The organism is Allobosea sp. 05T439, from assembly GCF_056396005.1.
Genome location: NZ_JBFTKP010000001.1, coordinates 1 through 57,233 on the forward strand (window position 1 = coordinate 1; position 57,233 = coordinate 57,233).

The following is a 57,233-nucleotide window of genomic DNA, read 5'->3' on the forward strand; positions in this document are numbered from 1 at the left end:
GCCAAGCCAAAACCCAACCTCAGGCTTGACCGCAGGCCGAAACGACACAACAACAATCAACGTCCAGCACGGCCCGCTTMCGGGGGCGACATCATCTCGGAATCAGGGTGCGCCATCATCTCGGAAACGAGGGGCGACTTCGTCGGAATCGGCACTTTTTCCGACCGCGATCCGCGAATCCGGCATCGCCATGGCCTCGGCRACGAGCTGGCTCTTCAACGCCTTGATCGCCTTCACCTTCCTGTCGCTTGTGGCAGCGATCGGCCTCTCCGGCGCGATCGCGCTGTTCCTCGTGGTCTGCCTGCTCTCGCTCAGTTTCTGCCTGGCCTTCACCCCGGAGACGCGCGGTATCCGGCTCGAAGAGATCGAGGCGGCCGTGCTGGCTGGACGCCCCTTGCGGCGTATCGGCGGCTGAGGACGCGGCGAACCGATCCGGCACGCCCTGACGCATCGATAAGTCGGGGCGCGATGACGGTGCTCGCCAAGACAAGCGGTTGAGAGGAGACCCGACGCGGCTCCTGGCCGTCTCACCGATTTTCTGGTCGCGGCTCTCGGCGGCGATCCGAGCGCTCAGCGATAAACAAGAACGGGAATCTTGGAATGAGTCAGAACCTTTACGGTCTCGCTGCCGAGCACAATCGCAGCGATGCCGCGGCGGCCGTGCGATGCCATGGCGATCAGGTCACAGCCTCGCGCAACAGCGGTGTCGATAATGGCTTGATAGGGGTGCTCGTTCTCGACCTGAATGGCGTCGCAACGTATGTCCGCGGCCGCAGCCTTCTCTTGGGCGGCGGTGAGATACTGCCTCGCTCGCGCTTCGGTGAGCTCTTGGTAGTCCTCCAGCGTCGCGACCGCCCTGCCGGGTTCAGAGGCGAAGATGTGAAAGGGCTCCGTTACAGCGAGCAATGTCAGTCGGGCCCTGACGGACTTGGCAAGCTGCGTGGCCTGCTCGACGGCTGCGGCGGACAAGGGTGAACCGTCAGTCGGAACCAGAATGTGTTGATACATGGCGTCCTCCCCGCAGCAGCCAGGTGCGCGACCTCCGCGTTCGCAATGTCCAATGCTCCGGGCCGAAGGCCACGCAAAAACAGCGAATTCGAAGCATTAGTGGCCGGTGGAATCCCGGTTCATTTCCTCCAAAATCCCGCGCATTGCATCGAACTGGGTACCGAAACCTTTCCAATCTCCGGACTTCAGTCGCTCCATTGCTTGATTGTAGCGATCAAGCGCCTCCCGTGCTTGACTTGGCGCTGGCCTTGTCCCGGGCATCCCCTCTGTCGCGCGTGAAGCTGCCGGCGCAGCACCGGGCTCTATGAATAGCGCCGACAAGGCCTCGGCGAGTGTTTCCTTCATCACCACGTGTTCACCGTAGGCTGCGATCACACGTTTCAGCTCCGGCAGATGTCCGTGCTCCGCTCGCAAATAGAGTGGCGATACATAAAGGATCGAGTTCTCGATCGGGATTACGAGCAAGTTCGCACCGCGGATCACCCGCGAACCCATCTGGTTCCACAACGTGATTTGTTGGGAGATCTCGGTACTCTGATTGATCCGCGCTTCGATCTGGAACGGCCCGTAGACAAGCTTCTCCTTGGGAAATTCGTAAACGATCAGCTTGCCATAGCCCGGACCATCGCAGCGCGCGGCGAGCCACGCGATCATGTTGTCGCGGCGGCTGGGCACCATCGGGAGCATGAGGAAAAACTCAGCATGCGATTCTCCGGGCAGCCTCATGATGATGTAATAGGGCGTCATCATCGCGGTGCCGCCGCCCCCCGGTTGCAGGGGGAATTGCCAAAGATCTTCGCGGTTATAGAAAACGTCGGCCGCCTCCATGTGGTAGGTTTGATAGAGCCGCGCCTGAACCAGGAACAGGTCCTCCGGATAGCGAATATGCTTCTGCAGGTCTGAAGGCATGGCCGCGAACGGCTTGAACAGGCCCGGAAAGATGCGCTGGTAGGTCGCGGCAATCGGATCACCGGGATCCATCAGGTAGAAATCGACGGCCCCGCTGTAAGCATCGACGACAGCCTTCACCGAATTTCGAATGTAGTTGAGATCGCCATCTTGCGCAGGCTGCGCATAGGGGAAATAGGAGCTCGTCGTATAGGCATCCTGCATCCAGAGCATCCGCCCATTGCTGATGACCAGATAGGGATCATGATCGAGCCGGAGAAACGGAGCGATCGTTCGCACCCGTTCCTGGATGTTGCGGCGGATCATGATCCGGCTATCGGCAGTGATATAGCTTGAGAGGAGCAGGTTCGGGTCGTTGAAGTAATAGGCGAACAGCATTCTGCTCGCCATCACTCCGATCGGAACGCCACCTGTGCCGTCATAGGCCGCATAGACATTGTCTTTGCCCTTCGGATAATCGAACTCCGGTGTGCTTCCCTTGACAATGACGTAGCTGTCGCTCTCTTCGCCGTAGTAGATGCGCGGCTCAAGGATTTTGGGACCTCCGTCTGCGACGGGTGGGATATCCCGCAAATAGAGGACGGGTAGTCCTTCGGTACTCTTTCGGGTGACCGGGCTCATCACCGCGCCATTGCCGTGAGTAAACAGCACGTGGCGGTTGACCCATGTCTGGGCATTCGGCGGCAGCAACGAGGGCCGTAGTTCGCGAGCCGAAAGCATCACGCTTTGGTAGGAACCATCGAGCCAGTAGCGATCAACGTCAGGATCATGGAATTTGTAGTAGGTGCGAATCTCCTGCAGCTGCGCGTAAGTATCCGACAAGGGCAGTTGGTCCCACAGCCTGATATTTTCGATTGTCGCCTTGTTGGCCGCTAGCGTGTCGAGAGATAGCTTCTGTTCCGCGGCAAACGGCTTGGCTTCGATCTGATCGAGATTATAGGCCTGCCGGGTGAAAGCGATGTTGCGTTCGATATACGGCTTCTCCAGCTGCAACTCGCTTGGTCTGACGAAGAACTGCCGGAACAGCGCGGGGGCTGCGCCGGACAGCACGACTGAGCCGATGGCAACGAGCATGAACGCTGCGGCAGGAAGCCAGTAGGTACGCATCCAGATGTTTACCCACGCGGCGAACGCCGCGATGATCGAAAACCCGATCAATAGCCACAGGCCCGGTAGCCCCACATGGACATCGGTGTAACTGGCACCGACGACCACACCGTTATCGCCATAGAGCAGCAGATAGCGGTCGAGACCATAGGACCAAGCCTTCACCGCGAAGAGAAGACCGAGCACTGCCGAGCCGTGAGCGATCACTGTCTGCGATATTGATCGCCGCGGCACGTCGTATTCGATCTCGCCATGCACCCAGTAGATCGTTCCGGCGAAGAGCGCGCTCAAAACAAGCGTGAGCAACATCCAGTTCTTGAGGAGGAAATAGGCAGGCAATGAGAAGAGATAGAAGCCGATGTCCTTGTTGTAGAGCGGGTCGTCTGCGCCATATGGCACCTGATAGAGAAACCGCAGGAAGATGCCCCAATTGCCGGCTTCCGCCGCGGCGACGAGCAGCGCGAGCAAACCAGCACCGCCTGCAACAACCCAGGGCCAGGGCAATCGATCGCGCGCGAGCGCGAGCAGATCGGGCAACAGCACGGTGCCCGGGGGTTGCCACGTGAGGCCGGCGACAGCCTGTATCGGCGGCCGCCGGGCAAAACGCACGGCCAGCCATCCGTTKAGCCAAAGAACGACGGCAGTCGCCGTCCAGACAGCAAAGAAGACGACAGCTTCAGCTTCGATTGTTGTCCAAAAGACCTGCAGATAACCGATCGAGGAAAACCACAGCCAATCGACCAGCCAGTCACTCGCGAGCCCGAGCAGGACAAGGCAAAGCCCGACGACGACGGCCGCAATGACGAGCCTGACCACGGCGTTCTGCCGTGGCGCCTTCCGTCCGGGTCCGGCGATCCCGATCGTCATGGTCCAATTATAGCGGAAATGAGGGACGCCTGCCGCTTCCTTCGTGATCAGGATCGCGCGTCAAGGCGACGCGACGCCGATGCTCAAAACTCTATCGCCGGGACCGTGGAACGAGTGAAGCTGTTTCGAACTCTTGGGGGCAGACCGGATCAGCCGATCGCGTCCTCGCGACGCCGCCTGTCATCTCCAGCGGCTCTCGCATCCGCTATCGGCCGGCGAACTGCGGATTGGCAATCGCGATCATATTGAGGTCGTCGGGGATATCCCCCATATCGCCGTGATTGAGGGAGTCCTTGCTGTGCAGACGGTACAGGCGACCCTTGTCGCGGCAATTGCAGCCGCCGCATTGGCGTTCTCTCCCCTTTCCGCCGCGACGGGGGAGAACAGCAGAGCTGCATTGATCATTTCCGTCGACGGCGCGATCGGACCGGCGACGGCCGGTTACGTGAAAGACGCTCTGGCCAAGGCAAACGAACGACGCGCCGAAGTTGTCATTCTGCGTCTGAATACACCGGGCGGCCTCGCGACCAGCATGCGCGAGATCGTCGCAGACGTGCTGGCCTCATCCATTCCTGTCGTCGGTTACGTCTCTCCTTCCGGCGCCCACGCGGCCAGCGCAGGCACCTATATCCTCTATGCGACGCACATCGCAGCAATGGCGCCGGGCACCAATCTCGGCGCGGCGACGCCGGTACAGATCGGCGGTCCGGTACCCGGTCTGCCGAGCAAATCCACCGACAAGGACGGCAAGGACAAGAAAGATAGCGCCCAGCAAACAGAGCCGACGGATGCGATGACGGCGAAGATGACGAACGATGCCGTCGCCTCAATCCGCAGCCTGGCCGAGTTGCGCGGACGCAACGCCGATTGGGCCGAGAAAGCTGTCCGCGAGGCAGCCAGCCTTTCCGCCAGCGCTGCGTTGCAGGCGAATGTCATCGATCTCATCGCGCGCAACCCGACTGAGCTGCTCAAGCAAATCGATGGTCGCGTCGTGGAAATTGCGGGTGGCGAAACCCGGCATCTGGCGACGAAGGATGCAACGATCGGGGCGCTCGATCCCGGATGGATCTCGCAATTTCTGTCGGTCATCACCGACCCCAACGTCGCCTTCATTCTTCTGCTGGTCGGCGTCTACGGTCTGATTTTCGAATTCGCGTCTCCCGGCGCCATCGCGCCCGGGGTGGTCGGCACGATTTGTCTGCTGCTGGGTCTCTATGCCCTCAACATGCTGCCGATCAACTATGCCGGCCTCGCGCTGATGCTGCTGGGGATCGCACTCTTCACGATCGAGGCCTTCACTCCGACTGCGATCGTCGGCATCGGTGGGATCATCGCTTTCGTGCTCGGAGCGATGATGCTCTTCAAAGTCGAAGCACCGGGATATCGCTTGTCATGGTGGGTCATTGGCATCGCGGCGGCGATGTTCATTGGCCTGATTGTCGTCATATTCAGTTCGCTCAGGCGAGCCCGCAAAGGTCCTGCACGTGTCGGTGCACAAGCCATGCGCGGCCTGTCCGCCGAGGTCCTCGACTGGGCTGACAGAGAAGGCCACGTCTTCACACAGGGTGAGCGCTGGCAAGCACGCAGCGCGGAAGCCTTCAGACCAGGAGAGATGGTCGAGGTGGCTAGCATCATGGATCTGACGCTGATGGTGCGTCGGCGGCCGGGACTGACCGCCGGCGAAGGAGGTGCGCGGTGATGCTCGATTGTTTGATCTATGCACTGCTCGCGATCGCCGTGATCGTATTCTTCTCTTCGGCCATTCGCATCCTGCGGGAATACGAGCGCGGTATCATCTTCACGCTCGGACGCTTCTCCGGCGTGAAAGGCCCGGGCCTCATCATTCTGATTCCGTTCGTCCAGCAGATGGTGAAAGTCGATCTCAGGGTGATGGTTCAGGACGTGCCGCCACAGGACGTGATTTCCCGCGATAACGTCTCCGTCAAGGTAAACGCCGTTCTATACTTCCGCATCATCGATCCCGAGCGCGCAATCATCAAAGTCGGAAATTTTATGATAGCGACCAGCCAGCTGGCACAGACCACACTGCGCTCGGTGCTTGGAAAACATGAACTGGACGAGATGCTCGCGGAGCGGGACAGACTCAACGCCGACATCCAGGAGATTCTCGATCAGCAAACCGACGCCTGGGGCATCAAGGTCACCAACATTGAGATCAAGGATATCGATCTCAATGAAAACATGGTGCGCGCCATCGCCAAGCAGGCCGAGGCGGAACGACTTCGGCGCGCGAAGGTGATCAACGCGCTGGGCGAGCAGCAAGCCGCCGAGAAGCTGGTCGAGGCAGGTCGGATACTTGCCCAGGAACCGCAGGCGATGCAGTTACGCTATTTCGCGGCGCTTCACGACATCGCGGGAGAGCGATCCTCGACCGTGGTCTTTCCTGTACCAATGGATCTGCTCGACCATCTGAAGCCGCAGCGGAGCGGAACAACGTGACCTTGGTCATCGCGTTGGAGAATGGCGCGCCAATCCAGGTGGTTTCTCAATGGCAAGGACATCGCCAACCGCAGCGTAGACTTTGTCGAGGGCTGCCGTCTGGACGAACCGCTGCAGCATCGTGATGTGCGGGCGGTGCGTTGCATCCAATGCGTAGCCCTTTGGGAAAACCTCGCGTAGGCGGGCATTGGCAGCCTACGCGTGTTTGACCATTGTTGCGTCCGGTTCCAGCGCGATGCCGATGGCCGTGACGGGATTTTCCTGCGCCGCCCCTGGGCCGGCCGGCAATCCTAAGCCTGTTACTAACGGGCCATGAAGTTCAGATATTTATGCATTTTACTTCTTCCGCTTCAGACCGATGTGCTCGAGCGCGGCACGACCTAACGGATCACAATCGGCCGTCGATCAATGACGACGGGGCGCGGGCGAACGATCGTGCGAGGAGCGACCACAACGGGCGGGGGAGCAACGACGACCGGGCGAGGAGCGACAACCACGGGGCGCGGCGCAACGACGACGCCCCCCCCAGCCCGAACGCAGCCGCCGAGCGGCCCGCGATAGAAGCCGACAGCGCATCCACCCGCGACCTTTGTGACGCCGTATGCCTTCGCTTGCGAGAGAGCGGATGACATCGGCATCGCCTGCGCCCCCAACGATGTCAGGACGAGGAAAGTAACGCTGATGGAGGTCAGGACAATTTTTGCGAGCATTTGATTCGGTTCCAATCTATTTCGAAATATGGCCGCGCAGCATCGAGCCGGTGCTTGGGGTCTTATTGCGCAGAGAACGCTGCGGCTTCCGCATCGCAGCCGCTAGCGGGCTTATTGGCTTGACGCATCTTTAAAACCTCTTCGCGCGCAGCCTTCATGTCGGCCACAAACGAGCCATCAGCGTGCAGTCGGGCGAAGGTCGCTGCGGCCATGGTCCGGCCCGCCTCAATATCGCTTTGCCAATGCGCGTTGCAGATGACCCGGCTCCGTCCAAATGCCAGGCCACGGGCCAGGAGTTCGTTCGAACGTTCCGGATTGATTTCCGCCAATGCAAGTGCCCAACCCCACCCGACTGCCGAATGGCCTGACGGATAGGATCCATCGGTCCGCAGAACACTTTCGTCGGCAGGCGTGCACGTGGTTTCGGAATGGGCCACGAAAGGACGAGTGCGGTGAAATTTGTTCTTCATGCCGTAGGTGGAGAGCCCCACATCCAGGAACATCCTCCGCATCAACGTATAGAGTTGGGGCGTGTTTTCCGCGTTGATCGAAAACCCCATGGCGCAAGAAAAATTCTTGGCCGGCTGCGGAAAGTTCAGATCGGCATCACGTTTGGCCAGGTCCCAACGCGCCGTCCCTCGCAAGGGAACCGTTGCCCGCCTGGCGTCCTCATCCCGCGCAAGCGAGGCTGATCCTTCGGCCGGCGGCGGCGGAAGCAGCTTCAGGCTGTCGGGCAAATCGTTTGTCTTCAAATAGGCGGGCAGGAGATCCAGGTGAAGATCGGGTGCCTGCAAGGAAGGGACATCCGGTGTTGTCTGTGCCAGAGCCGCGCCCGCAGCCAAAAGTGCCAGGCACGACGCCGCAGCAAAACGCATCATCCTATTCATTCGAAATTCCGTGAAAGAGACCAATTTTGATGCGCGACCGCTCGCGCGGCTGTTCACGAAGACGGTCCCTGCCCGGGCCGGCCAGGTAGGGACCGCCACGTCATTGGGCGCGGCGCGCTTTTTCAGCCTTCAAAAGTACATCGATGGCATTGATGATCGTCGATCCTTGGTTCGCCTTGCAATAGACGATCAGCTCATGGATCCCTTCTTTGACCCTGGGCAAATTGACGGACGATTTCTTTCCGAGGCCGTTATACCAGCCGCTGTACCAGACCCCGAGAAAGTTCGCATCTTCCTGGAACGTCCCGGCGAGTTGCCCGCAGGTCAGTTTCTGGACATTGACGTACCCATTCTTGTCGGCATAGGCGCTCAATTCCGTCTGGGCCTGGGCCGGGACCAGCGCCGCCGAAAGCGTAACGGCAAGAACAAAGGCGAGTGGTTTCATCATCGAATTTCCCGTTCGTGAGTCAGCAGCGGCTTCGGCCAGAATGTGCCTCCGCCCGGCTCTGAAGAGTGGAGTTTCCGCGTCATCGAAATTTGACGGGAGGCGGCGAAAATCGTGCTCGCCGCCTCCGGCTGGTCGGCGCTCAGTCGAGATAGTCGACCTTCAGATGCCGGATCTTGCCGTTGAAGGCGAAGGGCTTGCGGTCGAAATACGCGAGCGAGACGGGGGAATAGCTGTCCCGGCCGACGTCGAAGGCGTCATTGGCCGTGAAGGTCAACGCTGCCGAGCGTGGAACACGCCCCTTGCTGACCTCCTTGCCGTCCACCCGGATGATGATGTCGAGAGGCGCGGGGCGGACGCCGCTGGCCTTGCGTGTTTCGACTTCGATCTTGACCTTTCCGGTCGGGAGCGGGGCGGACGTTTCCAGCTGCGTCCGCTCGATCTCGAACAGATTGTACTCGTAGTTGAGCTTCCCGTTCTCGACCCACAGGGCGACACCACCCGAGATGGCGCCGAGCGCGTAGAGCACGCCCTTCGAGTCGGGCTGCAGATCCGCATCGATGGTGACGAGGTTGCCGCGTGATCCGAGCCGCGGCGCCGTGAACTCGGGAACGCCGACGACCTCCTGCGTGTAGTTGAAGGTCTTGGCGGGATTGGACGGTGCGTCTTCCGGGTGGAAGATCGCCGACCATAGCCCGCCGCCGACCGGATCGACCTTGTTGTCTTTCGCGCTTACCTCGAAAGCCTTTTTCAGCTCCTCGAGCTTGCCGGGATTGGCGGCGGCGACGTCCTTCGCCTGCGAGAAATCCTTCTTGAGATCGTAGAGCTCCCAGACATCGTCCTTCGGCGACCATGTCATGATCGAAGGATCGACGCCTGTCTGCCAGGGCACTCTGGGTCCGAAGGCCGAAGCGATCCATCCGTCCTTGTAGTAGGAGCGGCTGCCCATGACCTCGAAATACTGCTCCTTCTTGCGGTCCGGCGCCGTCGGGGACGCGAAGGAATAGGTCATGCTGGTGCCGTCGAGCTGGTCCTGGCTGATGCCGTCGACGAGCTTCGGCGGCGTGATCTGCAGGATGTCGTAGATCGTCGGCACGATATCGTTGACGTGATGGAACTGCGGACGCGGCGCCTTGTCCGCCTTGATCCGGCTCGGCCAGGACACCGCGAGCGGCGTGCGCGTTCCGCCAAAATGTGCGGCGATCAGCTTTGTCGACCGGTGCGGCGTGGAGCCGGCCCAGGCCCAGCCGGCATGGTACATGTTGTCGACCTTGGGCGACCCGAGCACATCCAGGCCGCCGAGCTCGTTCATGGTGCGGATATGGTCCTTGATCTCGGAAGGAATGCCATTCTGCGCCAGGAGTTCGCTGATCGTGCCGTTCTGGCCTTCCGCACTAGAACCGTTGTCGCCCCAGATGTAGAAGACCAGCGTGTTGTCGCGGATGCCGAGCTCGTCCAGGGCATCGATCAACCGGCCAGCCTGTGCATCGGCGTGTTCGGTGTATCCGGCGAACACCTCCATCAGCCGACGCTGGAATGGCTTTTCGTCCTCGGGAATATCGGCCCATGCGGCAAGGGTCTTCGGCCGCGGCGTCAGCTCGGTGTCTTTCGGGATCCAGCCGAGTTCTTTCTGGCGGGCGAAGACGCGCTCGCGCATGACGTCCCAGCCTTCGTCGAACTTGCCCTTATATTTGTCCGCCCATTCCTTGAAGATGTGATGCGGACCGTGGGAGGCGCCGGGGGCCCAATACATGAAGAACGGTCGATCCGGCGTCAGCGCGTGGACCTGCTTCATCCATGAGACAGCCTTATCGGTCATGTCTTCGGTGAAGTGATATTCCTTCTTCCCTTCGGATGGAACCACCCGGACCGTGTTTTCGACGACCGCAGGCTCCCATTGCGAGGATTCTCCGGCAAGGAACCCGTAGAAGTAGTCGAAGCCGATCCCCTGCCCCGCCGGCCAGTTCGTATAGGGGCCGACGGCCGTGGTCTCGTTGGCGGGCGTATTGTGCCATTTTCCGAAGGCACTCGTCGCGTAGCCATAATAGCCAAGGACCTTCGCTGCGGTCGCAGATGTGCGCGGGATCCGGCCTGAATAGCCATCCCAGTCATTCGCCAGTTCGGCGATCTGGCCGTAGCCGACGCGATGGTGGTTGCGCCCGGTCAGCAGCGCCGCTCGGGTGGGTGAGCACATCGCGGCATTGTGGAAGCGGTTATAGGTGATCCCGTCTCCGGAAACCCGGCTCAACGTGCGTGTATCGATCACGCCGCCGAAGGTGCTCGGAAGCGCCGGGCCGACGTCGTCGAGCATGATCACGACGATGTTCGGCGCATTGGCAGGGAGATGCGACTTCACCGGTAGGGGGCTGTAGGTCGACTCCGCGATCGTCGGTCCGGCTTTGCTCCCGGAGGGCGTTGGCGGAAACGGCAGCGTGTCCTGGGCTGCCACGGGCGATCCCAACATCAGGAGCGTCGTGCTTACGCCCAACCAGCGCGCTCTGAATTGGTGACTAAGAGGCCGTTTCATTCAATTCTCCGTTCCGAACGACACATCTGAACCCGACATGGCTTGTCGACATATCGATCGCCTCGGCAGCGCAATCTGGCATCGCGCTTGCCCGCGTCGCGTTCACTGCATTCACCTCCGCTTTCGCGGCCTTGCGATCGGCGAGGAAGGCCGGATCGGTCTGCGATCAGCAGGCGAATTCCGTTGCGAGCATTTCGGGCATGGGCAGCCTGCCCGTCTTGCCATTTCGCGCCAGTCGCAACCGGCAATGGTCCGTCATCGCCGATCACGAATCCCMTCGGGATTCGGCCTTGCAAAAAGCAACGATTCGGTGATCGCCGGCGCTTGTTCCGTGGGAAACGGCTCCAAGATCGCTGGAAACGAACTCAGCGCTGAATCAAGCCGGAGCGACCGTCATGCMTCGGAAATCATGCTGATGAATTGCTCCTTATCCAAATTCCGACCACTGACGACTGCAATTGAAGTGCGGCCTTGCAGCAGAATTGGTTCGGCAAGCAAGGCAGCTACCGATAGCGCTCCGCCGGGCTCAGTCACCAAGCCGAACTCCGCATACAATGCGGATACTGCGGCGCGGGCGTGATTGTCTGCGACACGGCCACTTTGGTTCCCGATCGCATATGAATGTCGAAGGGCAACGCGCCTGTCATAGGGGCAAGCAGAGCATCGCATATCGATGTCGCGTGGCTCTCTATGGCCACCCGACGTCCAGCAGAAAGGCTTCGCGCGAGGTCGTCAAAGCCGAATGGTTCGACCGCAAGCATGGTGGAACCGCTACCAGCGATCGCGAGCGCACAGCCCGCCGATAGGCCTCCGCCCGATGCGGTAGCGATAAACAAGTCGGGAACCGCGCCGAGAACAGATGCCTGCTCCATCGCTTCTGTTGCAACGGTCGCGGCTCCAGCGATGATTCACCGCCTGGGGTCCCTTCGGACTCGGCGCAGGCGGAACAAGCAAGACCGCCGCGGCAAGTCATCTGGAGAACGTAATTGGCCTGGCCAAGTCTGTAATGGCCGTGCACCGCGCCGAACGCCAGCGCGACCTGGAGCCCATCAAGGAAGTCGATCCCCTCGACATGCCGCCGCTGCGCTTCGGCTCTGGGACTTGGACCGCTGCGTCGCGCTCCTACGCCGTCATTCTATCGACGATCGGGCCGGCACGCACCTGCGCTGAATTCGCGCGCCGCGATCCGCTGGAAGGAATCGGCTTCGCGTGGCAGCGATCCGATGCGCTTTCCGCCCCAGCCGGCGATCGGTGGTTCGGGGATGCAGAGGACGGTCACGCCATTTTTTCCAGAATGTCGCGAAGACCGTTTATTCTCTGCCTTGGCAAACCCTGCGGGTTAGGACTGCTCATTGAATGCATAAATTGGGTGGCTCGAACCTCTGACGGGCTCATCCCGAACTCCTTTTTGAACGCTCGGGTGAAACCTGAGGGGTCTGCAAACCCCATTTCCTCGCCAATAGCTGCGATCGGGCGGAGATTGGTGCCCCTTGATAGCTCGGAATAACATTTCTTGAGACGCCGCCGCTGGATATAGTTCTTTACCCCGCCTTCGGCTTCCAACAGGCGATAAAGCTGAGAACGCGACATACCTGCTTCTCGGCACAGGAAGTCAGGACCAAAAGCGAGCCTATGTAGATTTTGATCGATTATTTTTCGAACGCCATCCTTACGCACAACTGCGATCGGGGTGGCCGCCTGGGCAGCACTGTCTTTTGACGGAGCAATACAGGCAAGCACCATCCCCCGGACTGCGGATTGTAGAGCCGGCGCATTCGCTCCGGAACAAGCCGGTGCATTCCTCGCCAACAACACCAGGAAGTCCCCTAGTAGTTGGCCCATCGCTCCTGGAATCGCTCTTCCATCCATCCCGTCCAGGACGGCCGCGAGCTCCGGAAAGCTATCTCGTGGGAGATAAAGCTGAACCCGCTCATCATCGTCTCTGGCGCTCGTGAGCGTCCGCCCCAGCGAGGAAACGTAAGGTACTCCGGCAGGAACATCGATAGCACGATCACCGCCCACCTCTCCCGCTGTTCGCTTTCTGCCGACCGCGATGTTCCAATGGTCGATCGGATTTTGGCGAATAAGGCCGGCGCTTCTAATGGCTTGCAACCTGGGAGCTTGAACCCGGCTTAAGCCAAACCCGCCGAAGTTCCAGGTTTCACAGGTAGCCACAAATCCTGCTTCGGGCTCGTCAATGACCGCATTGAAAACAGTTCCGAACCATCCGCGCCAAGCGTCGAACTGCTTATTCGGAGAAAGTTCTTCCGTAGAGAATGATGCATGGACAACATTCATCCAATTTCCGTCCATCATTAACAAATTATTCTAGGAAATAACTATCAGACCTTCCTGTACCCTTACGTTAATAACGCCAGTAAAGCAACGCTCTGATCGAATTTATAGGATACTAACGCCTTGGGATAGAAGAGATTTTCAGCAGACAGCTCTCCGAGGAAGGATGCCGAATTGCGCACCACCGTAAAGTGAGTTCCCGGTCACCCGCAAACGCGACCGCGTGATCGTCGAGCGCGGCGGGTGGAAGATGATCGTCCGTGACAACGGCAGCAAGATCACCAGCGATGCCAAACGATGCTGATCGTCACGCTGCATCAGGCTTCACGCGCACGCGCCGCGCTACGAATCTTACTTGGGAACGATCCAGAAACGAGATCCGTTGCGGCTGCGTAGTTCAGCGAAGATGATCTCACCACTGTCCAGGCGCGCAATGTCGACGTCACAGATGGGTACAGCGCTCAGCGTTCTTAGTCCACGAATGTCCGGTGAAAACCCACAGTCGCACCCCACGGATTGCGCAAGGCCATCTCCGCACGGCTGGCAGAAAGCCGGGCCACTGCCCACGAACTCATGTCCATTACGGGGCATCGGACGCTTGAGGAGGCGGAGCGATACACCCGCGAAGCACGCAAGCCGCAGATGGCGGATTCAGCGATGAAGAAGCTTCTGGCTGACTCGACAATCGTCCCACCGAGACCGGAAGTGGGACAAATGAAGGAAATAAGCCCTATAAAACAGGCTCATTTGGCCGCAATGGCGCTCCCTAGGGGACTCGAACCCCTGTTTTCGCCGTGAGAGGGCGACGTCCTAGACCGCTAGACGAAGGGAGCAGCGCGGCACGGGCGGTGTTTAGTCGGGCTTCCGCGCCGCTGCAACTGTTTTCGTGCATAAGCCTTGGGATAAATCGAATGAAGGCGGACGGTGCGCTCGCCCGCCCTCATGGTTCCATGCGTCGCGGCGGCCGATCAGGCGGCCTTTTCCGCCAGTGAAGGGTAGTCCGTATAGCCCGTGGCATCGCCGCCATAGAAGGTCGCGACATCCGGCGCGTTCAGCGGTGCATCCTGCTGCAGCCGCTCGACCAGATCGGGATTGGCGATGAACAGCCKGCCAAAGGCGATGAGATCGGCCCGGTCCTCGGCCAGCGTCTCGATCGCAAGTTCGCGGGTGAAGCCGTTATTGGCGATATAGGCGCCCTTGAAGGCCTTGCGCAGCGCCAGATAATCGAACGGCAGATAGTCGCGGGCCTCGCGCGTCGCGCCTTCGACGACATGGATGAAGGCGATACCGGTTTCGTTGAGCCGCTCGACCAGATAGCCGAACAGCGCCTGCGGATCGCTGTCGCGCGCATCATTGGCCGGGCTCACCGGCGAGATGCGGATGCCGATGCGGCCTCTCGGAAATACCGTTGCGACGGCCTCGATCACCTCGAGAACGAGCCGCACGCGATTTTCCAACGAACCACCATAGGCGTCGCTGCGCCTGTTGGATCCGTCGCGCAGGAACTGGTCGAGCAGATAGCCATGCGCACCATGAAGCTCGATGCCGTCGAAGCCGGCCGCCCTGGCGTTCTCCGCCGCCCGAACATAATCGGCGATGATGCCTGGGATTTCGTCGGCAGCGAGCTCGCGCGGCTCGGAGACCGCTGTAAAGCCKCTTTCGATATAGGTCTTGGTATTGGCCGGGATGGCGGAGGGCGCGACCGGCGCCTGCTGGCCGGGCTGCAGCGAGACATGGCTGACGCGCCCCACATGCCAGAGCTGCGTGATGATCTTGCCACCGGCCGCATGGACCGCGTCGGTCACCTGCCTCCAGCCGGCGATCTGCTGGTCGTTATAGATGCCAGGCGTCCAGACATAGCCCTGGCCCTGCTGCGAGATCTGCGTGCCTTCGGTGACGATAAGCCCGGCGCTGGCGCGCTGGCGGTAGTACTCGACATTCAAGGCATTCGGGGCATCGCTGCCCCGCGTCGCGCGGTTGCGCGTCAGCGGCGCCATGACGATGCGGTTCCTGAGTTCGATCTCGCCGAGACTGAACGGAGTGAACAGGGAGGCAGCGTGATCACCGGACTGGCTCATTGGATGGTTCCTCTTGGCTCGCGGCCCTTGCCATGAAGCGCTTGAAAACCGCATGGCAAGACAAGTCACCTCGCCTTGCCATGCGTTGGACGCAAGAGGAGATAAGACTTGCATGCGGAATTGGCAGGGCCGCAAATGCTGGCATGGGATGAAAGCAATGCAGCCACTCATTCCGGGCCGGGATCGACACAGGTATGGTCGCGCGGGGAACCGACGATAGAAAATCCTTCTCCCTGGCCGGCACCGGCTCTCGCTGGCTGAACGTTGTCGGGACCGCCTCCCGGCTTGGGATGCGCAGTGCGATAAGCCTCGTCTATCCACCGTCCTGCGTTGCCTGCAAGGGAGCGACCGCCGAGGCTCAGGGCCTTTGCCCGGCATGCTGGAGCGGAATTGGCTTCATCGAGCGCCCGTATTGCGAGTGCCTCGGCACGCCCTTCGCCATCGATCTCGGCGATGGCATCGTCTCGCCTGCGGCGATCGCCGAGCCGCCGGCCTTTGCCCGCGCCCGTGCCGTCTGCCGTTTCGACGGGACGGCGCGCGAGCTGGTTCATCGCCTGAAATATGGCGACCGCCTCGAGCTCGCGATCACGCTCGGCCGGATGATGACGCAGGCTGGCCGCGAAATCCTCGTCGAGGCCGATTGTGTCGTTCCAGTGCCGCTGCATCGCACACGCCTCTGGCGCCGCCGCTTCAACCAGGCTGCGGCACTTGCAAGGGTCGTCGCGCGCCAGAGCGGCGTCGCCCTCGCTCCAGAGGCGCTGACGCGCGTCAAGCGGACGAAACAGCAGATCGGCCTGACGCGTCCCCAACGTATCGAGAACCTGCAGGGCGCCTTCAAGGTCCTGCCGGCGATGAGAGCCACGATCGCGGGCCGCCGCATCCTGCTTATCGACGATGTCCTCACCACCGGCTCGACCGTCAATGCGGCCGCACGGGCCCTGCTGCGTGCCGGCGCCAGCCATGTCGATGTCCTCACCTTCGCGCGGGTGGTGACGGATGCCTGATGGCACACTACATGATGTGTCAGAACAGTATCGCCGGAACCGTCATGCCGCAGATCACGCTCTACACCACCAGCTGGTGCCCCTATTGCACCGCCGCCAAGTCGCTCCTGAAGAAGAAGGGCGCGGCCTTTGAAGAGATCGATGTCGACGGCAAGCCGGAGCTGCGCCGCGCCATGAGCGAGAGGGCCGGCGGCCGCAGCTCCGTCCCGCAGATCTTCATCGGCAACCGTCATGTCGGCGGCTCCGACGACCTGCATGCGCTCGATGCCCGCGGCGAACTCGACACGCTGCTCGCGGCATGAGGCCGCATCATGAGGAATGACAGAATTGCCGGGCGTCCGCGCCAGGTGGCGCGGCGACGGTCCGGGTGTATCACGGCGACCAGCCGCCTCATGAGTCAACGATGATCCGCTATTCCCTTCTTTGCGACAGCGCCCATGAGTTCGAAAGCTGGTTCGCGAGCTCCACCAGCTTCGAGGAGCAGTCGCGCCGCGGCCTCGTCTCCTGCCCGGTCTGCAACAGCAGCAAGGTCGAGCGCGCCATCATGTCGCCGAGCGTGACGCGGACAGATCGCGGACCGCGCGCCGAGGCGCCTGGTTCGGAGGCTCTCCCTGCCCCGGCAACGCCTGCACCAGCCCCCGTCGCTCTGATGGGCGAGAAGGAAATCGCCTTCCGCGAAATGCTGACGGCTCTGCATAAGCACGTCACCGAGACCGCCGAACATGTCGGTCCCCGCTTTGCCGAGGAAGCTCTCAAGATCCATCACGGCGAAGCCGATGACCGCGCCATCTATGGCGAAGCGACGCCAGACGATGCCCGCCTGCTGCATGAGGAAGGCGTCGAGTTCATGCCGCTGCCGCGGCTGCCGGGCGGTCGAAACTAGTTTTTCCTACCAGTCACCCGGCACGCCCAGGCTATCCACGCGCTTGTCGCCCATTAGTCCAAGACGGGATGCTCCCCCTGTGATGTGAGCATCCCGGAGGGCACCTGAAGGAAGCACCGCAGCGCGTGCCCATTCCAGCACCCCTTGCAAATTCATGATTACGGGCATATACCCGCACCTATGTCCAGCCCTTGCATCTGCACGACCTTGCGTTCGGCCTCTCGCCGCATGGCTGCCTTCTACGACGAGGCCATGGCGCCGGTCGGGGTCAATATCGCGCAGTTCAGCCTGATGCGGACGATCGCGCGCTCCGCCCCCGTCACCTTGACCGAACTCGGGCGGTTGACCGAACTCGACCGCTCGACGATCGGCCGCAATGTCCGCGTGCTCGAGAAAATGAAACTCGTGGCGCTCGGCCGCGGCAAGGACCAGCGCGAGGCCACGGTCTCGCTCTCCGATGCGGGCCGAAAGGTCCTCGAAGACGGCGCTCCGCTCTGGCATGCAGCGCAGAAGGCGCTGGATGACCGGCTCGGCGCCGAGGCCATGCGGAACCTTCGCGCGGCACTCGATTCACTTTGATCTCTCGCACAAATGCGGGCATATACCCGCAACTAGGAGACTCGCATGCCCACTGACGCTCTCGCTCCCGCGGCCCCGACCGGGCTTGCAGCGCTCTTCGCCCGGCGCGGCGTGCATTATGGCTGGGTCGTTGCCGCCGTGACCTTCCTCACCATGCTGGTGACGGCCGGCGCGGTCGGCGCGCCGGGCGTGCTGATCGGACCTCTTCAGAAGGAATTCGGCTGGGCAACCTCGGAGATTTCCTCCGCTCTGGCGATCCGCCTCGCCCTGTTCGGCCTGATGGGCCCGTTCGCCGCCGCGTTCATGAACCGCTTCGGCCTGCGGCCCGTCGTCGGCGTCGCCCTGACCTTCATCGCCGCCAGCGTGCTCGGCTCCTTCGTGATGACGCAGCTTTGGCACCTGATGCTGCTCTGGGGCATCGTCCTCGGTCTCGGCACCGGCATGACAGCGATGGTGCTCGGCGCCACCGTCGCGACGCGCTGGTTTGCGCAACGGCGCGGCCTGGTGGTCGGACTTTTGACGGCAAGCACCGCTACGGGGCAACTCGTCTTCCTGCCCTTGCTCGCGGAACTGACCGAGCGCGTCGGCTGGCGCTCCGCCATGGTCTTCGTGCTGGCCATGATCGTGATCGCGGCCGTGGCCGTGCTCCTGTTGATGCGCGACCGGCCCGCCGATGTTGGTCTCGCCCCCTATGGCGAGACCAGGATCGAGCCAGCGCCTGTGGCTCCGATCAGCCTGCTGACCATGCTGGCCTCTCCGCTCGTTGCGCTCCGCGAAGCGGTGCGCACCCAGACCTTCTGGGTGCTGTTCGGAACCTTCTTCATCTGTGGCGCGAGCACCAACGGCCTGGTGCAAACCCATTTCATCGCGCTCTGCGGGGATTATGGCATGGCGGCGGTCACGGCGGCCGGCGTGCTCGCAGTGATCGGCATCTTCGATTTCGCCGGCACGGTGGGCTCAGGCTGGCTCTCGGATCGCTATGACAGCCGCTGGCTGCTGTTCTGGTATTACGGGCTGCGCGGCCTCTCGCTGCTCTACCTCCCCTTCAGCGACTTCTCGTTCTACGGCCTGTCGCTGTTTGCCGTGTTCTACGGCCTGGATTGGGTCGCGACCGTACCGCCGACCGTGAAGATCGCGGCGGACCGTTTCGGCGACAAGACCAACCTGGTCTTCGGCTGGATCTTCGCCGGGCACCAGCTCGGCGCAGCCTTCGCCGCCTATGGCGCCGGCTTCAGCCGGACTGTCTACGAGAGCTATCTCCCGGCCTTCTTCATCGCCGGAGCCTTGTGCCTGTTCGCGGCTGCCTTTGCGATCACGCTCCGCGGGACCAATGCCCMGCTGGCGAGCGCCAGGGCTACTGCCTGAGAGATCAGGGCCAGCAGCAGTGCGATCCTCACAATTGCCGGTTGGGAAAGGCCGGCTGCGGCTCGGCGGGGGTTGGCACCGCGGCGTGGAGCTTAGATCATCGGATCGGATATCGTGTCCGGCCCGATGATCTCGGCTTCTGTGGGTGCTTCGGCGTTCCCGAAAACCGCGGCCCACATTTCGGGCAGGCTTCAGAGTGGCTCGATTGCGGGGACCCTGAAGACCTCGACCGTCGACTTGCCGCCCGCCAGGACCCTCTCCCATTCCACCTCGGCGCGGACGCGTGCAAGGCAGGGCTCCAGCTTCGCCTCGGCCAGCGCATGCGGCACGAAAACGAGCCCGTCATCATCGCCGATGACGAGATCGTTCGGCTGCACCGCGACACCGCCGAACACGATCGGGCCGTTGACGATGCCCCGTTCCATCGAGGAGGGGCCGCGTGGCATCACCCAGCGCGAGAACATGATGAAGTCGGGCCATTGCGAGACCGGCCCGACATCCCGCACCGCCCMGTCGACGACGACGCCGGCAATGCCCTTGAGGCGCGCGGCACCGCCGAGCAGATCGCCGATCATCGCCGCATCTCGCCGCCCGCCTGCCGCGACCACGACGACATCGCCGGGACCGGCAATCGCGATCGCATGATGCACCGGCCCGTAATCGGCCGGCTCGCACCAGGCCGTCACGGCCGAGCCGGTCAGCCGCGTGCCCGGCGCAAAAGGCCGGATCGGCCGGATGCGCGAATCGGCATGGCCGACACCGCCGAGCTGGTCGGCAATGACCGAGCTCGGGACCGCGCGCCAGGCGTCGATCAGGCCATCGGGAAGGCGGGAATTGCGCGGATTGTCGAGGCGGGTCGGCATGGTGATGGCCTTTTCTGGTAGCGGTTCAGAAACTCGGTTCACGCCCCGCCCTCCCGGGCGACCGGAGGAAGGCTTGATGCTGGACCAGGCAGGAGGGGTTGAAGGCAGAGAACCCGGATCGTCGCTTTGCTCTGTCCGGGCGGGCATTCAATGAGCGCGAGCTCAGGCCGCCCGTCCCGAACGCCTGCCAAGATAGCGCTGAACAGCCCGCTCCAGCCGGCGCACGCCCTCGGCAAGAACCTCTGGCGAGGAGCGCGTGAAGTTGACCCGCATCGCGCTGTTGAGCGCCCCATCGGGATCGAACACGCTGCTCGGCACGAAGGCGACCTTTTCCTCGAGCGCGCAGTTGTAGAGTTCGTTGGTGTCGATCTCGCTGGACTTCGCCCGCATCCAGACGAACATGCCGCCAGGCGGGATATCCCACTCGAACCATTCGCCGAGATGGCGCGAAGCGGCGGCACAAAGAGCATCGCGCCGCTCGCGATAGGCTGCGACGATGCGCGGAATATGGGTGGCCTCAAAGCCGCTTTCGAGCAGTTCGAGCGCAACCGCCTGGGTGAACATGCTGCTGCTGATGTCGGTCGACTGCTTGGCGAGCGCCAATGTCGCGATCATCCCGGCTTCGGCCACGATCCAGCCGACGCGCAGGCCGGGCACGAGGCTTTTGGACAGCGTTCCCAGATAGATCACCGGGCCATCATAGGCCCCATCCGGATAGCGCGCGGCATGGGCGGCGAGAATGCTGGGCCCGGCCTCGCCATCGAGCTGCAGCGGCAGATAGGGATCGTCCTCGACCAGCCAGGTGCCGGCCTCGAGAACCTTGTCGAGCAAGGCCGCACGCTCGGCCTGGCTGACGAGCACCCCAGTCGGGTTGGAATAGTTCGGCACGGTATAGACGAACTTGGCCTGGCGCAGTGCCAGGTCGAAGCCGGGCCGTTGCAGGCTCCAGTCCAGCCCCTCATAGCGCGGGTGGCGCGGTCGCCAGGCATCGAGCGCGCCGAGATAGGTCGGGAATTGATTGACGATCAGGTCGCCCGGATCGATCAGCGCCTTGCCGATCAGGTCGAGCCCCTGCATCGCCCCTGTCGTCAGCAGCACATTCTCCGGTCCGAACCGCCTTCCCGTGCTGGCCGTGACGCGCTCGGCGATGGCCTGGCGCAACGCCGGCAACCCCTCGACCGAGCCGTATTCGAGCGCGACGGCGCCCCAGCGTTTCAGCGCCCGCTCGCTTGCGGCAGCGATCGCATCCACCGGGTAGAGCTCGGCCGCTGGCAGTCCGCCGGCAAGGCTGATGATATCGGCCCGCCCGCCGATCGCCATGAACTGCTGGGTGATGCTATTGCCGGATTTGAACCACTGCGAGAGCGCAGGACGTGCTGCCGGCAGCTGGGCATTCGATATCGCCATGACGCTTGAACCACCTTCGTTTCAGCCGGGCACGATGTCCTTTKAGCGACTATAACAGTCGCGAAGTGAGAGAATCCGTGCGATGTTCCGGCCTGCTGCGTTTCMTTTGCMGATAATCGCCATTAACCCGCAATTCCGGAGTGAAAATCACTCATGATCGAATTGGACCGGATCGACCGAAGGATCCTGGCCGCACTTCAGGATAACGGTCGGATTTCAACTCTCGAACTCGCCGAGAGAGTCGGCCTTTCGCCGACGCCATGCAGCCGCCGGATCAAGCGGCTCGAAGACGCCGGCGTCATCGAGGGGTACTCGGCGCAGATCAGTCCGACTGCGCTCGGTTTCGGCATCTGCGTGATGGTGAGCGTGAAACTGGCCAAGCAAAGCCCGGATGCGGCAAGCCAGTTCATGACCGCGATCCAGGGCCAGCCCGAGATTACGGAATGCCTGCTGGTCACCGGCAATGTCGACTATCTCTTGCGCGTCTGGGTCAGGGATATCGAGGCGCTCCGCACCTTCATCAGCGCTGCATTGCAGGCGATTCCCTGCGTCGCGGAGACCTCGACCATGGTGATCCTCGACACGCAGAAATCCAACCAGCTCCTGGAGGTAGCCAGCCACGCACCAGGCAGGAAACCACGGTTCAGCCAGCCCAGGCATGCGCCCGGCAGCGTGTAGCGCCGACTCATCCGAAGGTCGGAGACGACTTGCGCGGCCCTCTGGCGTTATCTTCGCCGCAGTGCAACATTGAGATTGCATTGGGTCCAGGGTGGAACGGCAAGGGAGCGGCGATGAACGCGATCGGCCCAATCGGCGACAAGCCGGCGCAGCGTGAGAAACCCTGGATTTTCCGCACCTATGCGGGCCATTCGGACGCGGCCGAGTCGAACAAGCTCTATCGCACCAATCTCGCCAAGGGACAGACCGGCCTGTCCGTCGCTTTCGATCTGCCGACCCAGACCGGCTACGATCCCGACCATGTGCTGTCGCGCGGCGAGGTCGGCAAGGTCGGTGTGCCGATCAGCCATCTCGGCGACATGCGGGCTCTGTTCGACCAGATCCCGCTGGCGCAGATGAACACCTCGATGACGATCAACGCGACCGCCGCCTGGCTGCTCTCGCTTTACGTCGCGGTTGCCGATGAGCAGGGCGCGCCGCGCGCGACGCTGCAAGGCACGACCCAGAACGATCTCGTCAAGGAATACCTGTCGCGCGGCACCTATGTGTTCCCCCCGCGCCCCTCGATGCAGCTGACCACCGATATCGTCGTGTTCACGGCGCGTGAGCTGCCGAAATGGAACCCGACGAACGTCTGCTCCTATCATTTGCAGGAAGCGGGCGCCTCGCCGGTGCAGGAACTCTCCTATGCGCTCGCGACCGCGATCGCGCTGCTCGACTCGATTCGGGCCCAGCCGGAGGTCAGCGAAGCGGAATTTCCGGGAATCGTCGGGCGCATTTCGTTCTTCGTCAACGCCGGCATGCGCTTCATCACCGAACTCTGCAAGATGCGGGCTTTCGTCGATCTCTGGGACGAGATCACGCTGAAGCGCTATGGCGTGCAGGAGGAGGCGATGCGCCGCTTCCGCTACGGCGTGCAGGTCAATTCTCTTGGCCTGACCGAGCCGCAGGCCGAGAACAATGTCTACCGCATCCTGATCGAGATGCTGGCAGTGACGCTCTCGAAGAAGGCACGCGCGCGGGCCGTTCAGCTTCCGGCCTGGAACGAGGCCCTGGGGCTGCCCCGCCCCTTCGACCAGCAATGGTCCCTGCGCATGCAACAGGTCCTGGCCTACGAGACCGACCTGCTCGAATTCGGCGACATCTTCGACGGTTCGGCGGCAATCGACGCCAAGGTCGAGGAGTTGAAGGCCGCAGCCCTCGACGAACTCGCGAAGATCGATGCCATGGGCGGCGCGCTGGCCGCAGTCGAGTCCGGCTACATGAAACAGGCGCTGGTCGAGAACGGCGCACGCCGCATCGAGGCGATCGAGCGCGGTGAGCAGATCGTCGTCGGCGTCAACAAGTTCACCACCAGCGAGCCCTCACCGCTCTCGGCCGGAGAGGGCAATGTCGTCACCGTGCCGGATTCCGTCGAGATGGAAGCCATCGGCCGGCTCAAGGCCTGGCGTTCGGCCCGCGACKACAAGGCAGCACAGGCTGCGCTCGCGGAGCTCTCGGCAGCCGCCAAGGAAGTCCGAAACGTCATGCCGGCCTCGATCGCCTGCGCCAAGGCCGGCGTCACTACCGGCKAATGGGCCCAGGCCCTGCGCGAGATCTTTGGCGAGTATCGCGCCCCGACCGGCGTCGACACCGGCAAGCGGGGCGACGATCCCGGCCTTGCGACCGTCAAGGCCGCGGTCGCGCGCGCGACCGAAAAACTCGGACGCCCACCGCGCTTCCTCGTCGGCAAGCCTGGCCTCGACGGTCACTCCAACGGCGCCGAGCAGATCGCCGTCCGCGCCCGCGATGCCGGCATGGCGGTGAACTATGGCGGCATTCGCCAGACCCCTGAGGAGATCGTCACGCAGGCGCAGGAGACCAAGGCCGACATCATCGGCCTCTCGATCCTTTCCGGTTCGCATCTGCCATTGGTGCGCGATGTCACGGCCCGGCTGCGCGTCGCCGGCATGACGATCCCGGTCGTGGTCGGCGGCATCATCCCGCCCGATGACGAGAATGCCCTGCGCAACATGGGCGTGGCCGCGGTCTATACGCCGAAGGATTTCGCCTTGGACGGGATCATCGCGGATGTCGCCGGGCTCGCGGCGAAAACGCAGAAATAGGGCACTCGGCGCGCCATCGGCAAACCCGCCGGGGGTAGATGGGCGAGCCGGCGCACCGGCAGCGCAGCAGGTTACGTCACATGATCATCCCGGAGGGCCCGATAGGTCGTCTCAGACCAGCCCCGTGGTCTTCAGCTGCTGATACGCCTTGAGGATCTCCTGCAGCGTGCCTTCGCGCGAGCGGTCGCCGCCATTGGCGTCGGGGTGGAAGCGCTTCACCAGTTCCTTGTAGCGCGCCTTGATCGCGACGGAATCGGCCGTGTCGTCCAGCCCAAGCGCATCGAGCGCCTTGCGCGCCACGGCGCCGACGCGGGGCTCCGGCTTTGCAGCCTGCTGCTCCCTGCGCGTGCCAAAGATGTTGAAACCGTCCTGCACCTCGGGCCCGGCATCGCCGGCAGCCGCCGCGCGTCCGCGCTGCGACATGCGTGCCGCCTTGGAATTGACGCCGAGTTTCCAGGTTGGCCGGTGGCCGATCTCTTCCTGCTTCTGATAGGCGGCGAGCGCCTCGTCATTCATGCCGGAGAAGTAGTTATAGGTCGCGTTATAGGCCTTCACATGTTCGAGGCAGAACTGGAAGAACTGGCCTTCCCGCCCCCTGCCCTTCGGCGCGCGGAACTCACCGGCGCGCTGGCACCCGGAATGGTCGCAGCGCACAGCCACAGTCTCGACCACCTCTTCCGCCTCGGAAGGGCCGATCCTGATCCGGTCGAAAAGGCGAGAATTGAAATTCATGGTCTCTCGGTTATGCGGGCGGAAAGCCAAACGGACAAGCTCTGCACGACAGGCGCTGTCAGGCGCCTGCGGCGGACACATTCGAAACGCTGCAGAGATCGGCCCCGATCGCGTCAGAATCCCAGCAATCCGGGTGGCCGTCAATGCGTCCTAGATAATGACGCGCTGCGCCAGTCTCAACGGCTGCATGCGGGATCACCGCCCGAAGCCAATATCGGCCTGGCCCCACGCGGCACGCGGTAGATCGGAGCCTCGCCCGAATCCGCCGCGACCTCGACCAAGCCGACGCCGACATGAGAGCCCGGAGAATCCGGCTCGAATGAGGCGGCGATGACATTCGCCCCCGATTGCGTCATCGGCACGAAGACTGCGGTCGCCGGAACGTCCAGCCGGCGCGGCCTGAGCTCGACCTTCACCGCCTGGTCCGGATTGATGTTCTCGCGATCGGCCTTCTTCACCGTCCCCTTCTGCTCGACGACGAAGGCCTCGACATCGAGCGAAGCCGGCCCGCCCAATGCGCAGACGGCGATGCCCTTCAGCTTCAGGGCTTCAACCGCAGGCTGGCCCGAGGCCAGCACGATATAGCCTTCCGGCCGCACCCGGCGCCCGGTGATCGTCACCTGGCGCGAGTCGCGGAAATCGACTTCCGTCGGCATGTCGGAAGCGGTGTCGGGATTGACCAGCGGGATCGCCATCTTGACGGTGGCAATGCGGTGGCCGACGACCAGCTCGCCTTYGTTCTTCGCCAGTTCGCCGCGCGCAGCCGCGACCGCCTGCAGCACCGCCTTGTCATTGGCGGCGACCGTATCGAGAACCGACCGGGAAATGACGTAATGCGTCGCGATGCGCCGCTCCAGGTTCTCGAGTTTGAGGCCGACGCCGCGCGTCTCGATCAGAAAGGAGACCGCGCCCGAAAGTCCGAACAGGTTGCGCGCGATGCCGGGCGCATTGCCGCCCATCGAGACGACCTTGTCGTCCTTGTTGTAGCCCGTCGTGAAATACCAGAAGGAGGAGAGCCCGTTCTCGGCCATTGCCTTGTCCATCGCAGGCTTGACCAGCTCGGACGCGAGCTTCGTCGTCTGCTGTGGCACGGCCGGATTGGTCGCGTAGAGGATCATAGCATCGGCGGCATTGAGCCCGCCGAACTTCTCGAGCCAGCGATTGGCGACTGAGAACTCATGCACGTCGACGATGACGTCGGGCGGCAGCTCGGCGAGCTTGGCATGCAGCGCCTTCGTCTCCGGCAAGGTCAGCAGCAGGTGATCACGGTTGAGATCAAAGCCGTTGGCACCGGTGCGCTTGTCGGCCGCTGCCCCGTCAGGGTTGGTGCGCGGCACGATCACCACCACCAGCTTATCGAGCACGGCCTTGAGGTCGGTCGTGGCCAGATCATTGGCGAGTGCGAGCATCGCTTCACCACCGGCCGGCTCGTTGCCGTGCTGCTGGCCGACGAACCAGACGATGGGCCGCCCCAACGCCCTGAGCGCCGCCGCATCCTTGGCGCCTTCCTTGGAGAAGATCAGATAGGGCAGATCACGTCCCTGCTGCGACGTKCCAAGCGAGCCGAGCACGACCTGGGCCGGCGCCTTGGCGGCGAGATCGGCAACGAAGGCGTCGAGCTCGGCCTGCGTGGTCAGCCCGGGCGTGCCGCGTGTCAGCGACGGCGTCGCCAGCGGGATCGGCACGGATTTGTAGCGGGCAAGCACGGCCTCGCTCTGCTTGTAGTCGGCGACCTTGCCCTCCTCCTGCGCCAGAGCGGGAGCGGCTCCGAGCAGCGTCAACAGCCCAAGAGCGAACGCCGTTCTCGTCTTCATCCCAACCTCCAGCGAAATGCCGCATTCACCTGACACCAGGCGGCGACTATGAAACGGCGACGGAGACCGGACAAGCAATCCGCGATTGCTGACGGCCCAGCGGAACGAGGCGACAGATGACCAGCATGGCGGAACGCATCACCAGCAAGCTCGATTCGGCACTGGCGCCGGAGCATCTGCGTGTCATCGATGAATCGCATCAGCACCAGGGCCATGGTGGCTGGCGCGAGGGCGGCGAGACGCATTTTCGCGTCGAGCTCGTTTCCTCCGCCTTTGCCGGCAAGAGCCGGCTGGAGCGTCATCGCCTCGTCAACGCGGCGTTGGCCCAGGAACTGGCCGACCGGGTGCATGCGCTGGCGATTGTCGCCAAGGCACCGGGAGAGGCCTGAGCCGATCAGCTCTTGGCCGATCAGCTCTTGCCCGGCCGCTCCGGCATGAAGGCGTAGATCGCGCTCGGGACGAGCAGCAGCGCCGCAAAGCCCCAATGGAGATGGGCAAAGGTGGTCGCGGCGTCGAGTCCGGCCTGGCGCTGCTCGGCGATGAACCAGCCCGAGCCGGACTGGATCGCCGCTGCGCCTGCAATGAACAGGAAATTGATGCAGGTCATGCCACGCCCGATCAGGTGCTCGGGAAAGAACAGCCGTGCATGCGCCATCAACACCGCATAGGTGAACCCCGTCGCGCCGATGAGCGCGAACAGGCCGATGGCCAGCGCCGAATGCGCATCCCCCCAGAGTGCCAGGGCGATGAAACAGAACGCGGTCAGCACCGTCCCCCACAGGACCAGCGGCTTGCTGCGGCCGAGCCGCTGTTCGAGCCCACCATAGAGGAAGGCGCCCGCGATCATGGTCATCGCCATCGCCGTTGCGACATGGCCGCTGGCGATCGCATCGAAACCGTGCACGCCGCTCATGAAGGGCGCAATCCAGAGACCGCGGATCGTCGCGATGATCGCGTAGCCGGTGAGGGTGATCGGCGCGAGCAGCCAGAGCGGACGGAGCGCGAGAATGCTCCGCAGCCCCTTGAGCAGGCCTTCGTCACCGCCTGAGGCCGCCTTGGCCCTGGGCGGATCACGAACCAGCGCGGCGGCGACCACGGTCGCGGCCAGGAAGCAGGCGGCCACGACCAGCATCGACGGCCGCCAGCCGAAGCGGGCAGCCGCGACCGCCAGCGGGCCCGCGCCGACGAGATTGCCGATCGAGCCGAGGCCGATAAAGGCCGAGGTCAGGAAACCGAAGCGCTTGGGATCTTGCGTGCGTGCGAACAGGAACAGCGCAGACATGAAGATCGGCGAGCAGCCAAGCCCGAGCATCGCCATGCCGAGCGTGCCGGTGACAGCGTGGGTCGCCGTCGCGAAGAGGAAGGCGCCGGCCGAGCCGATTGCCATCGTCACGGCGACGGTCCGGCGCGGCCCCAGCCGGTCGAGCGCCCAGCCGACCGGGAACTGCGCCAGGGCGAAGGTTATGAACCAGGCCGCGCCCAGAAATCCCAGCTCGCGCGGCCCGATCCCCAGATCCGTCATCACCGGGCTGGCGATGACGCTCAGGAAGGATCGGTAGAAGATCGAGAGGATATAGGCCGGCAGCAGCGCCAGGAAGATCGTCACGTCAGACGGTCACTTGATCCGCTCGAGCACCGAGACATAGTTGGCCACCGCAGCCCCACCCATGTTGAAGATACCGCCCAGGCGTGCGTCCTGGACCTGCATGCCTTCGGGCGCCTCGCCAGTGAGCTGCATAGCGCTGAGCACATGCATCGAGACGCCGGTCGCGCCGATCGGATGGCCCTTGGCCTTCAGGCCGCCGGAGACATTGACCGGCAGCTTGCCGCCCTTCTGCGTCCAGCCTTCCTTGATGGCGCGGGCGCCCTCGCCTTCTTTCGTCAGGCCCATCGCCTCGTATTCGATCAGCTCGGCGACGGTGAAGCAGTCATGCGTCTCGACGAAGGAGAGATCATCCAGCGTGACGCCGGCATCGGCGAGCGCCTTCTTCCAGGCTTCGGCACAGCCGTCGAATTTGAGGATGTCGCGCTTCGACATCGGCAGGAAGTCCTGGACATGGGCCATGCCACGGAAGCCGACGGCCCGGCGCATTTCCATCGCCGTCGCCTGATCGGCCAGTACCAGCGCGGCAGCGCCGTCCGAGACCAGCGAACAATCGGTGCGCTTCAGCGGCCCGGCGACATAGGGGTTCTTCTCGCTCTCCTCGCGGCAGAAGGCGAAGCCGAGATCCTTGCGCATCTGCGCATAGGGGTTCTCGACGCCATTCTTGTGGTTCTTGGCCGCGATCATGGCGAGTGCATCCGACTGATCGCCATGGCGCTGGAAATAGGCGGCGGCAATCTTGCCGAACACACCGGCGAAGCCACCGGGGGTCTCGCCATCTTCCGGCAGATAGGAGGCCTTGAGCAGGAATTTGCCGATATCGGCCGAAGGTGTCTTGGTCATCTGCTCGACGCCGACGACGAGCACGATCTTGGCATCGCCGGCCTTGATGGCGCGCACGCCCTGGTGCACGGCGGCCGAGCCGGTCGCACAGGCATTTTCGACCCGCGTCGTCGGCTTGAAGCGCAGCGCCGGGTCCGCCTGCAGCACGAGCGAGGCCGTGAAATCCTGGGCGGAGAAGCCTGCATTGTAGTGGCCGAGAACGATCTCATCGACCTGTTCGGCGGTAATGCCGGCATCGACCAACGCGTCCGTCGCCACGCGGACGATCAGGCTCTCGATGGTTTCGGCATCCTGCTTGCCGAACGGCGTGTGGGCCCAGCCGACGATTGCAGCGCTCATGACGACCTCTCAGAGTAATGTGCAGTTACACTTATCTGCGCCCGACCACGGTATCGTTCAAGCCGGAAACAGCGCAATCCGGCCGTGCGCAGAAAGGGGGACTGCCCGCGAAGCCCCGCTCGTAACGATATAGCGCGTTGCCGCCCATGAGGGGAGAGGATGAGCCTGTTCGCGCATTCTGCGCCGGCTCTCTGCATGACGCTGGAGACTGTGCTGGGCTTGCCTGGTCGAGCTTTCCGCGTCCACCTGTGCCCGCGGCACGTCCAACTGACGGCCTACATTTTCTCGCCGGGCAGCTGACTGGCTTGTTTCACCCAAGCGGCGAACTGCGCCTCGTCGAGTTCGCCCTCATGGATATCGAGATAGCGCACGTCCTTCTGCTTGGACGCACCGGGCGGAACAGGGCTCAGCGATGCGCCGCGGAAGAACGCAACTTTCACGTATGTCGTGAGGCAATGAAAGCCGAGGAACCAGCCTTGGTCCTGACCCTCCACTCCGTAGAAGGGCGAATTCCATTTGACCGCCTTGCGCGCCCCGGGAACGGTGCGCTCGATGATGGCATCGAGGCGGCGTCCGACGTCGCTTTTCCAGCCCGGCATGGCCGCGATATAGGCCTGCACGGGGGCGTCACCATAGCCCTTGGCAATCTGGGGATTGCCACCCGAAAGCAGGACGACTTCGCCCGGCTGCGCCTTCAGCGCCGATTTGCGCGGTCTGGCCCGCTTCTCGAGAACCGGCTCGGCGGCCTCGTTCTCCGTGGCCTGCTCCGGCTTTCTGGACATCCCAGTCATCATCTTCACTGCTGTCTCGCGGTGCGTCGGCCGCCGCCCGATTTGGCGGCATAGGGCAGCGCGAACATGTAGAGACCGGTGGGCAGAAGCACGAAGAGCGGGAACAGCGGCAGGAAATACACCCACTCGGCAGGCTGCTTCCCAAGGCCCAAGGCGATGAAGATCGCGATGACGACCACCGTAAAGATAATCGACATCCAGCGGTGGATCTGCCGAATCCAGTCGTTCCAGTTCATTGGGACCTCCTCTGAGGGCAAGGTGCAGCGGATCGGGCGACGCAGACGTCAATCCGTCCGCGCCATGACCTCTTCCAGATTTCCAAAGAACCGCGGCCAGCCAGCCATTGCTCCCCGGTAATAGGGCTGCTGGTCCGGCCTGAACCCCGTCTGCTCCATGCGCAGAAAGGTCCCGGTGCTCGTAGGGATGAGCGTCCAGGTGACGACGCTCTCGAGATCCTTGGTGTTCCACGTGTAGGTCAGCGTCTTGTGCGGCTCGATCGCCTGAATTTGACACTCGACGACGCCCCAGTCCGCGCTGAGATTGAACCGGTGGCCCAGATCTGGCTTGAAGTTGTTCTTCATCAGCCACTCCTCGATGAGATGCGGTTGCGTGAGAGCGCGCCAGAGCTTTTCCGGCGGATGGGCTATCTCACGCTCGACAACGACCGAGAGCGTTTCGGTCGACGTTTCGTTCATTGGTCCATCCTCTTCAGCAGGTCTTCGAGGTCGTCGAATTTACTGTGCCAGAACCCGGCCATTTGGTTCGTCCAGTCGATCAGCGGGCCCAGGGCGCCGATTTGCGCGCTATAATGCGTCTGACGCCCTTCATGGCGATCCCGCACCAGCCCGGCCTGCTTCAGAATGCCGAGATGCTTTGAAACGGCCGGCTGCGAGATCCCGGCTTGGGCTGTGAGTGCCCCGACCGTCTGCTCACCTTCGCGACACAGCCGTTCGAAAATGCCCCGCCGCGTCGGATCGGCGAGCGTCCTGAAGAGCGCGTCGTGAGCGTTCAGCATCGGAACCCATAACTCATTGGCTATTGATTTGACTCATAACCGCCGAGATATGCGTAGGTCAAGCGCGGTGCTATCGCAGCACCATGATCGGTCACAGGAACCACCGGACATGTCGTATATCGGCGCTGGGTCGAACCTGTCAGGCACCCAAGATCGGCCGTGTCCGCAAGATAGTCGCCCAAGCGGTTCCGTGGAGCGGCGGCCGGCTAAATCGCCAGCATCAGGAGCAGGCCGACACCGAAGACGATCATTGCCATGCCCAGCAGTTCGCGCCGCGTCGTACCTTCCGAGAACATCTTGCGCGAGGCGATCTGCGCCAGTGGCACTTCGATCAAAGCCAGGGTCCGGACATTGGCCGCCGTCGTCAGCGAGAAGCCGATGAACCAGAACTGCGAAGCCGCCGCGCCAAGGAAACCCGCCGTCAGCGAACGGCGCCAGTTCTTCAGGCTCAGGACCAGCGCCTTGCGGTTGGCGATCAGCATGTAGAGCGTCAGGATCAGTGTCTGCAGGCCCAGCCCCAGAGCAAGGGTCGTCGTCGCCCGGATCAGGAAGTCGCCATCCGGCAGAGACTGGATCGCGCCGCGATAGCCGATGGCCGACAGCGCGAAGCAGGCGCCTGAGCCGATGCCGAGCAGCGCGGGACGCAGGCCCGCCCGGCTCAGCTTTTCGCCCGGCTTCCAGGAAACCAGGACGACACCGGCCGTTGCGATCACGATCGCTGCGAATTTCGCCGGGCTCAGCGCATCCCCCAGCAGCAGCGCTCCGAAGACCGCCACCTGGACTGGCTCCGTCTTGGTATAGGCGGTGGTCACGGCGAAGGAGCGCTCTCTCATCGCCGCCAGCATCAGGGCCGTCGCCGCGATCTGGGTCAGCGCGCCCCAGCTCGTGATGCCGAGCGTCGCAAGGCTGATCTGCGGCGGCAGGCGCCCCAGGCCAAGGCAGACGAGGAGCAGGAACAGCAGCGCGAAGGGCAGACCGAACAGGAAGCGCACCTGCGTCGCGCCGACGACGCCGATCACCTCTGTCAGCGAGCGCTGGGTGAGGTTGCGCGCCGTCTGCAGCAGCGAGGCGACGATCGTTGCCGGGATCCAGAAGAGGGTAAAGCTCACGCGGGCATCCGGGGCTGGAACTGTGACCAAGGCTTTACGGCCGCCCGACATGACTAGGCAAATCGCTCCGCTGGGGGTAGGTATGCGTCCATGGGCGGGCCGATCGGTCGCGCCGTCTCGAAAATGCCGCACGCGTCGCGTTGAACCCTGCGCCTTCAACCCTCGTCCAGACAGGCTCAAGACCCGCCCGATGAACGCTCCCCGTCTCGCTGTCCTCGCCCTTGCCCTGTCCGTCAGCGCTCCGGCCCTCGCCGGCACGAGTCTGGTGGTCGATGCGTCCAGTGGCGCCGTTCTCTCCAGCGAGAATGCCAGCCAGGCCTGGCACCCGGCCTCGACCACGAAGATGATGACGGCCTATCTGGCGCTCAAGGCAGTGCGGGCCGGCAAGCTCGGGCTTGAAACGGCGATCCCCGCCTCGAAGCGGGCCGCGAGCCAGCCGCGCGTCAAGGTCTATATCCGCGCCGGGCAGGAGATCACGCTCGACAACGCCCTGCGCATCATGATGGTGAAATCGGCCAACGACATCGCCTATGTCATCGCCGAGGGCGTCGGCGGCGATGTCGAGACCTTCGTCGGGATGATGAATGCCGAAGCCCAGCGCCTCGGCATGAATGACACGGTCTTCACCAATCCGAATGGCTGGCATGATCCGAACCAGCAGGTCAGCGCCCGCGACCTCGCGGTTCTCGCCATGGCGCTGATGCGCGAATTCCCGGACTATTCCGATTACTGGAACACCGGCTCGGTTCAGCTCGGCAAGCAGGTTCTCCAGAACACGAACGGCCTCGTCGGACGCTATTCCGGCATCTCCGGCATGAAGACCGGTTTCGTCTGTGCCTCGGGTTTCAACGTCGTGGCGACGGCGACGCGTGGCGGCCGCACGCTCGTCGCGGTCGTGCTGGGTGCGCTGTCCGCCTCCGAACGCACCGTCAAGGCGGCGCAGTTGCTCGATGACGGCTTCTCGAAATGGGGAGGCTCCGGCTACACCCTCGCCAGCCTGCCCTCCGGCAATGGTGGACGCGCCAACAATATCTGCGACGAGGTTCGCCGCAGAGGCGGCGGCGTGGCTTTGGCCGACGATTCCGACGTGTCCGGCCCCATCGCCGCCAATGCCGCATCCGGCAGCGGCAATGACAACGCCATGAGCGAGCGCTTCGGCGGACCGCAGCCGCAGGCTCGCGCCACAGGCGCCCTGCTGATGCGCACGCCCTCCGGCCGGATCACGCTCGGGCCGCGCGCGCCCATGACACCGGTACAGGTCTCCTTCGGCCGCTCACCGAGCTCTGCTTCGGCCCCGCTCGCCGCCAATGTCACAGCGCGGCCCGACACGCAGTTCGCCCGCGATCGCGCGCCGGTCATTACGCCAGGAGCCCCGGTGTCCGCCGGAGTAGCATCCGGCCCATCGACACGCACCGCCTCGAGCAATGGCGCCATTCCGCGCGGGACGACGGCCTTCGCTCCGAGCAGCGAGGATGTCCAGCCTCCGTCGAATGCCTTCCAGAGCGGCCCCATGAAGCTGCAGGGCGCGATCCGGCCCGGCGCGGCGGCGGCGTCCAGCCTGCGCCCAGGCTCGGCCGCAGGCATCAAACAGGCCGCCCGCCCGCCAGTAAGGCCGGCCCCCGCCAAGCCCGACGCGGCGGCGAAGGCCAAGCCGGAAGCGGCGGCAAAGGCCAAGACCAAGCCGGGGCAGAGCGAACCCAAGCCTCAGCCGGCCCGCACAGGCGCCGTGAAGCCCCCCGTCAAGCCGAAAGCCAAAGTGAACGACGACGCCTGAGTCCTGGAGGGTGCGCGCCGAGACAGCCCGCACCGCCAGTCGACACGGCATCGCCCTGGCGTTTGCCTCGGCTGCCGCCTATGGCAGCAACATCGTCTCGGCCCAGCTCGCGGGCCAGGCCGGCCTGAGCGGGCCGCTGCTGGTTTTCTACCGGGTTTTCATCATGCTCGCGCTGGTGGCCGGAGCCGCCTGGCTTCTGCGGGCAAACTTCAGGGTTCCGCGGCACCAATACCGGGCGCTGCTGGCCTTCGGCCTGACCAGCGCTCTCGTCGGCTCGGCTTACCTGTCCTCGGTCGCCTTCCTGCCCGTGACCGTCGCCGCCGTCATTTTCTACACCTACCCGGTTATCATCGTCCTGGCCGAGCCGCTGCTGACGCCTGCGCGCTTCAGCCTCGACCGACTTGCGGTGGCGCTGACCGCCTTTCTCGGTGTCGGCATGGTCGTCGGGCCCGATCTGCATGGGCTCGATCCGCGCGGGCTTGCGCTCGCGCTCGCAGCCAGCCTCGCGGCCGCGGCACAGTTTTTCGCGGGCTCCGCCTGCGCCGCGACGCCGCTCGCGCCAAAACTGTTGTGGTCGCATCTGCTCATCCTGCCGGTGACAGCGGGCATTCTCGCTTTCGTTGGCGGCTTTGCCCTTCCGAGCGCGCTGGCCTTGGCACCGATGGCCGTCGCGATCACCATTGGCGGCTATCTCGTCGGCTTCCTGTTCCAGGTGATGGCATTGGCCCGTGTCGCGCCAGGCCCCGCTGCCCTCACCTTTTGTGCCGAGCCGGTCTTTGCCGTCGGGATAGCCGCCGTGATGCTCGGCGAGCGGGTCGGCGCGCTGCAATATGCGGGCGGCGCCCTTGTCGTCGTCGCGATCATGGCTAATGTAATATTGGAACAAAATCGGGCGCGACGCGTGCCTGCCCTTAGCCTTGATCGATGATGCCCGACATGACCGGTAGCGACCAGAGACCCATCCCGATCCCGTTGACCTTGCTCACGGGCTTCCTTGGAGCCGGCAAGACGACCCTGCTCAACCGGCTGCTCAAGGACCCCGCGCTTGCCGATACCCTCGTGATCGTCAACGAGTTCGGCGAGATCGGGCTCGACCATCTGATGATCGAGGGTGTCGAGGAGAACATGGTTCTGCTCGCCTCCGGCTGCCTCTGCTGCACCATCCGCGATGACCTCATCGTCACGCTGGAAGACCTCTTGCGCCGCCGCGACAACCATCGCATCGCGCCATTCAAACGCGTGGTGATCGAGACCACCGGCCTTGCCGACCCGGCACCGATCCTCAATGTGCTGATCAACCACCCCTATCTCGCCATGCGCTTCAGGCTCGACGGCGTCGTCACGCTGGTCGATGCCGTCAACGGCATGGCGACGCTCGACGCCCATGAGGAGGCGCGCAAGCAGGTGGTCGCGGCCGACAGGATCGTGCTGACCAAGGCGGACCTGGTCGCGGATGGTCAGGCGGTCGAGGTGCTACGCCAGCGACTCCTGGCGCTCAATCCCGGGATCAACCTTCTCGCGCCGGATGCTCCGGCTGCGGACTTGATCAGCGCCGGCCTCTACGACCTTGCCGACAGGCCCCAGGCCCTGCGGAACTGGCTTGCCGTCGAGGCTCTGGCGACCGGCTCGGGCGGCCATCACCATCACAATCACGATCACGATCATCACGCCGATGGACACGGGCACGGGCATGACAATCATCATCATGATGTGAACAGGCATGACGAGAGCATCCGCGCCTTCTCGCTCTCGGCTGATGCTCCGATCAATCTGGCGACCTTCGAGCTGTTCTGGACCTTGCTGCGCTCGACCCACGGGGCGAAGCTCCTGCGGCTGAAGGGGCTCGTCGCCATAGCCGAACACGCCGGCCAGCCGCTGCTGGTCCATGCGGTCCAGCAGATCCTGCATCCCCCGATCCTGCTCGACAGCTGGCCTGATGCAGACCAACGCTCGCGCCTGGTCCTCATCGTCAAGGACCTCGACGAGGCGATGGTGCAGCGCCTCTGGGCCGCCTTCCTTGGTCAGGCTTCGGCGGCGCTCACGCCTCCGCGCGCAACAGCCGCCGGATGATCTTGCCCGTCGTCGTCAGCGGCAGTTCCTCGCGAAAGGCGATCTCGCGCGGATATTCGTGCGCCGAGAGCCGCTCGCGCACGAAGCGTTGAAGTTCACCGGCCAGATCCTGCGAAGGCGCGAAGCCGGCATTCGGCACGACGAAGGCCTTGACGATCTCGGTCCGGAGTTCGTCCGGCTTGCCGACGACCGCCGCCAGCGAAACCGCCGGATGCTTCAGCAGGCAGTCCTCGATCTCCCCCGGCCCGATCCGATACCCCGATGAGGTGATGACATCGTCGTCGCGGCCGACGAAGTGGACATAGCCATCGGCATCCCGCACGGCCTGATCGCCAGTGGTCATCCAGTCGCCGATGAATTTGTCGACCGTCGCCTCCGGCCGGAGCCAATAGCCGAGGAACATCACCGGGTTCGGCCGCCGGATGGCAATCTGCCCTTCCTCGTCCGGCGCGCATTCCGAGCCATCGGGCCGGATGATCGCGACCTCATGGCCGGGAGTCGGCTTGCCGATGAAGCCGGGCCGGCTGACGCCGATCATCGCGCAGGACGACAGCACGAGATTGCACTCGGTCTGGCCATAAGCCTCGTTGATCGTCAGCCCCAGCGCCTCGCGGCCCCAGCTCAGCGTCTCGGCTCCAAGCGCTTCGCCGGCTGCCGCGACCGTGCGCAGTTTCAGGTCAAAGCGGTCGCGCGGCTTGCCCACACTGCGCAGCATCCGGAGCGCTGTCGGCGGGATGAAGGCATTGCGGATGCCGAGATCGGCCATCAGCCGAAAGGCGTCTTCGGGGTCGAAACGGGTATGGGCGCGCGCCACGACCGGAACGCCGAAATGCAGCGCCGGCAGCAGCATATTGAGCAGACCGCCGGCCCAGGCCCAGTCGGCCGGCGTCCAGGCGAGGTCGCCGGGCATCGGCAGGAACTCGTGCACCATCTGCACACCGGGCAGATGCCCCGGCAGAACCCTGTGGCCATGCAGCGCGCCCTTCGGGTTGCCCGTGGTGCCGGAGGTATAGATCATCAGAGCCGGATCGTCGGGCCCGGTGTCCGCAACTGAGAAATCCTCGCTCGCATCCGCCAGCAACTGCCCCCAGTCCTCAGCACCCGCCCCGGCGCCATCCGTGGACACCATCAGGTCGAGATCGGGCAGCGGCTCGGCAATCTGCCGAACCTTCATCAAGCCCGCTGCATTGGAGATGAGCGCGCTCGCGCCGGAATCGCGCAGGCGATAGGCCAGCGCATCGACCCCGAAGAGCGCGGCCAGCGGCACCGCGATGGCGCCCAACTTATAGGCGGCGAGATGTGCGGTGAGCACGGCCTCTCCCTGCGGCAGCAGGATCGCGACCCGATCTCCGACGCCGACGCCGCGCATCGACAGCGCCGTCGCCAGTCGGTTCGATTGCGCTCGCAACCGGCCGAAGCTGACCGGCGTTACCGTCCAGTCAGGGGCGACGTCGAGAATGGCCGGCCGGTCGGGCTCCAGCGCGGCCCAGCGATCGCAGACATCGACAGCAATGTTGTAGCGCTCTGGAATCCGCCACTGGAAGGTCTCGCGCAGGCGGCCGTAATCGCGCAAATCGGGAAGCATGAAAGATTGAGGGTCCGGCGTTGATGGCGCGGCACGATAGGCAGCCCTCGCCGCGCTGTCACCTTGGCGCTAGGTCAGATCCGCTCTGCACCTTGCTCAGCCATTCGCCATCTGCGAACGCCGGGCCCAGCCCGTCATGCGGCTCTCGACAAGGTCGACGATGGCGACGAGAAGCACGCCGAGGACCGCAAGCACGATCAGCGCCGCAAAGATCAGCGGCACGTTGAAATCAGCCGAAGCGCGGGTGATCAGGTTGCCGATGCCGAGATTGGAGGCATTCTGCTCGCCGATCACCGAGCCGACATAGGCGAGCGTGATCGAAACCTTCAGCGCCCCGAAGAAATAGGGCAGCGCGCGCGGAATCCCGACCTTGGTCATGATGTCGTAGCGGCTGGCACCCAGTGCCTTCAGCACATCCTCGGTCTCGGGCTCGATCGTGGCCAGCCCGGTCGCGACATTGACGACGATCGGGAAGAACGAAATCACGAACGCGGTCAGCACCGGCGGCTGCCAGCMGACCCCGAACCAGATCACCAGGATCGGCACGACAGCGACCTTGGGAATCGAGTTGAAGCCGACAAGCAGCGGGTTCAGGCCCGCATAGATCAACCGGGACGAGCCGACGAGCAGGCCGAGCGCCAGACCGAACACGATCGAGAGCACAAAGCCGGCCGTGGTCATCCAGAGCGTGTGAAAGGCGTTCGTGTAGAGCGGCTTTTGATACTGCACCAACGCAGCCCAGATCGCGGAGGGCGGCGGCAGGATGAAGGAGGAGATCGCGAAGGCGCGGCAGGCGATCTCCCAGATCGCGAAGAAGCTAAGCGTGAACAGATAGGGCGCGAGCCTCAGCCAGAGCGAGCGCTTCATGCCGCCTCCCGCGCCGTACGGATATGGCCGCGCAACTCATGCACGACCGACGCGAATTCAGGCGTATAGGTGATGTCGAGATCACGCGGGCGCGGAAAATCGATCTCGCGCTCGGCGATGATCCGCCCCGGCCGCGCCGACATGCAGAACACCCGGTCGGCCAAGAAAACGGCCTCGCGCAGATCATGGGTCACCAGGATCACGGTGATGCCGCGCTCGGCATGAAGATCGCGGATCACGCACCAGAGTTCTTCGCGCGTAAAGGCATCGAGCGCACCGAAGGGCTCATCCAGCATCAGGAGCTTCGGCTCATGGATCAGCGAGCGGCACAGCGAGGCGCGTTGCTGCATGCCGCCGGACAGCTGCCAGGGGAATTTCTGGCCCATGCCCTCGAGTCCGACCTTGGCGAGCAGAGCCTCGGCCCGCGCGACATAATCCGACTTGTTGGCACGCAAGCGCGAACGATGCGGCTCGACGATCTCCAGCGGCAGCAACAGGTTCCGCAATGTCGTGCGCCAGGGCAGCATCACCGGATTCTGGAAGGCCATGCCGGTGATCTTGATCGGCTGCGTCACCCCCTGCCCGGCGACGATCACCGTGCCGCGCCGGGGCCGCTGCAGGCCGGTCGCGAGCTTCATCATCGTGGACTTGCCGCAGCCGGAGGGGCCGACGATCGCCGCGAACTCGCCCTCCCGGATCTTCAGCGAAAGCCCGTCCACGGCGGGGGTGCTTTCGCCTCCGCCGTAGACATGGGTAACTTCGTGGAGTTCGACGAAGGCGCTCAAGCGCGAGCCCGCAAGGTCGAGCGCATCAGAACTTCCGCTCGGCCACAGGCGGCAGGTAGCTGTCGTCGAAAGCCGCCCCGGCCTTCGCCTTGTCCTTGAACGTGAAGGTCAGCCCAATCTGGTCCAGCGCCCGTTCCCAGCGCGCCTTGTCGATACCGCCAAAGCCATCGGCCTTGACTGCTGGCGTCATGACGTTCTGGGCGATCGTCATCTTGAGGCGCTCGACCTCGACCTCGAGCTTGGCGACATCGTTGCGCTGGATCACGAGCTTGCCGCCGAGTTCCGGGTCGGCCACCGTGTCGCGAACGCCTTTGGTGATCGCCCGAAGCAGGCCACGCACGGCCTCGGGCTTTTCGGCCGCGAATTTCGGCGAGACCATCACGACATTGCCGTAGAGCTCGACGCCGTAATCCGACATCAGCAGAGTGACGATGTCGTCGACGGGAACGCCGCGTGATTTCAGGTTGATATAGGAGGAGTTCGCGAAGCCGAACACCGCGTCGACCTCGCCTGAGGCCAACATCGGCTCACGCACGGGGAAGCCGACATTCTCCATCCGCGTCTTGCTGTCGTCGAGCTTGTTGACGGTCTTGAAGATCGGCCATTGCGCAAAGGCCGCGTCAGCCGCCGGCGCGCCGAACTTCTTGCCCTCGAGGCTCTTCACGTCTGCGCTGATGCCCCGGCTCTTGCGGCCGACGATCGAGAAGGGCGGCCGGTCATAGACCATCATCACCGCCTTCAGATCGACGCTGGGATTCTCGTCGCGGAACCGGATCAGCGAATTCACGTCGCCGAAGCCGGCATCGTAGGTGCCGGACGCCACCCGCGGGATCGCCTMGCGCGAGCCGTTGCCCGTGTCGATCGTGACGTCGAGGCCCTCGGCTTTGAAATAACCCTTCTCCTGCGCCATCAGGAACAGCGCAGCCGGGCCCTCGAAGCGCCAGTCGAGCGTGAAGCGAACGGCGGTCTGAGCGAAGGAGGGACCCGCGCCGGTCAGGCAGGCTGCGGCGAGCCCCAGGGCGCCCAGCGCACGGCTCATCCCACGCCGGGAGAGCATCGTGGGGCGGAACGGGTTCGTCGACATCGGCAGCTCCGGATCATCACATGCAGGCGGGTCGGCAGGACCCGTTCGAACGGAACGCGACCAGCAAATCCCATGCCGTGGCGTCCTATGCTCAAACTGGCCGAATACAAAACAAGGTCAAGCGCATAGCGCCGAAAATGCATGCACTGCGCCTAAAATATAACGCGACGTCACCAGGCCCGATMGCGATCGGCTAAAGCGGCAGCGCTCCGTCGGTCTTGACCTCCTCCATCACGGCATAGGTCCGCGTCTCACGCACCGCCGGCAGCGCCAGCAGCACTTCGCCGAGGAAACGACGATAGGCGTTCATATCGGCCACCCGCGTCTTCACGAGATAGTCGAAACCGCCGGCCACCATGTGGCATTCCAGCACTTCGGGCGCCCGTTTCACCGCGGTTGCGAAACGCTCGAAGGCGTCGGGCGTCGTCTTGTCGAGATAGACCTCGACGAAGACCAGCAGATGCAGCCCCAGCTTCAGCGGATCGAGCGTCGCGCGATAGCCCGTGATGTAGCCGTCTCGCGAGAGCCGCTTCAGTCGCTCACCGGTCGCGGTTGGCGACAGGCCAACCTTTTCAGCCAGTTCGACGCCGGCGATGCGCCCGTCGGATTGCAGCATGGCGAGGATACGCCGGTCGGTTCGATCGAGCACGGGATTATTCTCTAAAAGCTCCGGAATATTCGAAGATAGATAAAGGCTATCACGGAAAATGGCCATTGATATCCGGCCACGCAAGCGCGATCCTTGAAATCATCCCGTCATTCATTCGGAATCGCACCATGGCCGCTCCTGCCCCCCGTCCGGTCGCCCCGTCCGCTCGCCACGCCTTCCGCGCGCCCTATGCCGAAGACGATACGACGATTGCGGCACGGCTGCTTGCCGGCGCCAGGCGCGAACCCGCAGCCAAGGCGAGGATCGACCAGCGCGCGACCGGGCTGATCGAGGCCATCCGGACCCGCAAGGTCGGCCTGGGTGGCATCGAGGAACTCCTGCGCGAGTACTCGCTCTCGACCAAGGAGGGACTTGCGCTGATGGTTCTGGCCGAAGCGCTGCTGCGCGTGCCGGATTCCACGACCGCCGACCAGTTGATCGAGGACAAGCTCGGCCAGGGCGATTTCGCCCATCACGAATCCAAATCGGATGCCTTCCTGATCTCGGCTTCGTCCTGGGCGCTTGGCATCACCGCCCGCATCATCCAGCCGGGCGAGACGCCGACCAGCATCATCGGCAATCTGTCGAAGCGCCTTGGCCTGCCGGCCGTCCGCACCGCCACCCGCCAGGCGATGCGTGTCATGGGCAATCATTTCGTGCTCGGCCAGACCATCGAGGAGGCTCTGAAGCGCGCTCGCTCGGGCACCGGCAAGCTCTATCGCTATTCCTTCGACATGCTCGGCGAAGGCGCACGCACCCAGGCCGATGCCGACCGCTATTTCGCCTCTTACGCCGCGGCCATCGACGCAATCGGCCGCTCGGCCGGCAATGACCCTCTGCCGAACAGGCCGGGCATCTCGGTCAAGCTGTCGGCCCTGCATCCGCGCTATGAGGCCACCAGCCACGAGCGCGTGCTGAGCGAACTCGTGCCCAAGGTCATCACGCTGGCCCAGCAGGCCAAGGGCTACGACCTGAACTTCACGATCGACGCCGAGGAAGCCGACAGGCTGGAACTCTCGCTCGACGTCATCGATGCGGTGACGGCAGATCCGACGCTCGCCGGCTGGGACGGCTTCGGCCTCGCGATCCAGGCCTACCAGAAGCGCGCCTCGGCGGTGATCGACCATATCGCGGCCCTGGCCGAGCGCCACAACCGCCGCATGATGGTGCGCCTGGTCAAGGGCGCCTACTGGGATACCGAGCTGAAGCGCGCCCAGGAGCGCGGCCTCTCCGACTACCCCGTGTTCAGCCGCAAGGCGATGACCGACCTCAACTACGAGGCCTGCGCCGCGCAGCTGCTGGCCTTGCGTCCACGCATCATTCCGCAATTCGCCACCCACAACGCATTGACGGTCGCAGCGGTCGCCGAGATGGCGGGCGGCTCCCAGGGCTTCGAGTTCCAGCGCCTGCACGGCATGGGCGAGGCGCTCTATGAGAGGTTGCTCCAGGAGGATTCCGGCTTCGCCTGCCGCACCTACGCCCCGGTTGGCGGCCATCAGGATCTGCTTGCCTATCTCGTGCGCCGTCTGCTCGAGAACGGCGCGAACTCCTCCTTCGTCAGCGTGTCCGGCGACCCTGACGTACCGGTCGCACAGCTGCTCGTACCCCCTGCCGACATCATCGGCACCTCGGCAGCGGCTCGCCATCGCCGAATTCCGCTTCCCGCCGACATGTTTGGCGCCTCGCGCAAGAACTCGGCCGGCGTCGAGCTTGGGCATGAGGCCAGCCTCGTCGCGCTTCAGTCGGAGATCGGCCAGGCAGCAGCCAAGCCGTTCCCCGAGGCGACGGTGATCATCGACGGCAAGCCGGCCGGTGGCGTCTCCCGCCCCGTCCTGTCCCCGATCGATGCCCGGCAGGTCGGGACCGTCCTGGAAGCCGATGATGCCCTGGCCGATCGCGCCATCCAGGCGGCCCAGGCCGGCTTCACCAGCTGGAACCGCACCCCCGCCCGGACGCGCGCTGCCGCCCTGCGCAAGGCTGCGGACCTGATGGAGGACCGACGCGGCCTGCTGCTCGCACTGCTCCAGGCCGAAGCCGGCAAGACGCTTGACGATGCCATTTCGGAGGTGCGCGAGGCCGTCGATTTCTGCCGTTACTATGCGGCCGAAGCCGAAGCGCATTTCGCCACGCCGCAGGTACTTCCCGGCCCGACCGGCGAGGAGAACCGCCTGATCTTGCGTKGGCGCGGGCCGTTCGTCTGCATCGCGCCCTGGAATTTCCCGCTGGCGATCTTCTCGGGCCAGGTCGTTGCCGCGCTCGTCGCCGGCAATAGCGTCGTCGCCAAGCCAGCCCCGCAGACGCCGCTGATCGCCGCCGCTACGGTCCGCCTGCTCCACGATGCCGGCATTCCAGCTTCCGCCCTCCATCTCGTGCCGGGAGACGGCAAGGTCGGCGCCCGGCTCGTCGCTCATCCAGCCGTGGCCGGCGTCGCCTTCACCGGCTCGACCGCAACGGCGCGCGCCATCAACCGGACGCTCGCGGCCAAGGATGGGCCGATCGTTCCGCTGATCGCAGAGACAGGCGGCCTCAACGCCATGATCGTCGATGCGACCGCCCTGCCTGAGCAGGTCGCCGACGACGTCGTGATGTCGGCCTTCCGCTCGGCCGGGCAGCGCTGCTCGGCGCTGCGCCTCCTGGTGGTGCAGGAGGATGTCGCCGACAAGATCCTCGAGATGATCGTCGGTGCCGGGAAGGAGTTGAAGCTCGGCGATCCGCGCGCCATCGACGTTCATGTCGGTCCGGTGATCGATGCCGCCGCCAAGAGCCGGCTCGACAATCATGTCGCGGCGATGCGCGCCGAGGGCCGGGTCGAATGGGCCGGCAGCACGCCGGCGCTCGGCGGCACCTTCGTCGCACCGCATATCGTCAAGCTCGACGACATCTCCGACCTCACCCAGGAGCATTTCGGCCCCATCCTGCATGTCGTGCGCTGGAAGGCCGGGGAACTCGACAAGGTCATCAACCAGATCGAGGCCACCGGGTATGGGCTGACGCTCGGTGTGCATTCGCGCATCGAGACGACGGTCGAGCGGGTTGCCGAGCGGCTCTCCACCGGCAATGTCTACGTCAACCGCAACATCATCGGTGCCGTCGTCGGTGTGCAGCCCTTTGGCGGTCACGGCCTGTCCGGCACTGGCCCCAAGGCTGGCGGACCGCACTATCTCGCCCGTTTCGCGACGGAGCAGACGGTCACGGTCAACACGGCGGCAGCCGGCGGCAATGCCAGCCTGATCGCGATGGGCGAATGAGCAAGGCAGGGCGAGTGAACAAGCCCTATCGGCCCAATGTCGGCATTGCGCTCTTCAATGCCCGGGGGCTCGTCTTTGCCGGACGCTCATGGAGCGACGGCCCGGAGATCGTCCACCCCGGACATGACTGGCAGATGCCGCAGGGCGGCATCGCTCCGGCCGAGGAGATCGTCGCAGCAGCGCGACGCGAGCTGGCCGAGGAAACCGGCATCAGCGAGGCCGCGCTCTTGGGCGTCACCGCGGAGTGGTGGCGCTACGACTTCCCGCCCTATGACGGGCCGCCGCACCGGCTCGATCGTTTCGCGGGGCAGGAACAGCGCTGGGTCGCATTCCGCTTCACGGGCAGCGAGGCGGCGATCGACATCGGCCGCCCGAACGGGGACGCCCCACCGGAGTTCACCGAATGGGCCTGGCTGCCGCTGGCCGAAATGCCGGCCCGTGTGACGCCGTTCAAGCGCGAGACCTATGAGCGCGTGGCCGAGGCCTTCGGGCATTTCGCCAGACCGGCCTGATCTCGGGACGCAACGTGCAACAAAAAAGGGCCGCTCGCGCGGCCCTTATGTCATCTCGATGCCGGAAGGCAGGTACGCGATCTCACGCAGCCTTGCGCTGCTGGAAGACGCCCTTGAACTCATGAAGCTGGATCAGCAGCTCCTGCAGGCGACGCTGTTCGTCTTCGGTCGGCGCAGCCGCCAGGCGGGTTTCGACCCGGAGGATTTCGGCGTCGAGCACGTCATTGTCGACGTCCTCGATGAAGCCGGCCTTCTCGGTCAGGATCGTCAGGGCCGTGGGATTGGCTTCGACGATACCGCCGCCAACCACGAATTCCTTGCCGTTGCCCGGCCCCGTCTGGGCGAGCACGATACCCGGCTTCAGCGCGGCGACGATCGGCACGTGGCCGGCGAGAATGGTCATCTCGCCTTCGACCGACGGCACGATGACGCTGACGACTTCGCCCGAGAACAGGATGCTCTCCGGCGAGACGAGTTCGAACTTGAAGGTGGCCATCAAGGGCTCTCCCGCTGCTTCAGTCATCCCGGCTGGAGCGCAGCGTGGAGCCGGGATCCAGGCCAAGGCCTGTGTCGTCGATGCTGGGGCGCGGCTCCCGGGCTGGCTTGCGCCATCCCGGATAGCCGTTGCCCCAGCGGATTACGCCGCTTCGGCAGCCAGGCGCTGGGCCTTCTCGACTGCTTCGTCGATCGAGCCGACCATGTAGAAGGCCGCCTCCGGGAGGTGGTCGTACTTGCCCTCGACCAGTCCCTTGAAGCCCTTGATGGTGTCCTCGAGCGCAACGAGCTTGCCGGGCGAGCCGGTGAAGACTTCGGCGACGAAGAAGGGCTGCGACAGGAAGCGCTCGATCTTGCGGGCGCGGGCGACCGAGATCTTGTCCTCTTCCGAGAGCTCGTCCATGCCCAGGATCGCGATGATGTCCTGCAGCGCCTTGTAGCGCTGGAGGATCTGCTGGACCTGGCGGGCGATGTTGTAGTGCTCTTCACCGACGATCGCCGCGGACAGCATGCGCGAAGTCGAGTCGAGCGGGTCCACCGCCGGGTAGATGCCCTTTTCCGCGATCGAGCGCGAGAGCACGGTCGTGGCGTCCAAGTGGGCGAAGGAGGTGGCCGGCGCCGGGTCGGTCAGATCGTCCGCCGGCACGTAGATCGCCTGCACCGAGGTGATCGAGCCCTTGTTGGTGGTGGTGATGCGCTCCTGCAGGTTGCCCATGTCGGTCGCCAGCGTCGGCTGATAGCCCACCGCCGACGGAATACGGCCGAGCAGCGCGGACACTTCCGAGCCGGCCTGCGTGAAGCGGAAGATGTTGTCGACGAAGAACAGCACGTCCTGGCCGCGGTCGCGGAAATCCTCGGCGACGGTCAGGCCCGAGAGAGCGACGCGCATGCGGGCGCCCGGGGGCTCGTTCATCTGGCCATAGACGAGGGCGCATTTCGAGCCTTCGCCGCCGCCCTTCTTGTTCACGCCCGACTCGATCATCTCGTGATAGAGGTCGTTACCCTCGCGGGTGCGCTCACCGACGCCGGCGAACACCGAGTAGCCGCCATGGGCCTTGGCGACGTTGTTGATCAGCTCCATGATCAGAACGGTCTTGCCGACGCCGGCGCCGCCGAACAGGCCGATCTTGCCGCCCTTCGCGTAGGGAGCCAGCAGGTCGACGACCTTGATGCCGGTGACCAGGATCTGCGCTTCCGTGGCCTGCTCGGCATAGCTCGGCGCAGGCTGGTGGATGCCGCGAGTGGTGGAGGTCTTGATCGGGCCAGCCTCGTCGACCGGCTCGCCGATGACGTTCATGATGCGGCCGAGGCACTCGTCGCCAACCGGAACCGCGATCGGCGCGCCGGTGTCGCTCACTTCCTGGCCACGGACCAGACCTTCGCTCGAATCCATCGCGATGCAGCGCACGGTGTTCTCGCCGAGGTGCTGCGCAACCTCGAGAACCAGGCGGTTGCCCAGGTTCGTGGTCTCGAGCGCGTTCAGGATCGCCGGCAGCTCGCCATCGAACTGCACGTCGACGACGGCGCCGATGACCTGAGCGACGCGGCCCGTACCGGTATTGGCGGACTTCTCGGTCTTGGTCTTGGTGGTCTTGGTTGCGGCTTTGGCCATGGTCGAACCTCGATGAGCGTTCAGCTTTACGGACAAGCCTGCGGGCTTAAGCGCCGCGCAGGCCCTTCAGGCGTTAGAGCGCTTCCGCTCCGGAGATGATTTCGATGAGTTCCTTGGTGATCATTGCCTGACGCGAGCGGTTGTAGAGCTGCGTCTGCTTCTTGATCATCTCACCGGCGTTACGCGTGGCGGAATCCATCGCCGACATGCGCGCGCCCTGCTCGGAAGCGGCATTCTCGAGAAGCGCCCGCAGCACCTGGACAGTCAGGTTGCGTGGCAGCAGAACGTCGAGAATTTCGCCCTCGTCGGGCTCGTACTCATAGACGGCGTCGGTCGTCTTGGTCCCCGCCGGGATTTCGGCCGGAATGATGCGCTGGGCCGTCGGGATCTGCGAGATCACCGACCTGAACTTCGAGAAGAACAGCGTCGCGACATCGAACTCGCCGGCGTCGAAGCGTGCCAGGACGTTCTGCGCGATTGTCTCGGCATTGACGAAGCCGACTTGCTTGAAGCCGCGCAGGTCGACCAACTCGATGATGTCCTGCTCGAACTGCCGGCGCAGGATGTCATAGCCCTTCTTGCCGACGCAGATGATCTTGACCGTCTTGCCCTCGGCCTTCAGCGCCTGCGCCTTGTCACGCGCCAGACGCGCGATCGAAGAGTTGAAGGCGCCGCACAGGCCGCGCTCGGCCGTGCAGACGACGAGCAGATGGACCTTGTCCGAGCCCGTGCCGCCAATCAGCCTTGGAGCGCCGTCACCGGCGACACCAGCAGCCAGACTGGCAAGCACCGTCTCCATGCGCTCGGCATAGGGACGCGCCGCTTCCGCCGCGCTCTGGGCGCGGCGCAGCTTGGCAGCCGCGACCATCTGCATGGCCTTGGTGATCTTCTGCGTCGCCTTCACTGAGGCGATACGATTTCGCAGATCCTTCAATGAAGGCATCGACGATCCTCATATTGCCGGGGTGATGAAACCCCGGTCGACCTCAAGCGAACGACTTGGCGTAATCAGCGACGATCTCTTTCAGCTTCGCGGCATTCGCGTCCGAAAGATCCTTGGTGTCGCGGATTTCGTTGAGTAGGGCGATATGCTTGCCGCGCACCAGCGCGAGCAGGCCGTCCTCGAAAGCGCGAACCTTGTTGACCGGCAGCGGGTCGAGATAGCCGTTCACGCCGGCATAGATCACGACCGTCTGCTCTTCCATCTTCAGCGGCGAGAACTGCCCCTGCTTCAGGAGCTCGGTCAGGCGGGCGCCGCGGTTGAGCAGGCGCTGCGTGACCGCGTCGAGATCCGAACCGAACTGCGCGAAGGCAGCCATCTCGCGATACTGCGCGAGCTCGCCCTTGATCTTGCCGGCAACCTTCTTGGTCGCCTTGGTCTGCGCGGCCGAACCGACGCGCGACACCGAGAGGCCGACGTTCACGGCCGGGCGGATGCCCTGGTAGAACAGGTCGGTCTCGAGGAAGATCTGGCCGTCGGTGATCGAGATCACGTTGGTCGGGATGTAGGCCGACACGTCGTTGGCCTGGGTTTCGATGACCGGCAGCGCCGTCAGCGAGCCCTTGCCGGCCTCGTCGCCCATCTTGGCGGCGCGCTCGAGCAGGCGGGAGTGGAGATAGAACACGTCGCCCGGATAGGCTTCGCGGCCCGGCGGGCGGCGCAGCAGGAGCGACATCTGGCGGTAGGCGACGGCCTGCTTCGACAGGTCGTCATAGATGATGACGGCGTGCATGCCGTTGTCGCGGAAATACTCGCCCATGGCGCAGCCGGCGAACGGAGCCAGGAACTGCATCGGGGCCGGATCGGAGGCCGTGGCCGCCACGACGATCGAGTATTCGAGCGCACCGCGCTCCTCGAGCACCTTCACGAACTGCGCGACGGTGGAACGCTTCTGACCGATGGCGACATAGACGCAGTAGAGCTTCTGGCTCTCGTCCGTGCCTTCGTTCAGGGCCTTCTGGTTGAGGATCGTGTCGAGCGCCACGGCGGTCTTGCCGGTCTGGCGGTCGCCGATGATCAGCTCGCGCTGGCCACGGCCGATCGGGATCAGGGCGTCGATCGCCTTGAGGCCAGTCGCCATCGGCTCATGCACGGACTTGCGCGGAATGATGCCGGGCGCCTTCACGTCGACGCGCGAACGGATCTTTGCCTTGATCGGGCCCTTGCCGTCGATCGGGTTGCCGAGCGCGTCGACGACGCGGCCGAGCAGCTCCTTGCCGACCGGCACGTCAACGATCGCGCCGGTGCGCTTGACGGTCTGGCCTTCCTTGATCTCTCGGTCGGAGCCGAAGATGACGACGCCGACATTGTCGCTCTCGAGGTTGAGCGCCATGCCGCGCACGCCACTCTCGAACTCGACCATCTCACCGGCCTGGACCTTGTCGAGGCCGTAGACGCGGGCGATGCCGTCGCCGACGGAGAGAACCTGACCGACTTCGGTGACGGAGGCTTCCGACCCGAAATTGCTGATCTGAGCCTTCAGGATCGCGGAGATTTCAGCGGGGCGGATTTCCATCAGCCGACCTCTTTCATGGCAAGACGAATTGAATTGAGTTTGGTTTTCAGCGAGGCGTCGACCATCCGCGAACCCATCTTGACGACGAGACCGCCAATGATGGCCGGATCGACCTTGATAGCGACGGCAACATCCTTGCCCGCCACATCCTTGAGCGTCGCGCGGATCTCGTCGAGGCGCTTGGCCGACGGCTCCTCGGCGACCGTGACTTCGGCACTGACGATGCCCTTGGCTTCGGCGACGAGCGCACGATAACCGCGGATCATGCCCGACAGCGCGAACAGGCGGCGCTTGCTGGCGACGAAACCGATGAAATTGCCGGCGATACCGCCGATGCCCGCCTTGGCCAGCAGGGCGGTGATTGCAGAGACCTGCTCCTCGGCCGTGAAGACCGGGCTGCTGATCAGCCGCTTCAGATCGTCGCTCTCGGCGATCATCGCGCTGAATGCGTCGAGATCGGCCGAAACGGCGTCGATCGCACTGGCCTCCGAAGCCAGTTCGAATAGCGCCGTGGCATAGCGCCCGGCTACGCCCGACACCAATGTCTGATCCTGCGATCCGCCTTCAGCCACGCTCACATCTCTCGTTCAATGGACTGCACCGGCGACCTTCTTGATGAAGGTGGAGTGCATCGTCCTGGCGCTGCGATGTTTCAGACAGACGAAAGCCGCGCGAGTGCGCACCTTGCGTCCGAAATGTGGCGGTGCACTAACATGAGGCTTTGGGGGGCGCAATCCGTAGATCGCGATCAACAGGGCCGTTTTCCGCAGCCGGGCCCTGCACTCACAGGAAGCTTTGCGGGTCGACATCGACCTGAACCCGGACGGAACCCTTCGCTCGCGGAGCGCTCTTCAGCCAGGCACGCAGGTAATCCTGCAGATTGACCTCACGTGCCGTTTTCACGATCAAACGCATGCGATGCCGCCCCCGTAGCACCGCAAGAGGGGCTTCTGCGGGCCCCAGAACGACGACTCCGTCCGGCGGTGCCGCGCAGCGCGCCAGTGCACGGGCATGATTTTCGGCCTCCGCCTGGCTGTTGGCGGAGACGATCAGTCCGGCCAGACGCCCAAAGGGCGGCAGGCCGGCAGCCTCACGAGACGCCGCCTCTGCGGCATAAAACCGCTCCGGGTCGCCCGAGACCAGCGCCTTGAGCACGGGATGGCTGGGATCATGGGTCTGGAGCAGAGCTCGGCCCGGCTTCTCGCCCCGGCCTGCCCTCCCCGTCACCTGACGCAGGACCTGGAAGGTTCGCTCGGCCGCGCGGGGATCGCCCGAGGTCAGGCCGAGATCGGCATCGACGACGCCGACCAGTGTCATCCCCGGAAAATTATGCCCCTTGGCGACGAGCTGGGTACCGATGACGATATCGAACTCCCCCTCCGCCACTGCCATCAGTTCCTGCTTCAGCCGTTCGGTACCACCGGGGAAATCGCTGGAGAGCACGATCGAACGCGCATCGGGGAACAGCGTCGCGACCTCTTCCGCAAGCCGTTCGACACCGGGTCCACAGGCCGCGAGGCTTTCCGGCGCATGACAGGCCGGGCACTCGTGCGGCCGGCGTTCGACATGGCCGCAATGATGGCAGACCAGCGCCCGCCGAAAGCGATGATCGACCAGCCAGGTCGAGCAGTTCGGGCACTGGAACCGGTGACCGCAATCACGGCAGAGCGTCAGCGGTGCGTAGCCGCGGCGGTTGAGGAACAGCAGCGACTGCTCCTTCGCCTCCAGATTGGTCGTGATGGCCTTGACGAGCGCGCCCGAAATCCAGCGCCCGCGTTCAGGCTTGTCGCGCTTGAGATCCACGAGATCGAGCGTCGGCAGTTCCCGCCCGCCAAAACGTTCCGGCAGTTTCAGATAGGCATAGCGCCCGCGCTCGGCATTGACGCGCGTTTCCAGCGATGGCGTCGCAGAGGTGAGGATGACCGGCGCCTTCTCGATCATGCCGCGCACCACCGCCATGTCGCGGGCGTGATAGCTGACGCCGTCCTCCTGCTTGTAGGCGGCCTCGTGCTCTTCATCGACCACGATCAGCCCGAGATCACGGTAGGGCAAGAACAGGGCCGAGCGCGCGCCCGCCACCACTCTCGCCTCGCCGCTTGCGATCGCCGCCTGCAGCCGCTCCCGCCGCCGCCCCGAGACTGCCGAGTGCCAAAGCCCGGGCCGCACGCCAAACCGGGCCTCGAAGCGGTCGATAAACTGCGCCGTCAGCGCGATTTCCGGCATCAGGATCAGGCTCTGGCGACCGAGCCGGATCGCCTCCGCCACAGCTTCGAAATAGACCTCCGTCTTGCCCGACCCCGTGACGCCCTCGAGCAGGGTCACGCCGGAGGCCGCCGCCTTGACGGACGCAACCAGTGCCGTCGCCGCCGCGGCCTGTCCCGCCGACAGGGCCGGTCGCGCGTGATCCGGGTCGGGAATGTCGACGACCTCACCGCGCGGCAGCGCCTCGATGGCAAAAGTCCCCGCATCGACGAGCGAATCGATCACCGCCCCACTCACCGAGGCCGTCTCGGCCAGCGCCGATTTCGCGATCAGCAGGCCGCCCTCCGCCGCCGCGATGGCTCGCGCCCGGGCCGGCGTCATGCGCTGGGGCGGCGGCCCGACGAGTCGGACGCCCATCTTCGGTCGTTCCGGCGTATCATCGGGCGGGCGCCGCAGCGCAAGCGCCAGCACCGAACCCTTGGCCGCAAGCGTGTACCAAGCGACCCAGTCGACCAGCTTCATCAGGGCCGGATCGAGCGGCGGCATGTCCATTTTGGCGCTGACGCGCTTCAGGTTGCCACCACGCCCCGAGCCCAGGCTCCAGACGACGCCCACAGTCTCGCGCGGGCCCAGCGGCACCTGCACGATATCGCCGGGTTTGAGCGCGAGCCCGTCTGGAACCGCATAACTATACGCCTGATCGAGCGCGAGCGGGATCAGCACGTCGACCGTGCCGCCTGTTTCGATGCCTGTCTCAACCTCGCTCATGCGCCCGTGTCTAGCATCGATTCGGTCCCTGTTAAGGCAGGGGCGTCATGCTCGGCTCAGACCACAGGGGACGCCGATGACCGATTTCGAGACCCTGCGCCAAAACTGGCTCGTCCATCTCGCCAGCGAGCGCCGTCTTTCACCCAAGACGCTCGAGGCCTATGGCCGCGACCTTGCGCAGTTCTCCACCTTTCTCGACGGCCATTTCGGCGGCAAGCCGACCCTCGAGAATCTGGCAGCGCTGAAGCCGCTCGACTTGCGAGCCTTTCTCGGCCAGCGTCGGCGTGACGGCGTCGGCAACCGCACACTGATGCGCCAGCTTGCCTCGCTGCGCTCCTTTGCCCGCTTCGGAGAACGCACCGGCAAGCTCACGGCCTCGGCCTTTGCCGCGACGCGCGGGCCGCGCATTGGAAAATCGCTGCCGCGCCCGCTTGATGCCAAGGCCGCAAAGGCCGTGATGCAGGCCGATATCCGCGCCGGCGAGGACCGCGAAACCTGGATCCTGGCACGAGACGCAGCCGTGCTCGCCCTGCTCTATGGCTGCGGCCTGCGCATCTCCGAGGCGCTTGGGTTGTCGCGCGCGCAGGCACCAAGGAGCGCATCGGATACGCTGACCGTGATCGGCAAGGGCCAGAAGACCCGCATGGTGCCTGTTCTGCCGGTCGTGGTCACCGCGATCGAGGAGTATCTCTCGCTCTGCCCCTGGCGATTGCCGCCGGAGGGCCCGCTCTTCCTCGGCGCCAAGGGTGGACCGCTCTCGCCCCGCATCATCCAGCTCGCGGTCGAGGGCCTGCGCGGCGCGCTCGGCCTGCCCTCGTCTGCGACCCCGCATAGCCTGCGCCATTCCTTCGCGACCCATCTGCTCGGGCGTGGCGGCGATTTAAGGGCCATCCAGGAGCTACTCGGGCACGCGTCCCTCTCGACGACGCAAATCTATACCCGCATCGATTCGGCCCGTTTGATGGCGGCTTATGATGCGGCCCATCCCCGCGCCCAACGATGAGAGCCCAAGGCGAGCGAGCCCCCTTGATTCCGCCGCGGAACCCGGCCATTGCCCGCCGTCTCCGGGGGGAACCAGAATCGCATGTCTTCGCCAGCAGCCGACGTCACCGAAACCGCCACCAGCGGCAGCAACAAGCGCATCGCCCTGCTCATCGCGATGCTCGCCCTGATGCTGGCCTTCTCAGAAATCGGCGGCAAGAACGCCGAGCAGGAATCGATCGCCAAGAACATCGAGGCTTCGAATCTCTGGTCATTCTTCCAGGCCAAGACGATCCGCGGCACCACACTGCGCACGGCCGCGGAGGCGATGGAGATCGATCTCGCAGCCGCGACGGACCCCGCCACCCGCGAGCGCATGCAGAAGCGCATCGACGGCTGGAAGCAGACGATTGCGCGCTATGATTCGGAGCCCGAGACCAATGAAGGCCGCAAGGAACTGGTCGCGCGCGCCAAGACGGCCGAGGCCGTGCGTGACATCGCAGCGGCCCGCGACGACAAATACGACATCGTCTCAGGCCTGCTTCAGATCGCGATCGTGATTTCCTCGGCCGCGATCATCACCGGCGTGACGATGCTGGCCCTCACCGGCGCCGGCCTTGGCGTGATCAGTTTCGCCCTGATGCTGGTGGCGCAGTTCGCGCCGACCGCGCTGTTCTGAACCCTCACACGGTCTGTGGCGGCGCAGGCCATGGCACCTCGCTGCCGCGTAGAATTTCCCAGGCCCGCGCCATTCTCAACACGCCGAGATCGTCGAACCGCCGCCCGGTGATCTGCAAGCCGATCGGCAACCCCTCGGGAGTAAGCCCGGCATGGACCGAGACCGCCGGCTGATCCGACATGTTCGCTGAGACCGTGAACGCGATGTGCTCGAAGGGCCGCTCAGGGTCGTGGATGGGCGAGGCCAGCTCAGCCGCATAGGCCGGCACAGGGGAAACCGGCGACAGCACGAAATCGAACGGTGCACAGGCTTTCAGCGCCGCATCGCGCATCGCCAGCATCTGGCTCATCCCGCGATAGACTCTTTCGCCACTCAGATTCCGGCCGCCCTCGGCCCAGGCGTAGATATAGGGCAGAACCCGTCCCTGCCTGGCATCCGACAGGCCGCCAATGTCGACCCAGGCGCGCTGCCGCCAGAAATCATCAAGCCCGTCCAGCATTTCGCGGGTCAGGAAGGGCGCAACCGGCTCGACAATCGCGCCAGCCGCCACAAAGGCCCTGGCCGCCGCCTCGATCGCAGCCCGGGTATGCGGCTCGACGGCAAGCCCGACTCCGGCATCGACCTGGAGCCCCAGCCGCAAGCCCTTGACGTCAAACTCCAGCGCCAGCCAGTCGATCTCCTGTGGCGGCAGGCTCATGCCATCGCGCCTGTCCGGCCGGGACAGTTCCCGCATCATCAGCGCCGCATCCGCGACCGAGCGGGTCATCGGCCCGGCGACGCGGCCGTAATAGGTCGGGTCGATCGGCACGCGGCCAAAGCTCGGCTTGAGGCCGACCAAGCCGCACCAGCCGGCCGGCAGGCGGATCGAGCCACCGATATCGGTGCCGACATGAAGCGGCCCATAGCCCGCAGCTCCCGCCGCACCCGCCCCAGCCGAGGAGCCGCCAGGATTCTTGGTCAGGTCCCAGGGGTTGCAGGCGAGTTCGTGAAAGCTCGACAAACCCGAGGAGAGCATGCCGTAATCCGGCATCGTCGTCTTGGCGAGGATGACGCAGCCGGCCTCCCTCAACCGCGCCGCCGGCGGTGCGTCCGCCGATGCCGGCTCGAGATCGCGCGCGGCCGTGCCGAGCGGCACCGGCACGCCCTTGGTCGCGATGTTCTCCTTGATCGTGCCGGGCACCCCGTCGAGAGCCAGCGCCTCCCCCTTCAGCCAGCGCATCTCGGAGGCCTTCGCCATCGCTCGCGCCGCGGCGGGATCATAGGCATAGAGCGCCTTGAGCTGCGGCTCCCATGCGGTAATCCGTGCGATCACCGCCTCGGTCGCCTCGACCGGCGAGAATGTCCGTGCGGCATAGCCGGCGAGAAGCTCCGTCGCGCTCAGATCGGCAAGATCGGTCATCGTCTCATCCTCATCGTCACTCAGCGGCTTCGGCGCAGGCGCGGGTCGATGGCATCGCGCAGGCCGTCGCCGAGCAGATTGAAGCCGAGCACCGCGATGGCAATCGCCGCGCCGGGAAAGATAGCGAGCCATGGCTGCACCGCCATGAAGGTCTGCGCCTCGTTCAGCATGCGTCCCCAGGACGGATTCGGCGGCTGCGTGCCGAGCCCGAGATAGGACAGCCCCGCCTCCGCCAGGATCGCCAGTGCGAACTGGATCGTCGCCTGTACGACGATGACGCCAGCAACATTCGGCAGGACATGGCGGACGCTGATCTGCACATTGTCGAGCCCGGCCGCCCGCGCCGCCTGGATATAATCCCGCGTCCAGACCTGAATCGCCACCCCGCGCGCCAGGCGCGCGAAATAAGGCAGGTTCAGGATGCCGATCGCGACGATGGCGTTGAGCATGCCCGGCCCGGCGATCGCCGTGATCATGATCGCCGTCAGCACCGCCGGGAAGGCATGGGTGAAGTCGGCCGTGCGCATGATCAGGTTGTCGAGGAAGCCGTCGCGCCGGATCGCCGCCAGCAGACCGAGCGTTGTGCCGAGCACCAGACCGAACCCGACCGCGCCGAGCCCGACCGCCAGCGAGTTGCGGGCGCCCACCATGATCATCGAGAAGACGTCGCGACCGAATTGGTCGGTCCCGAACCAGTTCGTCGCCGAAGGKGGCTTCAGGCGATTCAGGATCATCATCTGCGTCGGCGGATAGGGCGTCCAGACATAGGACAGCAGCGCCCCCGCAACGATGATCCCGGTCAGCGCGAAACCGATCAGGAAGGAGGGGCCCGTCCACCAGCGTTTCGCCGAGACCGGGGCCGACGCACCGGCCGGTGTCACGACGCCTCCCTCAGGCGCGGGTCGATGAGCCCATAGACGAGCTCGACCGCAAAATTCACCAGGATGGCGAGGCCGGCAAACAGCATCACCAGATCCTTCACGACGATCAGGTCATGCTGGGTGATCGACTGGAAGACGAGGCGCCCGAGCCCCGGCAGCGCAAAGACATTCTCGATGATGATCGCGCCGGCGATCAGCACCGAGAATTGCAGCCCCATGATGGTAACGACCGGAATCAAGGCGTTGCGCAGTGCATGCCTGACCACCGTGACCGGTTCTGCCAGTCCCTTGGCGCGAGCGGTACGGACGAAATCCTCCTGCAGCGTGTCGAGCATCGAGGAGCGCGTCACCCTGGCCAGGATCGCCGCCTGCGGCAGGGCGAGCGCGAGGGCCGGCAGCAGCAGCGCCTTCACGGCAGCAGCCGGCCCGGCCTGCCAGCCCGGGAAACCGCCGGCCGGAAACCAGCCGAGCCCGATCGCGAAAAGCAGCACGAGCAAGAGGCCGAACCAGAAATTCGGAACAGCCAGCCCGAGCTGCGCGAAGACCATCACGGCCGCATCGGTCGGCCGATTATGATTGGCTGCGGCGAGCAAGCCAAGTGGAACGCCAATCGATGTAGCCAGCATGATCGCCCCCAGCGCCAATGGCAGGGTGACAGCCATCCGCTCGCCGATCAGCTGGGCCACCGGCACACGATAGGTGT

The 57,233-nt window shown here is 64.4% G+C and carries 52 protein-coding genes and 1 tRNA gene (1 of these 53 running past the window's edge); 19 read left to right on the forward strand and 34 right to left on the reverse strand.

Annotation, left to right across the window (positions count from 1 at the left end):
* Positions 1–25: 25 nt before the first annotated feature.
* A complete protein-coding gene (locus tag AC1DIO_RS00005) occupies positions 26–415 on the forward strand; it encodes an MFS transporter (protein WP_476853073.1) in 390 nt (129 codons plus the stop codon).
* Between the two features lie 155 nt (positions 416–570).
* On the opposite strand, the gene AC1DIO_RS00010 is transcribed toward AC1DIO_RS00005, so the two are convergent.
* Positions 571–1,008: a universal stress protein gene (locus tag AC1DIO_RS00010; RefSeq protein WP_476834667.1), complete on the reverse strand. Its 438-nt coding sequence runs from the start codon at positions 1,006–1,008 to the stop codon at positions 571–573.
* A 96-nt stretch (positions 1,009–1,104) separates the two neighbouring features.
* Entirely contained in the window at positions 1,105–3,891 is a 2,787-nt protein-coding gene (locus tag AC1DIO_RS00015; protein ID WP_441504463.1) for a UPF0182 family membrane protein, read from the reverse strand.
* A 298-nt stretch (positions 3,892–4,189) separates the two neighbouring features.
* Between AC1DIO_RS00015 and AC1DIO_RS00020 the strand changes: the two genes are divergently transcribed.
* Positions 4,190–5,590: an NfeD family protein gene (locus AC1DIO_RS00020; protein ID WP_441504462.1), complete on the forward strand. Its 1,401-nt coding sequence runs from the start codon at positions 4,190–4,192 to the stop codon at positions 5,588–5,590.
* Entirely contained in the window at positions 5,587–6,351 is a 765-nt protein-coding gene (locus AC1DIO_RS00025) for a slipin family protein (protein WP_441504461.1), read from the forward strand. Before AC1DIO_RS00020 ends, AC1DIO_RS00025 begins: the two co-directional genes overlap by 4 nt.
* 772 nt (positions 6,352–7,123) lie before the next feature.
* Here the strand turns inward: AC1DIO_RS00025 and AC1DIO_RS00030 are convergent.
* From AC1DIO_RS00030 to AC1DIO_RS00050, 5 genes are all read right to left on the reverse strand, one after another.
* On the reverse strand, positions 7,124–7,936 hold the full coding sequence (locus AC1DIO_RS00030) for an acid phosphatase (RefSeq protein WP_441504460.1): 813 nt from the start codon (positions 7,934–7,936) through the stop codon (positions 7,124–7,126).
* Between the two features lie 112 nt (positions 7,937–8,048).
* Positions 8,049–8,393 (reverse strand): HdeA/HdeB family chaperone, encoded by a 345-nt coding sequence (locus AC1DIO_RS00035; protein ID WP_476775627.1) that lies wholly within the window; start codon positions 8,391–8,393, stop codon positions 8,049–8,051.
* Between the two features lie 142 nt (positions 8,394–8,535).
* Positions 8,536–10,920, reverse strand: a complete 2,385-nt coding sequence (locus AC1DIO_RS00040; protein ID WP_476775626.1) for an arylsulfatase — start codon at positions 10,918–10,920, stop codon at positions 8,536–8,538.
* 530 nt (positions 10,921–11,450) lie between these two features.
* Positions 11,451–11,828 carry a pyridoxal-phosphate dependent enzyme gene (locus AC1DIO_RS00045; RefSeq protein ID WP_476770725.1) on the reverse strand — a complete coding sequence of 126 codons (378 nt, stop codon included), beginning with the start codon at positions 11,826–11,828 and terminating at the stop codon, positions 11,451–11,453.
* Between the two features lie 367 nt (positions 11,829–12,195).
* Positions 12,196–13,218: a helix-turn-helix domain-containing protein gene (locus AC1DIO_RS00050; RefSeq protein WP_476852979.1), complete on the reverse strand. Its 1,023-nt coding sequence runs from the start codon at positions 13,216–13,218 to the stop codon at positions 12,196–12,198.
* A 513-nt stretch (positions 13,219–13,731) separates the two neighbouring features.
* On the opposite strand from AC1DIO_RS00050, the gene AC1DIO_RS00055 reads away from it, so the two are divergent.
* Positions 13,732–14,013, forward strand: a complete 282-nt coding sequence (locus tag AC1DIO_RS00055) for a hypothetical protein (protein ID WP_476770723.1) — start codon at positions 13,732–13,734, stop codon at positions 14,011–14,013.
* On the opposite strand, the gene AC1DIO_RS00060 is transcribed toward AC1DIO_RS00055, so the two are convergent.
* Both AC1DIO_RS00060 and AC1DIO_RS00065 read right to left on the reverse strand, forming a co-directional pair.
* Positions 13,973–14,048, reverse strand: a tRNA-Glu gene (locus AC1DIO_RS00060). The two genes, AC1DIO_RS00055 and AC1DIO_RS00060, sit on opposite strands and share 41 nt — an antisense overlap.
* 135 nt (positions 14,049–14,183) lie before the next feature.
* Positions 14,184–15,293: an alkene reductase gene (locus AC1DIO_RS00065; RefSeq protein WP_476852980.1), complete on the reverse strand. Its 1,110-nt coding sequence runs from the start codon at positions 15,291–15,293 to the stop codon at positions 14,184–14,186.
* Positions 15,294–15,583: 290 nt separating this feature from the next.
* On the opposite strand from AC1DIO_RS00065, the gene AC1DIO_RS00070 reads away from it, so the two are divergent.
* The 5 genes from AC1DIO_RS00070 (at position 15,584) to AC1DIO_RS00090 (ending at position 19,124) form a co-directional block, all read left to right on the forward strand.
* Positions 15,584–16,297: a ComF family protein gene (locus AC1DIO_RS00070; protein ID WP_441504455.1), complete on the forward strand. Its 714-nt coding sequence runs from the start codon at positions 15,584–15,586 to the stop codon at positions 16,295–16,297.
* Between the two features lie 44 nt (positions 16,298–16,341).
* On the forward strand, positions 16,342–16,599 hold the full coding sequence (gene grxC / locus AC1DIO_RS00075) for a glutaredoxin 3 (RefSeq protein WP_113512981.1): 258 nt from the start codon (positions 16,342–16,344) through the stop codon (positions 16,597–16,599).
* 101 nt (positions 16,600–16,700) lie between these two features.
* Entirely contained in the window at positions 16,701–17,180 is a 480-nt protein-coding gene (locus AC1DIO_RS00080; protein ID WP_441488067.1) for a DUF1178 family protein, read from the forward strand.
* 228 nt (positions 17,181–17,408) lie between these two features.
* The gene (locus tag AC1DIO_RS00085; RefSeq protein WP_441504454.1) at positions 17,409–17,759 is read left to right on the forward strand and encodes a MarR family winged helix-turn-helix transcriptional regulator; all 351 of its coding nucleotides are present in this window, start codon (positions 17,409–17,411) and stop codon (positions 17,757–17,759) included.
* A gap of 45 nt (positions 17,760–17,804) precedes the next feature.
* Positions 17,805–19,124, forward strand: coding sequence for an MFS transporter (locus AC1DIO_RS00090; RefSeq protein ID WP_476852981.1), 1,320 nt, complete (start codon positions 17,805–17,807; stop codon positions 19,122–19,124).
* A gap of 191 nt (positions 19,125–19,315) precedes the next feature.
* On the opposite strand, the gene AC1DIO_RS00095 is transcribed toward AC1DIO_RS00090, so the two are convergent.
* Positions 19,316–20,029 (reverse strand): RraA family protein, encoded by a 714-nt coding sequence (locus AC1DIO_RS00095; RefSeq protein ID WP_476852982.1) that lies wholly within the window; start codon positions 20,027–20,029, stop codon positions 19,316–19,318.
* A gap of 120 nt (positions 20,030–20,149) precedes the next feature.
* Positions 20,150–21,394, reverse strand: coding sequence for an aminotransferase-like domain-containing protein (locus AC1DIO_RS00100; protein ID WP_476775600.1), 1,245 nt, complete (start codon positions 21,392–21,394; stop codon positions 20,150–20,152).
* A gap of 153 nt (positions 21,395–21,547) precedes the next feature.
* On the opposite strand from AC1DIO_RS00100, the gene AC1DIO_RS00105 reads away from it, so the two are divergent.
* A complete protein-coding gene (locus tag AC1DIO_RS00105; RefSeq protein ID WP_441504450.1) occupies positions 21,548–22,072 on the forward strand; it encodes an Lrp/AsnC family transcriptional regulator in 525 nt (174 codons plus the stop codon).
* Positions 22,073–22,185: 113 nt separating this feature from the next.
* Positions 22,186–24,177 (forward strand): methylmalonyl-CoA mutase family protein, encoded by a 1,992-nt coding sequence (locus AC1DIO_RS00110; protein WP_476852983.1) that lies wholly within the window; start codon positions 22,186–22,188, stop codon positions 24,175–24,177.
* 111 nt (positions 24,178–24,288) lie between these two features.
* On the opposite strand, the gene AC1DIO_RS00115 is transcribed toward AC1DIO_RS00110, so the two are convergent.
* Together AC1DIO_RS00115 and AC1DIO_RS00120 are read right to left on the reverse strand one after the other, a co-directional pair.
* A complete protein-coding gene (locus tag AC1DIO_RS00115; RefSeq protein ID WP_113512968.1) occupies positions 24,289–24,909 on the reverse strand; it encodes a DnaJ domain-containing protein in 621 nt (206 codons plus the stop codon).
* A 176-nt stretch (positions 24,910–25,085) separates the two neighbouring features.
* Complete coding sequence (locus tag AC1DIO_RS00120) at positions 25,086–26,723, reverse strand: M14 family metallopeptidase (protein ID WP_476852984.1); 1,638 nt, start codon at positions 26,721–26,723, stop codon at positions 25,086–25,088.
* Between the two features lie 116 nt (positions 26,724–26,839).
* On the opposite strand from AC1DIO_RS00120, the gene AC1DIO_RS00125 reads away from it, so the two are divergent.
* On the forward strand, positions 26,840–27,112 hold the full coding sequence (locus AC1DIO_RS00125; protein ID WP_441488059.1) for a BolA family protein: 273 nt from the start codon (positions 26,840–26,842) through the stop codon (positions 27,110–27,112).
* A gap of 20 nt (positions 27,113–27,132) precedes the next feature.
* Here the strand turns inward: AC1DIO_RS00125 and AC1DIO_RS00130 are convergent, their stop codons facing one another.
* From AC1DIO_RS00130 to AC1DIO_RS00160, 7 genes are all read right to left on the reverse strand, one after another.
* Positions 27,133–28,329 carry an MFS transporter gene (locus AC1DIO_RS00130; RefSeq protein ID WP_441488058.1) on the reverse strand — a complete coding sequence of 399 codons (1,197 nt, stop codon included), beginning with the start codon at positions 28,327–28,329 and terminating at the stop codon, positions 27,133–27,135.
* Between the two features lie 9 nt (positions 28,330–28,338).
* Complete coding sequence (locus AC1DIO_RS00135) at positions 28,339–29,508, reverse strand: acetyl-CoA acetyltransferase (protein WP_441488057.1); 1,170 nt, start codon at positions 29,506–29,508, stop codon at positions 28,339–28,341.
* Positions 29,509–29,783: 275 nt separating this feature from the next.
* A complete protein-coding gene (locus tag AC1DIO_RS00140; RefSeq protein WP_441488056.1) occupies positions 29,784–30,299 on the reverse strand; it encodes a DUF1801 domain-containing protein in 516 nt (171 codons plus the stop codon).
* A 5-nt stretch (positions 30,300–30,304) separates the two neighbouring features.
* A complete protein-coding gene (locus AC1DIO_RS00145; RefSeq protein ID WP_441488055.1) occupies positions 30,305–30,535 on the reverse strand; it encodes a hypothetical protein in 231 nt (76 codons plus the stop codon).
* Positions 30,536–30,583: 48 nt separating this feature from the next.
* Positions 30,584–30,994, reverse strand: coding sequence for an SRPBCC family protein (locus AC1DIO_RS00150; RefSeq protein ID WP_441488054.1), 411 nt, complete (start codon positions 30,992–30,994; stop codon positions 30,584–30,586).
* Positions 30,991–31,314: an ArsR/SmtB family transcription factor gene (locus AC1DIO_RS00155; RefSeq protein ID WP_441488053.1), complete on the reverse strand. Its 324-nt coding sequence runs from the start codon at positions 31,312–31,314 to the stop codon at positions 30,991–30,993. Before AC1DIO_RS00155 ends, AC1DIO_RS00150 begins: the two co-directional genes overlap by 4 nt.
* Positions 31,315–31,520: 206 nt before the next feature.
* Entirely contained in the window at positions 31,521–32,423 is a 903-nt protein-coding gene (locus tag AC1DIO_RS00160) for an EamA family transporter (protein WP_441488052.1), read from the reverse strand.
* Positions 32,424–32,613: 190 nt separating this feature from the next.
* Between AC1DIO_RS00160 and AC1DIO_RS00165 the strand changes: the two genes are divergently transcribed.
* Genes AC1DIO_RS00165 through AC1DIO_RS00175 form a run of 3 tightly spaced genes read left to right on the forward strand, consistent with a single transcriptional unit; the run spans position 32,614 to position 36,267 of the window.
* Positions 32,614–34,197 carry a D-alanyl-D-alanine carboxypeptidase family protein gene (locus tag AC1DIO_RS00165; RefSeq protein ID WP_441504446.1) on the forward strand — a complete coding sequence of 528 codons (1,584 nt, stop codon included), beginning with the start codon at positions 32,614–32,616 and terminating at the stop codon, positions 34,195–34,197.
* A gap of 10 nt (positions 34,198–34,207) precedes the next feature.
* Positions 34,208–35,125, forward strand: a complete 918-nt coding sequence (locus AC1DIO_RS00170) for a DMT family transporter (protein ID WP_476775597.1) — start codon at positions 34,208–34,210, stop codon at positions 35,123–35,125.
* On the forward strand, positions 35,125–36,267 hold the full coding sequence (locus AC1DIO_RS00175; RefSeq protein WP_441504444.1) for a CobW family GTP-binding protein: 1,143 nt from the start codon (positions 35,125–35,127) through the stop codon (positions 36,265–36,267). Before AC1DIO_RS00170 ends, AC1DIO_RS00175 begins: the two co-directional genes overlap by 1 nt.
* On the opposite strand, the gene AC1DIO_RS00180 is transcribed toward AC1DIO_RS00175, so the two are convergent.
* The 5 genes from AC1DIO_RS00180 to AC1DIO_RS00200 all read right to left on the reverse strand — a co-directional run bounded on the left by AC1DIO_RS00180 (position 36,236) and on the right by AC1DIO_RS00200 (position 41,237).
* Positions 36,236–37,852 carry an AMP-binding protein gene (locus AC1DIO_RS00180; RefSeq protein ID WP_441504443.1) on the reverse strand — a complete coding sequence of 539 codons (1,617 nt, stop codon included), beginning with the start codon at positions 37,850–37,852 and terminating at the stop codon, positions 36,236–36,238. The two genes, AC1DIO_RS00175 and AC1DIO_RS00180, sit on opposite strands and share 32 nt — an antisense overlap.
* Before the next feature lie 96 nt (positions 37,853–37,948).
* Entirely contained in the window at positions 37,949–38,719 is a 771-nt protein-coding gene (locus tag AC1DIO_RS00185; protein WP_476852985.1) for an ABC transporter permease, read from the reverse strand.
* Complete coding sequence (locus AC1DIO_RS00190) at positions 38,716–39,504, reverse strand: ABC transporter ATP-binding protein (RefSeq protein WP_441504441.1); 789 nt, start codon at positions 39,502–39,504, stop codon at positions 38,716–38,718. The genes AC1DIO_RS00185 and AC1DIO_RS00190 overlap by 4 nt, the downstream gene beginning before the upstream one ends.
* 25 nt (positions 39,505–39,529) lie before the next feature.
* Positions 39,530–40,588, reverse strand: a complete 1,059-nt coding sequence (locus AC1DIO_RS00195; protein ID WP_476852986.1) for an ABC transporter substrate-binding protein — start codon at positions 40,586–40,588, stop codon at positions 39,530–39,532.
* Positions 40,589–40,781: 193 nt separating this feature from the next.
* Positions 40,782–41,237: an Lrp/AsnC ligand binding domain-containing protein gene (locus AC1DIO_RS00200; protein ID WP_441488044.1), complete on the reverse strand. Its 456-nt coding sequence runs from the start codon at positions 41,235–41,237 to the stop codon at positions 40,782–40,784.
* Between the two features lie 128 nt (positions 41,238–41,365).
* On the opposite strand from AC1DIO_RS00200, the gene putA reads away from it, so the two are divergent.
* Positions 41,366–44,485, forward strand: a complete 3,120-nt coding sequence (gene putA, locus AC1DIO_RS00205) for a bifunctional proline dehydrogenase/L-glutamate gamma-semialdehyde dehydrogenase PutA (protein WP_476852987.1) — start codon at positions 41,366–41,368, stop codon at positions 44,483–44,485.
* Complete coding sequence (locus AC1DIO_RS00210; protein WP_476852988.1) at positions 44,482–44,997, forward strand: RNA pyrophosphohydrolase; 516 nt, start codon at positions 44,482–44,484, stop codon at positions 44,995–44,997. Before putA ends, AC1DIO_RS00210 begins: the two co-directional genes overlap by 4 nt.
* An 82-nt stretch (positions 44,998–45,079) precedes the next feature.
* On the opposite strand, the gene atpC is transcribed toward AC1DIO_RS00210, so the two are convergent.
* The 6 genes from atpC to AC1DIO_RS00240 form a co-directional block, all read right to left on the reverse strand.
* Positions 45,080–45,493 carry an ATP synthase F1 subunit epsilon gene (atpC, locus tag AC1DIO_RS00215; protein WP_441488041.1) on the reverse strand — a complete coding sequence of 138 codons (414 nt, stop codon included), beginning with the start codon at positions 45,491–45,493 and terminating at the stop codon, positions 45,080–45,082.
* Positions 45,494–45,634: 141 nt separating this feature from the next.
* On the reverse strand, positions 45,635–47,104 hold the full coding sequence (gene atpD, locus AC1DIO_RS00220) for a F0F1 ATP synthase subunit beta (RefSeq protein WP_113517308.1): 1,470 nt from the start codon (positions 47,102–47,104) through the stop codon (positions 45,635–45,637).
* A gap of 73 nt (positions 47,105–47,177) precedes the next feature.
* Complete coding sequence (locus AC1DIO_RS00225) at positions 47,178–48,047, reverse strand: F0F1 ATP synthase subunit gamma (RefSeq protein WP_441504437.1); 870 nt, start codon at positions 48,045–48,047, stop codon at positions 47,178–47,180.
* 43 nt (positions 48,048–48,090) lie between these two features.
* On the reverse strand, positions 48,091–49,620 hold the full coding sequence (gene atpA, locus AC1DIO_RS00230; RefSeq protein ID WP_441488039.1) for a F0F1 ATP synthase subunit alpha: 1,530 nt from the start codon (positions 49,618–49,620) through the stop codon (positions 48,091–48,093).
* On the reverse strand, positions 49,620–50,192 hold the full coding sequence (locus AC1DIO_RS00235; RefSeq protein ID WP_441488038.1) for a F0F1 ATP synthase subunit delta: 573 nt from the start codon (positions 50,190–50,192) through the stop codon (positions 49,620–49,622). The genes atpA and AC1DIO_RS00235 overlap by 1 nt, the downstream gene beginning before the upstream one ends.
* Positions 50,193–50,403: 211 nt before the next feature.
* A complete protein-coding gene (locus tag AC1DIO_RS00240; RefSeq protein WP_441504436.1) occupies positions 50,404–52,590 on the reverse strand; it encodes a primosomal protein N' in 2,187 nt (728 codons plus the stop codon).
* Between the two features lie 76 nt (positions 52,591–52,666).
* Between AC1DIO_RS00240 and AC1DIO_RS00245 the strand changes: the two genes are divergently transcribed.
* Together AC1DIO_RS00245 and AC1DIO_RS00250 are read left to right on the forward strand one after the other, a co-directional pair.
* Entirely contained in the window at positions 52,667–53,593 is a 927-nt protein-coding gene (locus AC1DIO_RS00245; RefSeq protein WP_441504435.1) for a tyrosine recombinase XerC, read from the forward strand.
* Between the two features lie 81 nt (positions 53,594–53,674).
* Positions 53,675–54,250, forward strand: coding sequence for a DUF4337 domain-containing protein (locus tag AC1DIO_RS00250; protein ID WP_441504434.1), 576 nt, complete (start codon positions 53,675–53,677; stop codon positions 54,248–54,250).
* Between the two features lie 4 nt (positions 54,251–54,254).
* Here the strand turns inward: AC1DIO_RS00250 and AC1DIO_RS00255 are convergent, their stop codons facing one another.
* The 3 genes in view from AC1DIO_RS00255 to AC1DIO_RS00265 are tightly spaced (at most 20 nt apart) and all read right to left on the reverse strand, a layout consistent with a single transcriptional unit that may run on beyond the window.
* Positions 54,255–55,649, reverse strand: coding sequence for an amidase (locus AC1DIO_RS00255; protein WP_441488034.1), 1,395 nt, complete (start codon positions 55,647–55,649; stop codon positions 54,255–54,257).
* A gap of 20 nt (positions 55,650–55,669) precedes the next feature.
* A complete protein-coding gene (locus tag AC1DIO_RS00260) occupies positions 55,670–56,530 on the reverse strand; it encodes an ABC transporter permease (protein WP_441488033.1) in 861 nt (286 codons plus the stop codon).
* On the reverse strand, positions 56,527–57,233 hold the 3' portion of the coding sequence (locus AC1DIO_RS00265) for an ABC transporter permease (RefSeq protein WP_441504433.1). The gene runs 241 nt beyond the window's last position; the window shows 707 of its 948 coding nt (coding positions 242–948); its start codon lies off the right edge, out of view — the gene reads right to left on this strand; it ends in the stop codon at positions 56,527–56,529. The genes AC1DIO_RS00260 and AC1DIO_RS00265 overlap by 4 nt, the downstream gene beginning before the upstream one ends.

What these genes read in the sequence shown, in the direction of transcription:
- AC1DIO_RS00010 (WP_476834667.1), bottom strand. Translation starts at nt 1,008, where the DNA reads ATGTATCAACACATTCTGGTTCCGACTGACGGTTCACCCTTGTCCGCC.
- AC1DIO_RS00030 (WP_441504460.1), bottom strand. Translation starts at nt 7,936, where the DNA reads ATGCGTTTTGCTGCGGCGTCGTGCCTGGCACTTTTGGCTGCGGGCGCG.
- AC1DIO_RS00035 (WP_476775627.1), bottom strand. Translation starts at nt 8,393, where the DNA reads ATGAAACCACTCGCCTTTGTTCTTGCCGTTACGCTTTCGGCGGCGCTG.
- AC1DIO_RS00040 (WP_476775626.1), bottom strand. Translation starts at nt 10,920, where the DNA reads ATGAAACGGCCTCTTAGTCACCAATTCAGAGCGCGCTGGTTGGGCGTA.
- AC1DIO_RS00050 (WP_476852979.1), bottom strand. Translation starts at nt 13,218, where the DNA reads ATGAATGTTGTCCATGCATCATTCTCTACGGAAGAACTTTCTCCGAAT.
- AC1DIO_RS00070 (WP_441504455.1), top strand. Translation starts at nt 15,584, where the DNA reads ATGCGCAGTGCGATAAGCCTCGTCTATCCACCGTCCTGCGTTGCCTGC.
- grxC (WP_113512981.1), top strand. Translation starts at nt 16,342, where the DNA reads ATGCCGCAGATCACGCTCTACACCACCAGCTGGTGCCCCTATTGCACC.
- AC1DIO_RS00080 (WP_441488067.1), top strand. Translation starts at nt 16,701, where the DNA reads ATGATCCGCTATTCCCTTCTTTGCGACAGCGCCCATGAGTTCGAAAGC.
- AC1DIO_RS00085 (WP_441504454.1), top strand. Translation starts at nt 17,409, where the DNA reads ATGGCTGCCTTCTACGACGAGGCCATGGCGCCGGTCGGGGTCAATATC.
- AC1DIO_RS00100 (WP_476775600.1), bottom strand. Translation starts at nt 21,394, where the DNA reads ATGGCGATATCGAATGCCCAGCTGCCGGCAGCACGTCCTGCGCTCTCG.
- AC1DIO_RS00105 (WP_441504450.1), top strand. Translation starts at nt 21,548, where the DNA reads ATGATCGAATTGGACCGGATCGACCGAAGGATCCTGGCCGCACTTCAG.
- AC1DIO_RS00115 (WP_113512968.1), bottom strand. Translation starts at nt 24,909, where the DNA reads ATGAATTTCAATTCTCGCCTTTTCGACCGGATCAGGATCGGCCCTTCC.
- AC1DIO_RS00125 (WP_441488059.1), top strand. Translation starts at nt 26,840, where the DNA reads ATGACCAGCATGGCGGAACGCATCACCAGCAAGCTCGATTCGGCACTG.
- AC1DIO_RS00135 (WP_441488057.1), bottom strand. Translation starts at nt 29,508, where the DNA reads ATGAGCGCTGCAATCGTCGGCTGGGCCCACACGCCGTTCGGCAAGCAG.
- AC1DIO_RS00140 (WP_441488056.1), bottom strand. Translation starts at nt 30,299, where the DNA reads ATGACTGGGATGTCCAGAAAGCCGGAGCAGGCCACGGAGAACGAGGCC.
- AC1DIO_RS00145 (WP_441488055.1), bottom strand. Translation starts at nt 30,535, where the DNA reads ATGAACTGGAACGACTGGATTCGGCAGATCCACCGCTGGATGTCGATT.
- AC1DIO_RS00150 (WP_441488054.1), bottom strand. Translation starts at nt 30,994, where the DNA reads ATGAACGAAACGTCGACCGAAACGCTCTCGGTCGTTGTCGAGCGTGAG.
- AC1DIO_RS00155 (WP_441488053.1), bottom strand. Translation starts at nt 31,314, where the DNA reads ATGCTGAACGCTCACGACGCGCTCTTCAGGACGCTCGCCGATCCGACG.
- AC1DIO_RS00165 (WP_441504446.1), top strand. Translation starts at nt 32,614, where the DNA reads ATGAACGCTCCCCGTCTCGCTGTCCTCGCCCTTGCCCTGTCCGTCAGC.
- AC1DIO_RS00175 (WP_441504444.1), top strand. Translation starts at nt 35,125, where the DNA reads ATGCCCGACATGACCGGTAGCGACCAGAGACCCATCCCGATCCCGTTG.
- AC1DIO_RS00180 (WP_441504443.1), bottom strand. Translation starts at nt 37,852, where the DNA reads ATGCTTCCCGATTTGCGCGATTACGGCCGCCTGCGCGAGACCTTCCAG.
- AC1DIO_RS00210 (WP_476852988.1), top strand. Translation starts at nt 44,482, where the DNA reads ATGAGCAAGGCAGGGCGAGTGAACAAGCCCTATCGGCCCAATGTCGGC.
- atpC (WP_441488041.1), bottom strand. Translation starts at nt 45,493, where the DNA reads ATGGCCACCTTCAAGTTCGAACTCGTCTCGCCGGAGAGCATCCTGTTC.
- atpD (WP_113517308.1), bottom strand. Translation starts at nt 47,104, where the DNA reads ATGGCCAAAGCCGCAACCAAGACCACCAAGACCAAGACCGAGAAGTCC.
- AC1DIO_RS00225 (WP_441504437.1), bottom strand. Translation starts at nt 48,047, where the DNA reads ATGCCTTCATTGAAGGATCTGCGAAATCGTATCGCCTCAGTGAAGGCG.
- atpA (WP_441488039.1), bottom strand. Translation starts at nt 49,620, where the DNA reads ATGGAAATCCGCCCCGCTGAAATCTCCGCGATCCTGAAGGCTCAGATC.
- AC1DIO_RS00240 (WP_441504436.1), bottom strand. Translation starts at nt 52,590, where the DNA reads ATGAGCGAGGTTGAGACAGGCATCGAAACAGGCGGCACGGTCGACGTG.
- AC1DIO_RS00245 (WP_441504435.1), top strand. Translation starts at nt 52,667, where the DNA reads ATGACCGATTTCGAGACCCTGCGCCAAAACTGGCTCGTCCATCTCGCC.
- AC1DIO_RS00250 (WP_441504434.1), top strand. Translation starts at nt 53,675, where the DNA reads ATGTCTTCGCCAGCAGCCGACGTCACCGAAACCGCCACCAGCGGCAGC.
- AC1DIO_RS00255 (WP_441488034.1), bottom strand. Translation starts at nt 55,649, where the DNA reads ATGACCGATCTTGCCGATCTGAGCGCGACGGAGCTTCTCGCCGGCTAT.